This is a genomic window from Lactiplantibacillus modestisalitolerans (assembly GCF_005405425.1).
In the GTDB taxonomy this organism is placed as follows: domain Bacteria; phylum Bacillota; class Bacilli; order Lactobacillales; family Lactobacillaceae; genus Lactiplantibacillus; species Lactiplantibacillus modestisalitolerans.
Map to the genome: position 1 here is coordinate 1 of NZ_BJEA01000017.1, position 57,671 is coordinate 57,671.

Genomic DNA, 57,671 nt, shown 5'->3' on the forward strand with positions numbered 1-57,671 from the left:
TAGTCTAGTAACTATCAATTAAAATTTACGGGCGAGACAGAACCTTGTCGTCCTTAATGGCTATAAGAATAAACGTGGTGCGTATTGCCCTGACCTAGTGAAAACGGGCACGACACGTTGTTTGAGCTTCTTAACTGACGCCCATCCGCGAGGGTGCATTGCCTAAACGCTTTCGGATAGAACCTGTTTAGTTGCAGGTTTTTTACGCCGAAGCCCGTTACTTTAGTGACGGGAGAGTTCACTAGGGTAATATTAATTGAAACGGAAGGGAACTGAGATCGATGTCAGAACAAACAGTATTAATTATTGGCGGCACATCGGGGTTTGGGTTAGCCGTTGCTCAGCAAGTAATTGCGCAGCGACAAGCCGTGCATATTGTTGGCCGGACCACGACACATGTTCAACGAGCACTCGCAACGTTAAATAGTCGCTTGGCCGTTGGTAGTGCCTTTGACGCGCAGGATTCGGATCAACTCCGGACTTTTTTTCAGCGAGCGGGCAAGTTTGACCACGTTTTGTCATTTTTAGGCGGTGCAATGGGAGGGGGCTTTTTGGACCATTCCGTAGCGGAGATCCGGCAGGTTGTTGAAGAAAAATTCTTTGCAAATTTACAGTTAGCACAAGTTGCCAGTCGCTATCTTAAATTGCACGGGTCGTTGATTCTGACGTCCGGGGCGGGTGGTCACCCTTACGATGCTTCGGGCGCTATTATTGGGAATCAAGCCATTAATACGTTGGTAGCGGGTCTGGCCGTGGAGTTAGCACCAGATTACCGAATTAACGCGGTTGCCCCGACCTGGACCCCAACTGGGCTGTGGCGGGAACTGACCCCACAACAACTCAAACAACAGGCGGCCAACGTCAGTGCAGGAATTCCGCTCCGGCGAGTCGCGACGGTTGCTGAAGTGGCGTCGGCGTATACTTATTTAATGGCGAATCAGTTTGTGACTGGTCAAGTCTTGAACGTGGATGGCGGGGTTACGTCCGTCTAAGTAAAAACCGTGGTCGCACCCGCGCTAATCAGCGAAGGGGTGTAACCACGGTTTTAATTTGGACTGAACTTTAACAATAATCCTTAATTATTTTCTTCGGAGCCCAGACTTTCAGTAATCAGCGTTGCCGTTTCTTCGATTGATTTGTTAGCAACGTTAATGACGAGGCAGCCGATTTTTTTGAAGATGTCGTCAGCATAGTCCAATTCCTGGCGAATTTTATCGGTGTTAGAATACAACGTATCGGGGTTGAGTCCGTACTGGACCATCCGTTGCCGCCGAATACTGTTGAGCTTTTCGGGATCGTTCGTTAAACCAAAGACCTTTTTGGGATCGACCTGCCAAATCTCCTCTGGAATTTTGGCTTGAGGGACGAGTGGTAAGTTAGCCACCTTGAGGTTGCGGTTGGCTAGATAGAGTGAAAGCGGGGTCTTGGAGGTCCGTGAGACCCCTAGTAAAACGACGTCGGCTTCGAGGAACCCGGCCGGATTCTTACCATCGTCATAAGTAACTGCGAACTCAATCGCGTTGATCCGGTCGAAGTAACTCGTATTCAGGTCGTGGACCTTCCCGGGATGGTTCGTCGGCTTGGCATGGGTTAAACTGCCAAAGACGCTTAGAGCCGGGGAAATGACGTCATAGTATGGTAAGTGGTTGGCTGAACAGAAATCGTTAGTCAACTGGCTGAGATGACCATCGACGAAGGTGTAAAAAATGGCCGCCTTAGCCTTTAAGGCTTGCGCTAGAACGGTTTTTAACAAGGATTCGGTCCGGACGAACGGAAAGCGTTGGTAGTGGACCGGATAATCGGCAAACTGGGCCGCAGCCGCTTGAGCGACACTGTGGGCAGTTTCACCAACTGAATCAGAAAGAATAAAAACTTTAATTGCTGACATACTCAGGACCTCGTTTCAATTCAATAATAGAGCGGTTAAATTACCTTTAGTTTAGCACAGCGCCGCGTGCTTGAAAACGATTTACTGGTTCAGGGCGTAAGCCTGAATTTAATTAATTTGGAACTTTTTTAAAACTTATGTTGACGGCCTTTTTTGATTTATGTATAATTTACTAGAACAGTTGTATTATGTAAGTATGCATAATTTGACGGTTACTTTTTAAGCTCGGAGGGAGGGAATTTAACATGGCAAAAACAGTCGTTCGTAAAAACGAATCTCTTGATGATGCTCTTCGTCGCTTTAAACGTACCGTTTCAAAAAGTGGTACTTTACAAGAATACCGCAAACGGGAATTCTACGAAAAACCAAGTGTGAAGAAGAAGTTAAAATCTGAAGCAGCTCGTAAACGCAAGAACCGTCGTCGTTTCAAGTAATTAGTAAGGTCTTTACTAATTTAAAACTTGTGCGAGGAGGGTAACCAATGAGTCTAGTTGAAGTACTCAATGGTGATCTAAAGGCTGCGATGAAGGCACGTGATAAGCAAAGCCTTAGTGTTTTGCGGATGCTTAAAGCCGCATTGATGAACGAACAAATTAGTGCGGGCCATGATTTAACAGCGGATGAAGAAGTGAGCGTGTTATCACGTGAGTTGAAGCAACGCCGTGAATCTTTAAGCGAATTCGAAAGTGCTAACCGGCAAGACCTCGTTGACGGGGTTAAGGCGGAGATTGCAATTGTTGAGAAGTACATGCCAAAACAGTTGTCTGACGAAGAAGTCAAACAAGTGGTGGCGGAAACCATCAAGCAAGTCGGAGCGACCGGTAAGGGCGACTTCGGTAAGGTGATGGGTGCGGTTATGCCTAAGCTAAAAGGTCAGGCAGACGGTAAACTGATCAACCAAACAGTTAAATCATTATTGAATTAACGGTAAGCCAGGGATTAATTTCCCTGGCTTTTTTGTGAGGTCGTGATATAAGTCACAGCCTCTTGTGCGTTGCCCCATGTTAATAGCTGAAACGTGCGCCAAAAGTCAGCTGGCTCCGCTTAACCCCGTAAGTCAAACAATCCAAGCCCGGGATCATTCGCCTTACGCCGTTAATGCTCACCAGCTAACCGACTTTTGGCCCACTCTCTTTTTTGTGGCTCCGCACGAATTAGTGTTAAGATGACCGCCGCAAAAAATGTGCCCACTTATTTTGACGGTCATCGTGAATTTGTTGGAAATTAAACCGATTGCGTTTTTAGCGGATCAACACCCCGTCGTAAAAAGTCCTTTTGGGGGCGCGTTTCAACGTGGTTGCTCGGAAGTAGTGGTGCTGGTCGCTGTCCCGCTTTTATGCTATGATTAGTTAACAAAACCCGCTAGTTACGCTAAGGGGGCTGGTGTTTGCCGGGATGCTGCATGCGCTTAAAATGCCCGGGCTGCCGTTTCGTTATCAGTTAGAATGGCGACGACACCATTACTAATAAATCTGTAAATAAAGGAGTTCATGTTTTTGTCCGAAAACTCAAAGTATGAACAAAAATTTCTTATCGCTGATCCGAGTCAATCCGTTGCCTTATTAGGTCCCGAAGATGCCCACGTTGCGCTGTTGGAAGATGGATTGCACGTTTCGATTCACGTTTTTGGTGATCAAATCACCATTAGTGGCGATCAGGAAGAAGCTGTTCAGCATACGCAAGCCGTTTTAGAAAATTTAACGAGTCTGATTAAGCAGGGCATTCAAGTTGGCGCACCTGACGTGATTAGTGCAATTAAAATGGTTAACCGCGGCACGCTTGAATACTTTAAAGATCTTTATTCGGAGACCCTGATTAAGGATAACCGCGGGCGGCCCATTCGGGTGAAAAATTTTGGTCAACGCCAGTACGTTCAGGCGGTTGAAAAGAGTGACATTACCTTTGGAATTGGTCCGGCCGGAACTGGTAAAACATACTTGGCCGTGGTCATGGCGATTGCAGCCTTAAAGCGCGGTGACGTTGAAAAATTGATTTTGACCCGACCGGCCGTCGAAGCGGGGGAAAGTCTGGGCTTTTTACCCGGTGACTTAAAGGAAAAGGTGGATCCGTATTTACGGCCAATTTATGATGCTTTGTACGATATTTATGGCGCCGAGCATACGCAACGGTTGATGGACCGGGGTGTCATTGAAATTGCGCCGCTGGCTTACATGCGGGGCCGGACTTTAGACCGGGCGTTCGTAATTTTGGATGAAGCTCAAAATACCACTAACGCGCAAATGAAAATGTTTTTAACCCGGTTAGGCTTTGGCGCCAAGATGATTGTGAATGGGGACATTTCACAGATTGACTTGCCACGCAACACGACGAGTGGTTTAATTCAGGCCCAACGCATTTTAGGTGGGATTAGCAACATTTCATTCGTTAAGTTTACGGCGGATGACGTTGTTCGAAATCCAGTCGTGGCCAAAATCATTACCGCGTATGATCAAGTGGCACAGCACTAGGGGGCAATTATGGATTTAGAATTATTTGACCAAACGACTGAGGGCGCGTCCGCAGAACAGTTGCAGCTGGTCCGAGATTTAATCGCGCTTGCTGGTAAAACGTTAAAGTTGCGGGCGGATACCGAGGTTTCGGTCACTTTGATGAACAACGATGCGATTCAAAAAATCAATGAACAGTACCGCGGAGTTGATCGGCCGACCGACGTCATTAGTTTTGCGATGCACGACGATGACGAGGCTGATCCGATTATCATGGATCCCGAATTAGCGGCTGAAATGCCGTTAAATCTAGGCGATATCATGATTTCAATTGATAAGGTGGCTGAACAGGCGGCGTTTTTACACCACTCGCCGGCCCGTGAACTGGGTTACTTAGTGGTGCACGGTTTCTTACATTTAAATGGTTATGATCATTTACAGCCAGCGGATGAGGCTGAAATGTTTGGGCTGCAACGCCAGATTTTGGATGCTTATGGGCTCAAAAAATAGACCGGATCGCTACCAAGTTGGTAAGAACCACTCGTTTTGGCAATCGTGGTTGCACGCGTTAAACGGCCTGAAAACCGTGGTCGTTGAGGAACGCAATATGCGGACCCACTTGGTACTTGGAACGCTGGCACTGATTGCTGGGTGGCTTGTGCACTTACAAGTTAGTGAGTGGTTATGGCTAGCGTTGGCGATCTTTATGGTAATGCTTTGTGAGATTAATAATACGCTCGCAGAAAATTTGTGCGACCTGGTAACTGGGCCCCATTTTCATCCGCTAGCGAAGAAGATTAAGGACATTGCAGCTGGTGCGGTTGTGTTTGCAGCCGGGTTTGCGGTTATCGTTGGTTTAATCCTCTTTGTACCGAAACTGTGGGCGTTGGTCTCAACTGGGCTTTAGAAAGGAATTTATTATGGCAGAAAATACAGCATTTCATTCCGGCTTCGTGGCAATTATTGGGCGGCCCAACGTTGGCAAATCAACCCTTTTAAACCGGATTGTTGGTCAAAAAGTGGCGATTATGTCCGATAAGGCCCAAACAACGCGTAACCGAATTCAGGGGATCTACACGACGAAGGACACTCAAATGGTCTTCATCGATACCCCTGGGATTCATAAGCCGCACAGCCGGTTGGGTGATTTCATGGTGAAGTCGGCGCTCTCGACGTTAGGCGAAGTTGACGCCATCTTATTTATGATCAACGCGGATGAGCGTCGCGGGGCTGGCGATAATTTCATTATTGATCGCTTAAAAAACGTCAAAAAGCCAATTTACTTGGTCATTAATAAAATTGACCAGATTCATCCCGACCATTTATTGGAAGTAATGGATCAGTATAAGGATGCGCTGGCCTGGAAGGAAGTTTATCCAATTTCAGCGCTGGAAGGTAATAACGTCAACGAATTATTGGCGACCCTGAAAGCCCAATTGCCGACGGGACCGCAGTACTATCCTTCTGATCAGATCACGGATCACCCGGAGCGCTTTATTATTTCAGAATTAATTCGTGAAAAGGTTTTGGAATTGACGCGCCAAGAAGTGCCGCATTCAACCGCGGTCGTCATCGATTCCATTAAGCGCCAGGACGAAGAAAAGATTCACGTTCAGGCGACAATCATCATTGAACGGCCGTCCCAAAAGGGCATTATTATTGGTAAGGGCGGTAGTATGTTAAAACGGATCGGCTCAATGGCTCGTAAGGACATCGAGCACTTGCTGGGTGATAAGGTGTACTTAGAGCTGTGGGTTAAGGTTCAAGAAAATTGGAAGGATCGTCAGGACCTGTTAGCTAGCTACGGCTATCGCCAAGACGACTATTAGGCGCGACCGACGGAGTGGCAGGTGATAAAATGGCCCGCCAAATGATTACAAACTTTAACGGGATTCTGTTATACCGCAAGGATTACCGCGAACGGGACATGCTGATTAAATTTCTAACGGCCGAGTACGGTAAGAAGATGTTTTTTGTGCGTGGTGCGCGCCGCCGCGGGTTTAAGATGGCGGCGGAACTACTGCCCTTTACGATGGGCGAGTACGTTGGTGACTTGCGGGACGGTCTTTCCTTTATTAATAGTGTTAAATCTGTTCAATATTTTGAACAGATCAGTCAAGACATTGCGTTGAACGCTTACGCAACTTACGTGATGAACTTAATCGACGTGGCTTATCCGGATAATCAGCCGGTGGGGCGCTGGTATCAGCAACTCGTTAGTGCACTTCAATTGATTGACCGCAACGTTGCACCGGCCCTGGTTGCAAACGTCGTTGAAATTCAGTTGTTGGCGGCCTTCGGGGTGGCTCCGGAACTACGCTGGTGCACGGTTTGTGGTCGCGAAGACTTGCCCCTGGATTATTCGGAAAGTTACGGGGGTCTGCTGTGTCAACAGCACTGGCACTTAGACCCGTACCGCTTGCACGCCAGTCAAGCCGCCATCTTCTATTTGCGGCGGTTTTCGGTGTTAGACTTAGCTAAAGTCCGTTCGATTAAGGTCAAGCCAGCGACGGCGGCCCAGTTGCGTCAAATTTTAGATGAGATCTATAATCATTCGGTTGGCATAAGGTTGAAGTCCAAACGCTTCATTGATCAAATGGGGAGCTGGTACCAGCCGTTGCCGCCACGTGACAAGAATTGACAAACGGGGAACCATCGACTATGATGGTGAAGAACTGAATAGTTAAGTGTTGATGAGAGAAAGTTAACGGGGCGTTTGCCCCCAGTGAGACCGGAACAGTGCAAACCGGTTGGTACCGCCCGTTAATTGGCGCTTTCGGAGCTTAGTCACGAATCAAGCTGCTGAAGTTATTCAGAAGTAGGGTGGAACCGCGAAATCAATCGTCCCTATGTCGTTTTTAGTGAACGACAGGGGACTTTTTTTGTGGCCGCAGCCCGTTCAGTCACTAATTTTGGGAGGAAAATCATGAGCAAAAAATTATCGATGCAAACGATTATTTTAACTTTGCAGAAGTTTTGGTCTGACCAGGGTTGCATGTTAATGCAATCGTACGATACTGAAAAAGGGGCCGGGACGATGAGTCCGTATACGTTCTTGCGGGCAATTGGACCCGAACCATGGAACGCCGCTTACGTGGAACCATCCCGGCGGCCAGCCGACGGGCGGTATGGTGAAAACCCGAACCGGTTATACCAACACCACCAATTCCAAGTTGTGATGAAGCCTTCTCCGGAAAATATTCAGGACTTGTATTTACAAAGTTTGGAACAACTTGGCATTAACCCGTTGGAACATGATATTCGGTTCGTGGAAGACAACTGGGAAAACCCATCCATGGGTTGTGCCGGGGTTGGTTGGGAAGTTTGGCTAGACGGAATGGAAATTAGTCAATTTACGTACTTCCAACAAGTCGGTGGGTTAGAAGTTGACCCCGTGACCTCCGAAATCACATACGGACTGGAACGGCTCTCGTCATACATTCAAGACGTTAACACCGTGTTTGACCTTGAATGGGGCGACGGTGTCAAATACGGGGATATTTTCCTGGAACCTGAATACGAAAACTCAAAGTATGCGTTTGAAGACAGTAATGAAGATTTACTATTAATGCTATTCGATGAATACGAAAAAGAAGCCAAACGCCAAATTAAAAACGGACTCGTCCATCCCGCCTATGACTACTGTTTGAAATGCAGTCACACCTTTAATCTGATGGATGCGCGGGGGATGGTTTCCGTTACGGAACGGGCCGGCTACCTAGACCGTATTCGGAACATGGCTAAGTCGATTGCCAAGGAATTTGTGGCGCAGCGTGAAAAGCGCGGCTTCCCGTTATTAAAACATGCACAGGAGGAAACGAAATAATGGCTAAAACTTATTTATTAGAAATTGGTTTGGAAGAAATGCCGGCACACGTCGTTACGCCCAGTGTGCTGCAACTTAAGCAACGGATCAGTAGCTTTTTAAAGGACGCCCGCTTAAACTTTACGGCCGTTCAAACGTTTTCAACGCCGCGGCGCTTAACGGTTCAAGTTGAGGGGCTGGACGATCAACAAGCCGACGTCAAGAAGGAAGTTCGCGGCCCCGCGAAAAAAATTGCGCAGGACGCGGATGGCAACTGGACGAAAGCGGCGATTGGCTTTTCAAAGGGTCAGGGCGCTTCGACGGATGACATCGTGTTTAAGGACGTTAAGGGGACCCCGTACGTGTTTGTCCAAACCTTTACGGCCGGCAAGCCAGCCAAAGACGTCTTAACCGCGGGCATTAAGGACGTCATTACGAAGATGAACTTCCCGACGATGATGAAGTGGTCAACTTATAGCTTTAAGTATATCCGGCCAATTCGATGGATCGTTTCATTATTGGATGATGAAATCGTGCCGGTTCAAATTTTAGACGTTCAGGCTGGTCGGACGAGTCGGGGGCACCGGTTCTTAGGCCACGACGTTGAAATTAAAACGGCAACCGATTACGAAGCGGACTTAGCGAGCGTTCAAGTGATTGTCGATGCTGATAAGCGGAAACAATTGATTCGCGATCAAATCGCGGCGTTGGCTAAGGACCACGCCTGGGACATCAAGGTTAACGAAGACTTATTAGAAGAAGTTAATAATTTGGTTGAATATCCAACTGCTTTTGCGGGTGATTTTGACGCCAAGTATTTGACGATTCCGGACGAAGTTTTGATTACCTCGATGCGTGATCATCAGCGGTTTTTCTACGTGACCGATGATCAGGATAACTTATTACCACACTTCGTTTCCGTCCGTAATGGGAATGCGGACCACTTGAAGAACGTTGCGCTAGGTAATCAGAAGGTTCTAACGGCCCGTTTGGAAGACGCGGCTTTCTTCTACCATGAAGATCAACAGCACTCCATTCAGGCTTACGTGGAACGACTAAAGAAGGTTAGTTTCCACGATAAAATTGGGACGATGTACGAAAAGATGCAACGGGTCATGTACATTAGTGACTTTTTGGCGGACCGCTTTGGCTTGAGTGAAACCGAAAAGAACCAGTTGCACCGGGCTGCGCAAATTTATAAGTTTGACTTGGTTACGGGAATGGTTGGCGAATTTCCTGAGTTACAAGGTGTGATGGGTGAAAAGTACGCCGAATTAAAGGGTGAAGATCCGGCCGTTGGTCAAGCCATTCGGGAACATTACATGCCAATTAGCGCTGATGGTGATTTACCGAAGTCCCAAGTGGGCGCGGTCCTCGCCATTGCGGACAAGCTAGATTCCATTAGTAGTTTCTTCGCCGTGGGCTTAACACCAAGTGGTTCTAATGATCCGTTTGCGCTACGGCGGCAAGCCTTTGGGATTGTGCGAATCGTTCGTGATCGCGGTTGGGACTTCCCAATTACGAAGATTGAAACGGCCATTCAAAAAGAGCTGGCTAGTCACGGCGCAACCTTTAACTTGAACTTTGCGGACCAGACGCAACCAATCGCGGCCTTTCTAACGGACCGGGTTAAGCAATGGTTCGGGAACCGCAAGCTCCGTTACGATATTGTGGATGCCGTGATTAAGGGCAGCCGGCAAGATATCCGTGAAATGTTTAAGGCGGCCGACGTTTTAAACGCGCACCAAGACGACGCCGACTTTAAAGACACGGTCGAAGCGTTTACCCGGTTACTCCGGATTACCGCTAAGGCTAACTTAAAGGTGGCCGATTTAACGGTCGATCCAAGCCTGTTTGAAAATGATGCGGAACAACGGTTGTACGATGCGGTTCAGCCGCTTGAAAAGACGGTAACGACGACCATGCCAATGGACGAACGCTTCACGGCGCTAGCAAAGCTGCGGCCGTTGATTGCGGACTACTTCGAACAAACGATGGTCATGAGTAAGGACGAGGCGGTTCGGAATAACCATATTAAGCAACTCTTAATCATTGCTAAGATGATTAACGTTATGGGTGATTTGAACCAGTTAGTCGTTAAATAACGATGTAACACGCCTGTTATGGAAGGTTAGCCACTGGGCTAGCCTTTTTTGATTGAACAAATTTGACAAAAGCGTCTAATAAGCGGGACTTATTATTGCAACGCTGTCAAGCTTGTGGTAATATATACTCTGTAAAAGTTCGCACGTTCATAGTCGCATCCCGATGAGTGGTGCGACTTTTGATTGTTGTGAGTCTTTTGGTTAATTTGTCGGACGTAAGTGAGAAATGGGGTGGCAAAGTGGCCAATCGAATTCCTGAAGAAAAAGTTGACCAGATTAGAACGGCGGTCAACATTGCGGACTTTATTGGGCAGTACGTTCAATTAAAGAAGGCTGGGAAAAACCTGTTTGGGTTGTGCCCGTTTCATGAGGAACGGACGCCGTCATTCTCGGTCAACGAACAAAAGCAAATTTTTCATTGCTTTAGTTGCGGTCGGGGGGGCAACGTTTTCTCCTTCTTAATGGAATTAGAAAACTTGTCCTTCCCGGAAGCCGTTGCCAAAGTCGCCGATTTTGGACACATTGAACTTGATCAGGCGTATACGGCTAATAGCCAACCAGCCGCGCCTAAGGATCAGCAGCAGGCTGACTTGCTTAAGTTATATGCGGATAGTGCTAAAATGTATCAACATATTTTAGTTAACACCGAACTAGGTGAACCAGCGCTAGCATATCTACACGAACGTGGTCTGGATGATGAAACGATTGCGACTTTTGGGATTGGTTACGCGCCGAAGAATCAATTATTATTAGATTTCTTTAAGGAACACAATATCGACTATCAATTGCTCCGGCAATCGGGACTGTTCATCGAAAACCAAGCTGGTGAACTCCGGGATCGTTTTGTTGACCGGGTCCTGTTTCCAATCAAGGATGCGGGTGGTCGGGTGATTGCGTTTTCTGGCCGGATTTTAACTAAATCCCCCAATGAGCCGAAGTACCTTAATAGTCCCGAGACGAAGCTGTTTAATAAGCGTTCGGTTCTGTTTAATTTTGACTTAGCTCGCGGTGCGATTCGTCAGGCAAAGGCAGTCATTTTATTTGAAGGATTCATGGATGTGATCGCGGCGTACCGGGCCGGCATTCAAAACGGCGTTGCGTCGATGGGAACGAGTCTGACAAATGAACAAATTTATATGCTAGAACGGGTGACGGATCAGCTGTTTATCTGTTATGATAGTGATTTGCCGGGACAACGTGCTACGGACCGGGCATTAAAGTTATTATCAAAAGATAGCCGGCTTAAGTTGGGTGTTATTCAGATGCCTGACGGGATGGACCCGGACGAGTACTTGCGGCATGCCGGTTCGGAAAAGTTTGTTCAGGTCTTTGCGGACGGGCAGCAGACGCCAACTGCGTTTGAAATGCAATACTTGCGGCATGATTTGAATTTGCAAAACGCTGCTGATCAGCTAACCTACATTGGGGCGGTTTTACAGCAATTGGCGACGTTGGATTCGAGTGTGGCCCAGGACCTGTATTTAAACCAACTGGTTCAAGAATTTGGTTTGGATAAAAACGACCTGAAAACGCAACTGCGGTCAGTGGTCGGGCAACGGTCCATGAATACCGCGCCCCAGACGGCTCCAGCGCCAACCCCGCCCCCGCTGGTTACTGAAAGGACGGGGGCACAAGCGCAACCCTTGACCCGGGTGGAAAAGGCGGAACGGTTACTGCTGTTTCGGATGCTCCATGACCACGACGTCTGGCTTCAGGTGATGGCGGTGCGGGGATTCCACTTTGTGCATGATCCGTACCAGCAAATCTTGGTCTACGCGGAAGCGTATTTCAAGACACATTCCCAGTTTGACTTGGGCCAATTTACCGATTTCATGAGTGATCCACAGCTTCAACCGGTCGTGACGAGTTTGGAATTTATGGAGGTTGCGGCGGCTGCGACTAAGGAAGAGACCAACGATTTGGTGAATGTTATTATGAACCAAGCGCCGTTGGAAGATCAGATTAGCGATAAGCGCTCCGAATTACTGGCAGCCAAGCAGTTGGGTAATCGGGATCTCGTGCAAAAGCTCACTTTGGCATTAATTAAATTATATCAACAACAGCAGCGGGTACAACGAGCTGACAACTTATAGGAGGCTACGACATGGCAAAAGCAAAATCAACCACGACATATACTAAAGCCGTGAACGCGTTAATTAAGAGTTACAAGAAAACTGGTAGCATTAAGTACGATGAGTTATCAGACAAGATTGCCGCACCATACAAATTGGATGCTAGTGGCATTGATAAGTTATTGCAAAAGGTTGAAGACGCTGGGATTAGTGTCGTTGACGAAAAGGGTGACCCGGATGCACGGGCCGTTAAGAGTGTTAAAAAGGTTACTAAGAAAGAATTGCACGCGGCCGGTTCCGCTTCCGGAATTAAAATTAACGATCCGGTCCGGATGTATTTAAAAGAAATCGGACGGGTTGATTTATTAACTGCCGATGAAGAAGTTGCCCTAGCCCTGCGAATTGAACAGGGTGATGAAAGTGCTAAGCAGGAATTAGCCGAAGCCAACTTGCGGTTGGTGGTTTCGATTGCCAAGCGGTACGTTGGTCGGGGCATGCAATTCTTGGACTTGATTCAAGAAGGTAACATGGGGCTGATGAAAGCCGTTGAAAAGTTCGACTACCGGAAAGGGTTTAAGTTTTCAACCTACGCTACTTGGTGGATTCGTCAAGCCATCACGCGGGCAATTGCGGACCAGGCACGGACGATTCGGATTCCGGTCCACATGGTTGAAACCATTAACAAGTTGATTCGGATTCAACGGCAGTTATTGCAAGACCTTGGCCGGGAACCAACCCCTGAAGAAATTGGGGCCGAAATGGATATGCCGACTGAGAAGGTTCGTGAAATCTTGAAGATTGCGCAAGAACCCGTTTCGTTGGAAACACCAATTGGTGAAGAGGACGATTCGCATTTAGGGGACTTCATTGAGGATCAAGATGCAACTTCACCAGCCGATGCGGCGGCGTACGAACTTTTGAAAGAACAACTAGAAGGCGTCTTAGATACGTTAACTGACCGGGAAGAAAACGTTCTCCGGTTACGGTTTGGCTTAGACGATGGCCGGACCCGGACGTTGGAAGAAGTTGGGAAGGTCTTTGGTGTCACCCGTGAACGGATTCGCCAAATTGAGGCTAAAGCGTTGCGGAAGTTGCGCCACCCATCACGGAGTAAACAATTAAAAGACTTTTTAGAATAAATATTAGTTAAATTTTACTAAAAAGGACCCCGGCGGGCCGCCTTAGCGGTGACTGCCGGGGTTTTTAATTAAAATCATTGTAATCGCTGCCATTGCCGAGACAATCGTAAGTCAATTACTTTTATAAACCTGAGTGGACTGGTAAACTAAAGCTAATTGAACAAAGAAATGGAGGGGATTGTGATGAACTTTAAAGTTACGGCCGGATACTTTTGTCCGTTAACGGACACCGCGCTAGCGGACAACCAGTTTTCAGGGTTACTAGGTGTGACCTTTAAGTATGAATGTAACTTAGTTTATCCGGAAAATGCGGGTCCAAACTTTGGTGTACTGGTGGATGATCAGCCGGTCGACTTGTTTGATAATTTATACGTTTGCTATGATGGTCAGAAAGTCCAAGCGGCCATTATGCAAAATCTAGGGCCGGTTGAATTCGTGCTTGTCGGTGGTCGCTATGAGTATGCGAACCATGATTTTCGGGAAATGAGTTTGACAGAGCTAAATGAAAACCTACAGGTGGCACCCGACATGTTAAGTCGGCAACGGATGGTTGTGAGCAACTTCACGTATCGGCGCTACCATTCACGACCAAGTGAGCACGTCGTTAGCGGGCCCTGGGGAATTGGTGACGCGCAGGGATTTCAACTAGCAGATCCGGCTCAGTTTCCGAGTGCGGTCCAGACGGCGGCTAGTCAGTTGGCTACGGAAATTGGAGCCCTTAGTCGTCAGTTACAAGAAACGGATCCCCGGATGGTTACGGTTGAGCAGGCCAGCTTGGGGCGGGAAACGCGGTTAGCCCAATTACGAGCTTGGTATCATTTGACCCGTCAACCGTTCACCACGGACCAAGTGCTGGAACGGCTTCAAACCGCATACTTAAAAAATTTGGATTACCTGCAAGCTTTACAGCAGCCTTCTTAGTTCACCGCGACGGGGTTCGTGTAATCTTTGACAATGTTGACATTCGTTTTGGTAAGCGCTAACATAGACCACAACCAAATTTTAGAGCGCCTCTGGCTCATGGTAATGATCGTTGGGGGCGCTTTAGTCTTACGAGAATCAGCCAGCGGTCCGGTGAAACCGGCTACTGGTTTAAACCGAGAATTTGCTCGGAATTCAATTGTCAAAGGGGAGTTTAGGATGGCATACCAATCAATTAATCCGTACAATAATCAGGTGCTTAAAAGTTATCCCAACGCAAGCGATGCTGATTTGGAAGCAGCGCTAGTTGCTGGGCACCAGTTGTATAAGCAGTGGCGTGGTGAAAGTAGTGCAACGCGTAAGCCAATTTTACACCAGATTGCGGCCTTGATGCGGGCCCACAAGGCTCAGTTAGCGGCAACGATTACGCGCGAAATGGGTAAGTTAATTAGTGAATCCGAAGCTGAAGTTGAGTTGTGCGCGGAGATTGCGGACTACTTTGCGGATAATGCGGCCGAATTTTTGAAACCGGTTCCGTTAACGACGGCAATTGGTCCCGCTTATTATCGGAAGCAGTCACTCGGGGTGCTTTTTATGGTTGAGCCGTGGAACTTTCCGTATTATCAAATCATGCGGGTGTTTGCACCCAACTTTATGATTGGTAACCCGATGATTTTGAAGCACGCATCTAATACCCCGGCGTGTGCGGCGGCCTTTGCAAACTTGGTTCAAGAAGCGGGGGCGCCAGCGGCTAGTTTAACCAACTTATTTATTAGTTATGATCAGGTGGCCAGTGCGATTAAAGATTCGCGAGTAATCGGAGCGGCTTTAACCGGGTCCGCACGTGGTGGTGCTTCGGTTGCCAAAACGGCTGGTGAAAGTTTGAAAAAGTCCACCCTAGAATTGGGTGGGAACGATCCGTTTATTGTTTTAGATGATGCGGATATGCAGCAAGTTGCCCAGTGGGCCCCAATTTCACGAATTGGGAACGCCGGTCAGATTTGTACCGCGTCGAAACGCTTTATTGTGCTTGCGCAACATTACGATGAATTTTTAGAAATGCTGAAGGCGGCGTTTGCGGCGGTCAAGCCGGGTGATCCGATGGACCCAGCCACGACGCTAGCTCCCTTGTCCTCAGCTGGTGCTAAGAAGCACTTACAAGAACAGGTCGATGCGGCAGTGCAAGCCGGGGCCCAAGTTTATTACGGTAATCAACCGATTGATTTACCGGGACAATTTTTCCAGCCAACTATTTTAACGGGAATCACGGCGGATAACCCCATTTATGATCAAGAAATGTTTGGCCCAGTTGCGACCGTTTATAAAGTGGATTCCGAAGCGGCGGCAATTAAGTTAGCCAATGATTCAAGTTTCGGGTTAGGGAGCTCCGTCTTCTCTAAGGATCTTGATCACGCGCAACGGGTAGCTGATCAAATTGAATCTGGGATGACGTTTATTAACCGGGGCTGGGTCAGTGTCCCTGAATTACCATTTGGGGGCGTCAAGACTTCTGGTTACGGCCGGGAATTGGCTGACCTGGGCTTCAGTGCGTTTGTGAATGAGCACCTAGTTGTTGCGGCGCAGTAGCTTAATTTGACTGGCTAACAAGCAGGTAATCAAGTGGAGCCGTTAACTGATTTGGGGCATCTACTAGGCATTATTTGAAGAGCTAAAAGGGGCTATGACTTTCGTCGTAGCCCCTTTTAGACCGTTGCCGGGTTAACCGGTTAATCATTTGAGAAATAGCTTAATCCGAATTTTCACAAAATAAGCTCAAAGCAATTAGCGGCAAATTATGAAAGAAAGACTCTTAAGCTAATCTTTTTAAAAAGGAAATGACCCCGTTTATTGCTCCTTCATTTAATTCTAATGCATCTAATTGGTAAATCCTTTCTTGGGGGAAATTACCCTTATAAAAGCGCTGTTGTAAGCCATTCTTTAAAATTAACACTTGCGGATTCTTCTTCATAATATCATCGATATTTCCCGACGAGTTATCTAGTTCTATGTGCCAATCCATGGAGACTTCATTAAGTTTATGGTTTAATTTTTCTACAAACTGGTTCTCTTTTTGGTTAAAAGTAACTACGGGATCAATTATAAATGGTAGTCCCTGGTAGACCAAAATACAGACTTTTTTCATATTTAAGCATTCCTTTCGCTGACGCTCAAAGTACACTAAAGTGAATGGGCGCACGACTTCTTCATTTCATGACTGTAATAATTATATTATCCGCCGGTAGTTCTTAACGTATTGTTAGCCGATAATAAGTTGATTACTAGTGGCGATTTGGAGAATGTAAGCAGGTTTTGACTGGCAGTTTGCAGCGAATTTTCTTTGACCAGCATGAAAGTGGTGTCATGGGCGGTTTTCGAGTAACTACTATGTTGACTAAAAGTTGTTGTTTGTCCTGCGTGCTCTTGTAATTTAGCACGTTGCTCATCTAGTTTTCGCTTTTGCGACTTTACTGATCATAAGATCCAATAATTCAGGTGTTAGTTTTGAGCCGGCAGGGACCTCGTCGATAAGCTTAGCTTCATGTAACTCACCTATATCGAAATGTTCTTTCGAGGATAATTTCGTAAAAGTCTCGGGAGCGATTGGTACTTTCTTATTTTCAATTATATCAAAAGCAGGTCTGTGAAAACCCAAAGATTTTCGCAGACCTGCTTCTATTTTAGAGACTGATGTCAGTATGTTTAGGGTTTAGTCATTTGAAAAATAGCTTAGCACATCTAAACTGGTATAACTCACTGGAAAGGAGCTTTGCTGGCGCGCTTGTTCACGGCGTTTAGTAATCCCATTCTCAGCCAGCGCTTCGGGACTTTCGGCAAGAATAAAATTGTAAACCCGAAAGGCGTCCGGCGCGCCCCACGGAACGGCGCTTGTTTGAGAATCTCCTAAAAATTGTGGCCAGTCTTGATAGACACAGGTCAAGAAATTCATCGCGAGTGGTTCTAGTAACCGGTGCAATTTTTCGTACTGGGTACGGGCAATGAGGTTACCGACTTGCAGGTAGCGTTCCATCTCAATTTCGGTTGGATTGGCGCTTAGGGGCATGCCTTCTGGCTCAAACCAGGCCTGTTGTTCGGGGTAAAGTGTCAGCAGTTCAATTAAATGACGCTTAGTCGGTGTCATTTCGTTGGTGGGCTGGAGTCGGGCTAGGTTAATGGCGAGGTTATCACTACCTAGTTCGGCATCAAACGTATCGTTGATCGTAAACGTATATAGTGGTCCGGATTTTTGGTAGCGACCGGTTAACTCTAAGTCCAGAACGGTTTGGCGGTCGTTATCAATGAAGTGGGCCGTCCCGGAAAATGACCGCGTTTTTTCATTTAGGCGTGCGAGCTCAACGCCTAATTCAAGGTCGGGGGTCAGTACAAATAATTCCTCAATCCCGACGTCCAGAACGCGACTAATTTTATTAAGGTGTTGAAAACTAATACTCGTAGCTTGTCCGTTGACTAATTCGGTGAGGATTTCGGGTTGAATCCCCGTTAATTCTGCTAACCGTTCACTTGACATTGTCCGACTTTCTAAGATGGACTGCAGGTGTGCTTGAATCATCATTATCAACTCCAATTGTTTTGTGAGCAAACTGTAACTTGCTCTTATTAAATAGTTTCGTAGTCAGAATAGGTTTCATTTTTTTATTTCAAAAAAAGTCATTTTTTTACGGCTGGTTGTGACCAATGCTAATCAGGCTGGATTCTCCAGGAAAACATGAATGACCGGTGTGCGGCTATTGATTATGGAACGACCTTACAACTAAACGTGAAATTATCAGCTTGTTGGTATTACCAAGGACTAGTGCGGACTAGCTCATCTAATTAGTTGTATTTCCCAAACGTTGCCGGGGGCGGTTTGAAGTTTTTCGCGTAGCGGCTGCGTATTCACGGGGAAGCATGGTAAAATGGAGTTATTAAAACTGATGGTAAAAAAGGGGTTATGTGTGTGGATGCAAAACAATTATCCCGTCGATTGGCGACGGTTGGCTCGTTCGTACGATCGGGGGCGCGGGTGGCGGACATTGGTTCGGACCACGCCTACTTACCAGCGCACCTAGCCCTGACGAATCAAATTAGCTGGGGAATTGCTGGTGAGGTCGCGCGCGGGCCGTTTGAAAACGCTCAGCGCGAGATTACGCGCCTGGGCCTGTCAGCACAATTAGAAGCCCGTTTGGCAGACGGACTTGCGGCCATTCAACCAGCGGACCGAATCGATACGGTGACCATTGCTGGAATGGGTGGACCACTGATTCGACACATTTTAGCTGCTGATCCGCGCCGCCTAACGGGGGTTCAACGGTTAGTACTGGAACCCAATGTCGGTGAAGCAACTGTCCGTGAGTGGCTGGCTGCGAACCGTTTTGCGATCACGGCGGAGCGAATCCTCACGGAGGATGGGCATACGTACGAAGTGATTTGTGCTGACCGGGTGAGCACGCCGGTTAGTTATTCGGCCGAAGAACAATTATTTGGGCCGTACTTGTTGCGGGAACGCTCGGCTAGTTTTCTGGCTAAGTGGACGCGGGAATTACAACGCGAACAGCGGGCCGTTACCCAAATGCAACGGGCTAAAGTTAGTCCAACCGCGCACTTAAAAGCGGCAATGGCAAAAATAAAATTAATTGAAGGAGTCTTAGCGGATGCTGGCAAATGAGTTAATTGAACGATTTGAACAGTGGGCGCCCCTGAAACTGAAGTGGGCTAACGACCCCACCGGGTTACAAATTGGGGACCCCAAGCAGGCGATTCATAAGGTGCTGGTCACCTTAGACGTCCGGCCGGAAGTGGTGCAAGAGGCGCTTGAAATTGGGGCGGATATGATTTTTGCTCACCACCCGGTTATGTTTCGGCCCGCTAATAATTTGGATTATCGGGACCCCCAAAAGGCAATGTATGCCGATATTGCGGCGCACCACATTCTGGTGTACGCGGCTCATACGAATTTAGATTGCGCCGAGGGTGGGATGAACGATTGGTTAGCCAGTGCGCTTGGGCTGACGGACGTTCACGGCTTAGTTCCGGGTTACCGGGCGAAGGCGGTTAAATTGACCGTGACCGTGCCGACGGATCAAGTGGAAGCGGTTCAGGAATATTTAACCACGGTTTGGCACGGCCAGCTTAACCGCTACGCATTTAATTCCGGCGAGCAGTTTTCAGTGAACCTATTAGCTGATCAGGTCGACGCGGCCGTTGCTGGCGTGAACCAGTTCGTTGTGCCGACTAGTTGGGACTACCAAGTTGAACCGTTGTTGACGGGTGGTCACCAGTATACGATGGGACGGGTAGGTAACTTGACGACGCCGATGACGGCTAGTGATTTTGCCCAACATTGTAAGACGGTCTTTGGGGTCGACGGTTTACGGTTAGTAACCGCCGCTCCCGACCAAGTGATCAAGCGGGTTGCGGTTCTTGGTGGTGACGGGGGTAAATTTTACCCACAAGCGCTAGCCGCCGGGGCCCAGGCATACGTCACGGGCGACGTTTATTACCATACGGCTCACGATATGCTAGCTTCTGGTCTGACCGTCGTTGATCCCGGACACCACATTGAAAGTATTTGTAAGGCGCACCTGACAGCGCGTTTTCAAGAGTGGCAACGCGCTAACGATTGGGACGTGACGTTTACGGCGTCTAAACTAAATACGGATCCATTTACTTTTATTTAAACAATAATTACTTTTATTTAAAAACTGAAAGGAAGTTTAAGTCATGGCAAAGTATCCTAATTTAATCTCTGATTTTCTAAGTTTTGTAAAGGTCAACACGCGTTCGGATGAAGCTTCAACCACGGTGCCGTCATCACCACGCGAAACGGCCTTTTTAACACAGTTAATGGATAAACTTAAGACCCTGGGGTTAAGCGACGTTCATCAAGACCAACAGAGTGCCTACGTCTTTGCAACCATACCCGCAAACGGGGACAAGGCGGTTAAAAAGCTTGGTTTTATCTCCCATATTGATACGGCGGACTTTAACTCGGAGCAGGTTAATCCCCAGATCGTTGAGAATTATGATGGGCAGTCGGTCATTAAATTAGGGAACAGTGATTACGAACTGAACCCGACCATGTTCCCACAGCTCAAAAATTATCAAGGCCACACCCTGATTACGACGGATGGAACCACTTTACTAGGATCAGATGATAAGTCTGGTGTTGCTGAAATCATTAGTGTGGCAGAATACTTGCTGGCACACCCAGAAATCAAGCACGGCGAATTGCGCTTTGGGTTTGGCCCGGATGAAGAAATTGGGACGGGGGCTGACCACTTTAACGTGGCTGATTTTGATGCGGATTATGCTTATACGGTCGATGGCGGTCCGCTTGGCCAACTTGAATATGAAACCTTCAATGCGGCTCAGGCGGAAGTGACCATTGCCGGGGTAAACGTTCATCCCGGATCAGCGAAGGACGTGATGGTCAACGCCCTGCAATTAGCCGTTGATTTTCAGGCCGGCCTACCCGCAACGGACGTTCCAGAAAAAACGGCTGGTCGCCAAGGCTTTTTCCACCTGCTCAGCTTAAACGGAACCGTGGACGGCGCTAAGATGACCTATATTATCCGCGACCACGACCGCGCTAAGTTTGAAGCCCGTAAACGGCTCTTGATTGCCCAAGCGGATCGCTTAAACCTTGCTAGCGGTGCGGACCGGATTAAAGTTGATATGAAAGACCAGTACTACAATATGCGTGAAGTAATTGAAAAGGACATGCGGGTAGTTGAACTGGCCAAGCAAGCGATGTTGAAATTGGACATTAAACCGTTGATTTTCCCAGTTCGGGGCGGTACGGATGGCTCTAAGATTTCATTCATGGGCTTACCAACGCCAAACCTGTTTGCGGGTGGCGAGAATATGCATGGTCGCTTTGAGTTTGTTTCCGAACAAGTTATGGCACAAGCGGCGGACGTCGTGTTGCAAATTATTCAGGATAATTACAACCAAAACTAACTTCTTGACCTTCTTTGACCATTGGGGTTATAATGCAATCGTCAACAAAGGTCAAACTTCAATTGGCAGCTGTGATGGCTGCCTTTTTGTTAACCGAACTTGAGGAGGTTATGATTTTTATGAATCCAGAACAATTTACAGAAAGCCTACAACAAGCGCTAGCAGAAGCGCAACGGATTGCGCAAACTCGCCGCCACCAAGAAGTAGGGGTTGCGCACTTATTTAAGTTTTTAACGCAACCCGGTGAACTCGTTCGCCAAATCTTTAGTGAAGCGGGGGCTGATTTAGACCAGCTCGAGGCGGAACTTGACCGCGAGCTTGATGATATTAGCATCGTTAGTGGGTCAAACGTCCAGTACGGGCAGAACTTCAGTAGTAGTTTAGCGCAACTCATGCAAACGGCCGATACCAAGCGTCAAGAATTGGGTGATGATTTTCTAGCCACGGATACGGTGGCCTTAGCGTTAATGGACCAAACGGGTGACCAATTAACTAAGTACTTAACGGGCGCGGGAGTTACCGCGGGTCAAGTTAAAAACGCGGTTAAGCGCATTCGGGGCGGTCAGCGTGTAACGTCACGTAATCAAGAAGATCAGTATCAGGCACTTGAAAAGTACGGTATCGATCTCGTTAAGCAGGCCCGCCAAGGTCATCAAGACCCGGTAATTGGCCGTGATGAAGAAATCTTAGATGTTATTCGCATTTTATCCCGCAAGACTAAGAACAACCCCGTTTTAATCGGGGAACCCGGCGTTGGTAAAACGGCGATCGTGGAAGGACTCGCGCAACGAATCGTCCGTGGTGACGTCCCGGAAAATTTAAAGGATAAAACACTCTTTTCGCTGGACATGGGGGCCCTGATTGCGGGGGCTAAGTACCGCGGTGAATTTGAAGAACGATTAAAGGCGGTTTTAAAAGAAATTAAAAAGAGCGCCGGTCAAATTATCATGTTCATTGATGAAATTCATAACATTGTCGGTGCGGGCAAGACTGAGGGTAGTATGGATGCTGGTAACTTGCTTAAGCCAATGCTCGCCCGCGGCGAGTTACATTTAATTGGTGCGACGACTTTAGATGAATATCGTCAGTACCTGGAAAAGGATAAGGCGCTCGAACGGCGTTTCCAAAAAATCTTGGTGGCCGAACCGACCGTTGACGATACGATTACGATTCTACGGGGACTTAAGGAACGTTTTGAAATCCATCACGGTGTCCGGATTCACGATAATGCGTTAGTGGCGGCGGCCAAATTATCCAATCGGTACATTACGGACCACTTTTTACCGGACAAGGCGTTGGACCTTGTTGACGAAGCGTCGGCCGAAATTCGCGTTGAAATGAATTCGAACCCAACCGAGTTAGATCAAGTTAACCGGAAACTGATGCGACTACAAGTCGAAGAGGCCGCGCTAAAAAATGAAAGTGATGATGCTTCCAAACAGCGGCTCGCGGGGTTGCAAAAGGAACTGGCCAGCGCGAAAGAACGTCAGCGGGCACTATCCGAGCGTTGGGATAGCGAAAAGAAGAGCTTACAGGCGCTGAGTGATAAGAAATCCGCCTTGGATAAAGCGAAGCATGATTTGGAAACTGCGGAAAGTCAGTATAATTTGGAAGCTGCGGCTAAATTACAGCACGGCACCATTCCGCAATTAGAAGCAGAATTGAAGCAAATGGAAGCCAATGATCACCATGAAGATTGGCTAGTTGAGGAATCCGTAACGGCGGATCAGATTGCAAACGTTGTTTCACGGATGACCGGAATCCCGGTCAACAAACTGGTTGCTGGTGAGCGGGAAAAACTCCTGCACTTGGCGGATCATTTACACGAACGGGTCGTCGGTCAGGACCAAGCCGTGACGGCGGTTGCGGATGCGGTTCTACGGTCACGAGCGGGACTCCAGGATCCTAACCGGCCGCTGGGATCGTTCATGTTCTTAGGCCCAACCGGGGTCGGGAAAACGGAACTGGCGAAGGCGTTAGCGGAGAATTTATTTGATGCTGATGATCACATGGTTCGGATTGATATGAGTGAATATATGGAAAAAGAGTCGGTTTCCCGCTTAGTTGGGGCGGCTCCCGGCTACGTTGGTTATGAAGAGGGTGGCCAGTTAACCGAAGCGGTTCGCCGAAACCCATATTCAATTGTCCTGTTTGACGAAATTGAAAAGGCTCATCCGGACGTCTTTAACATTTTGTTACAAGTCTTGGATGATGGCCGTTTAACGGATGGTCAGGGCCGAACGGCTGACTTTAAAAATACGATTTTAATCATGACTTCTAACCTAGGCTCACAACAATTACTGGCCGGGGTGGATGAACAGGGGCAATTGGCTAGCACCACCCATGATCAAGTGATGCAATTGGTTCAAAGTCGCTTTAAGCCGGAGTTTTTGAACCGAATTGATGATATTATTATGTTTACACCGCTACAGCTCGGCGCCATTGAGCAAATTGTGGTTAAGCTAATCGATCGCTTGTCGGCACGGCTGCAAGACCGGCAAATTAAGTTGGTCATTTCAACGCCAGCCAAACAGTGGATTGCGCGGCAAGGTTACGAGCCAGCATACGGGGCGCGGCCGTTACGACGCTTCATTACGAATCACGTGGAGACGCCCCTTGCCAAGGAAATCATTGCTGGTCGGGTGGCACCCAAGACAACGGTTGCCATTAATCTGTTGGATGATCACTTGGTTTTTGAAAATCAGAACTAAATTGCGCATACAAAAAGACGTTGAGTACTCACTCAGCGTCTTTTTACTGTAACGTGTTTACTTTTTTTCAGCACCTTTGACGGGTAGGGAATGGTTTGTAATTAGGGTGATTCCGTTAACGATGATCAACGCAAAGATTGCGGAGACCACGCCAATTTCGCCAAAGTTATAGTTCAATTGTTCCAAGGCGCCACCGATGTACCCGATGACTTCGCCGAATAGAACTGCCCAAACGATGATTGTTAGTTGTTTCATCATCTGCCGACACCTCCCAATGAAAGTAATTTTAGCACAATTGGCGTAAAATGCAATTGCGTTATCACTGCCGTTTCGAACAACCGTTTGGTATAATGAATTTAATCAAACTTTAGAGAAAGGAGCTTGCTGGATGGAATACGTTCCGCTTCAAGTTTTAAGCACCTATAGCTTACTACAAAGTACAAGTACGATTGATGAGTTAGTTCAGACGGCGAAGCAACAGGGGTACCAGGCATTAGCGTTAACTGACGTGGATGTGATGTACGGGATCGTCGATTTTTACAATGCCTGTAAGCGAGCTGCCATCACGCCAATTCTGGGTTTAACCCTCAACGTTGGCGGAAAGCAACTGACAACGCAATCGTTTAGTTTAGTGGTTTTGGCGAAGGACCAGGCCGGCTATCAAGCGTTGATGCGCTTGTCGACATTCAAGCAGACTGCCACCGCGGCGGCGCCCTTAACGCTCGACCAAATTTTACCGGAACTAGGCCATTTAGTCGTGATGACGCCCGCCCGCGATGGTGAACTGAACGCGTTACTAATGCAACGAGCGACTGACCAGGCCGTTGACTGGTTGCGGGCGCTTCAAACCGCCGTGGATCCGGATAGTTTATACCTAGGAATTTCCGCGGACCAAGCGCCGGCGATGCGAACGACCTTAGTTGAATTTGCACGGCAACAAGCGGTGCCCGTTGTGGCACTTGATCCGGTCGACTATGTTCAAGCTACGGATTATTTTGCCGTTTCGGTGCTCCGTGCGATTGACCGGGGGCAGCAAATCGACCACCCGGAAACGTTGCAAGGGATTGCGGGGGCGCACTATTTACGGCCGCCGGAGACGGTTATTGCGGATTATCAGCGGTTAGGGTTATTAGAAGCAGTTCAGGCAACGACCGCGATTTGTAAACAGTGTCAGGTTGATTTGATTTTTCAGGCGCCGCAACTTCCTAAATTTCCAACACCACAGCAACAGCCGGCAAACACCTACTTACAGCAACTGTGTGAAGCTGGCCTGACCGCGCGTTTAAAGCAGTTACCAGCGTCAGTCGACGTTAGCGCCTACCGTGAACGTTTATCCCGGGAACTTCGGGTCATTGACGAGATGGGCTTTGATGACTACTTCTTAATTGTGTGGGACGTGATGAACTACGCCCACCGGGCTAATATTATGACGGGACCTGGACGGGGCTCGGCCGCTGGCTCACTGGTGGCCTACGTTCTTCGAATTACGGACGTTGACCCCCTGGCCTATAACTTACTCTTTGAACGCTTTTTAAACGCCAAACGCGCGAATATGCCCGATATCGACTTAGATATTCCGGACAATCGTCGTGAACAGGTTCTTAATTATGTTCATGATAAGTATGGTCATGATCGGGTGGCTCAAATTATCACGTTCGGGACGTTGGCGGCCAAGCAGGCGTTACGGGACGTTGGCCGGGTCTTTGGCCTTTCGACCTTTGAAATGCGCGATTGGAGCGGCGCGATTCCTAACCAACTGCACATTACCTTGGCAGAAGCTTACCAAGCATCGCGACCCCTTCAAAACCTCGTTGCGGATTCTGAGAAAAACCGGTTACTATTTGAAACGGCCCAACGACTTGAAGGACTGCCCCGGCATTATTCGACTCACGCGGCTGGGGTCGTTCTGAGTCAAAAGCCATTAATTCAAATCGTTCCCCTCCAAGCGGGGAGCGAAACGATGATGATGACCCAGTATACAAAGGATACGGTTGAAGCGGTGGGGTTGTTAAAAATGGACTTCTTGGGGTTACGAAACTTGTCGTTATTAGCAAGTGCCCTCCACTATGTTCAGCGTCAAAATGGGCAACCGTTGGCAATCACTAAAATTGACCTTAATGATCCCGCCACGTTAAAATTATTTCAAGCGGGGGATACGACTGGGGTTTTTCAGTTTGAATCGGCCGGAATTCGCAACGTTTTACGAAAACTCCATCCCGATAACTTTGAACTGGTTGCGGCGGTTAACGCGTTGTACCGGCCCGGCCCGATGGAAAATATTGGGCACTTTATTGCGCGCAAGCAGGGCCAGGAGGCGGTCAGCTATCCCGCTCCGGCGTTAGCGCCGATCCTTGGGCCCACGTACGGCGTGTTGGTTTATCAAGAACAAGTCATGCAGGTTGCCGCGGTCATGGGTGGCTTTAGTTTGGGCGAAGCCGATTTGCTACGGCGCGCAATGAGTAAGAAAAAGCGGACCGTTATTGATCAGATGCGGACACAGTTTATTCACGGGGCCGAAGCACAGGGGTTTGATGCGGCGGTTGCAACGCAGGTTTATCAATATATCGAACAATTCGCAAATTATGGCTTTAATCGCTCACATGCGGTAGCTTATAGTAAGATGGCGTTTGAGTTGGCTTACTTGAAGGTGCATTATCCGGGCGCGTTTTTTACGTCGTTAATGAATTCGGTCCTGGGTAACGGTACTAAGCTTAAACAATATCTGGCAGAAGCCAAACAGCACCACGTGGCCATTGTTGCGCCGGATATTAACCGAAGTGGTCAATATTTCGACTGGGATGGTCACCAGATTACCTTTGGACTTAGCTCTATCAAGGGGCTGCGTCGAGATTTTATTCAGAGCGTTGTGGCCGAGCGGGACGCAAATGGTCCCTTTAAGAATTTGCAACAGCTGATGCAACGCTTGGATCCCAAGTGGCTTAAAGCAGAGCTGATGACGGCCCTAGTTTATGCGGGGGCCCTGGATCACTTTGGGTTAAACCGGGCAGAGTTGTTAACAATTGTGCCTGAAATGATGTCTAGTGCGAAGTTGGCTGGTAACAGCGTGAGCCTATTTGAGTCATTGGCGCCGAAAACGAAACGGCAACCCGACCTTTCGTTAGACGAGCGGTTGACGAAGGAAGCTGAATATTTGGGGGCGTACGTGTCTGGTCACCCGGTTGAACAGTACCAGTGGCTAGCACGGCAGCAGCGAACACAGTTAGTGAGTTCACTTGGTCGAACTGACCGGGCCACTTTACTAGTTTACGTGACCAAGGTGAAAACCATTCGCACGAAACGCGGCCAGCCGATGGCGTTTGCGACTGCTAGTGATTTGTCCGGCGAGGTTGATTTTACGATCTTTCCAAGAACGTATCAGCGTATTCAGGATGACCTGCAAACCGGAGCAATCGTCGTCGTGACGGGTAAAGTCGAGCAGGAGCGGGGGTTGCAGGTGATCGTGGACCGCTGGCAACTTGCGAATACGTTCCATAAGCCGAGCGGCCAACTCTTTTTACGGCTCCAAGCGGCGCAGGCGACGCCAGAAGTTCAGAAGCAGATTTTGCGCTTACTACAACGGTTTCCAGGGCCCAATCCCGTTTTGATTTATTCGGTCCGTGATCACCGGACCGTTGAATTAAATTCGCGGTACTGGGTCGCTGAAAATGAAAAAATGTTTGGAGCGCTTACAACGTTATTAGGCCGCGATAATGTCGTCATGAAGAACGTCAGCCCTTGATGCACCGGGGTTCGTTAGCGCATTTTTATTTGCGAAAATAACGGACATTCGCTGTGAAAAGTGTTAGAATCACATATGGAGTTACGAACTCAATTTATTGCCTGAGGTGAAGAAATGAAACGCATTGGTATTTTAACTAGTGGCGGTGACGCTCCTGGTATGAATGCAGCAGTTCGGGCCGTTGCGGGTAAAGCAATGGCCGAAGGATTGGAAGCATACGGTATTAACTACGGCTTTGCTGGGTTAGTTGCTGGTGATATCCATAAAATCGAACCGGCAGATTTGGATGGCGTGATCCAACGCGGCGGGACGATGCTTTATTCAGCCCGTTATCCAGAATTTGCACATGAAGAAGGTCAGTTGAAAGGAATCGAACAATTAAAGCGGTTTGGAATTGACGCGTTAGTTGTCATCGGTGGCGATGGTTCCTATCACGGTGCTTTGCGCCTGACAGAACACGGCTACAACACGGTCGGTCTTCCAGGAACGATCGATAACGATATTCCTTACACCGACTTTACGATTGGGTTTGATACGGCTGTTAACACTAACGTTGACGCCCTTGACCGAATTTACGATACGGCACATAGTCATGATCGGACGTTCGTTGTCGAAGTAATGGGCCGTGGCGCTGGTGACGTTGCCTTATGGGCTGGGGTTTCAATTGGTGCAACCGCCATTGTTGTTCCCGAAATTGATTGGGACATGGAAGCCATTGCCAATAAGATTAAGCACAACCGGGCAAATGGTCACCGGAGTAACTTAGTTGTCTTAGCTGAAGGTGTCATGGGTGCCGATGAATTCGTCAAGAAATTGTCTGAATACGGTGACTTTGACGCCCGGGGGAACACGATTGCCCACATGCAACGTGGTGGCCACCCAACGGCTAAAGACCGGGTTCTAGCAAGTAAAATGGGTAGCTACGCCGTTGAACTCTTACTTCAAGGTAAGGGTGGCTTAGCTATTGGGGTTCAAAACAACCAACTTGTTAGCCATGATATTACAGATTTATTTAATTCCAAGCACCACGCAGAATTAACGCTTGATAAGTTGAATAACGAAATTTCATTCTACTAATCGTTATATTCTGACTGCTTGTAACTACTGATAAAAATGACGTTAATGTCTTTTTATAAAAAACTTTCAAGGGAGAGATTTTTCTTATGAAAAAAACCAAGATTGTTTCAACACTTGGTCCTGCCAGCACCGATACTGACACTATTGTTAAATTAATCGAAGCCGGCGCAAATATTTTCCGCTTCAACTTTTCACATGGTGACCATGCTGAACACTTGGACCGTTTAAACAAGGTTCACGAAGCTGAAAAGATTACGGGTAAGACTGTTGGTATTATGCTTGATACCAAGGGTGCTGAAATTCGGACGACCGTTCAAAAAGACGGTAAGTCTGAATACAAGATCGGTGACAAGGTACGGATTACCATGGATGATTCATTAGAAACCACTCATGATAAAGTTGCCGTTACCTACGATGGCCTCTTTGATGACGTTCACGTAGGTGGTCACGTCCTCTTCGATGATGGTTTATTAGACATGAAGATCGACGAAAAAGACGAAGCTAACCGCGAATTGGTTACGACCGTTCAAAACGCCGGTGTTTTAGGTTCACGTAAAGGGGTTAACGCTCCTGGCGTATCCATCAACTTACCTGGGATCACTGAAAAGGACTCAAGTGATATTCGCTTTGGTTTGGATCATGAAATTAACTACATTGCGGCTTCCTTCGTACGTAAGCCTCAAGATGTTTTAGATATTCGTGAATTGCTTGAAGAAAAGCACATGGAACACGTTCAAATCTTCCCTAAGATCGAATCACAAGAAGGTATCGACAACGCCGATGAAATTCTTAAGGTTTGTGACGGTTTGATGATTGCTCGTGGTGACATGGGTGTTGAAATTCCAGCTGAAAACGTACCGTTGGTACAAAAGAGCTTGATTAAGAAGTGCAACGCCTTAGGGATGCCAGTTATCACGGCTACTCAAATGTTAGACTCAATGCAAGAAAACCCACGCCCAACGCGTGCCGAAGCATCTGACGTTGCCAACGCTGTCTTTGACGGTACTGACGCAACCATGCTTTCTGGTGAAAGTGCTAACGGTCTTTACCCAGTTGAATCAGTTGCCATGATGGCTAAGATCGACCAAAAGGCTGAAAACACCTTAGCCGAAAACGGGACTTTACAATTAAACCGTTTCGATAAGACGAGTGTTACTGAAACTATCGGGATTGCGATCGCACGGGCTGCTAAGAACTTAAACATCAAGACGATTGTTGCTGCGACTGAATCTGGCTACACTGCTAAGATGATTTCGAAGTACCGTCCAAATGCTGATATCTTAGCAATTACCTTTGACGAACGGACTCAACGGGGCTTAATGGTTAACTGGGGTGTTCAACCAATCGTGGCTGACAAACCAGAAACTACCGATGACATGTTTGACTTAGCTGCTTCAAAGGCCGTTGAACTTGGCTTTGCTAAGGAAGGCGACTTAATCTTGATCACTGCCGGTGTGCCAGTTGGCGAACGCGGTACGACTAACATCATGAAGATCCAATTAATTGGTTCTAAGTTAGCTGATGGTCAAGGTGTTGGTGACGAAACGGTTATTGGTAAAGCCGTAATCGCAACATCTGCTCAAGAAGCAATCGACAAGGCTGTTGAAGGCGGCATCTTAGTTACTAAGACGACCGACAAAGACTACTTACCAGCAATTGAAAAGTCAAGTGCTTTAGTTGTTGAAAATGGTGGTTTAACTTCACACGCTGCCGTTGTTGGGATTTCAATGGGAATTCCTGTTATCGTTGGTGTTAAGGATGCAACGACCGTTGTTGCCGATGGTCAATTGATCACCGTTGACTCACGTCGTGGGATCGTTTACCGCGGTGCTTCCAACGCGCTTTAATCTGAATTTAAATTCAATCAAGAAAGTCGTCGCTTTGCGACGGCTTTTTTGTATGCCGTTGCTGGCGGCAATTTCAACACTAATTGGTACAGAGCCAATCTTTAAAGGGGGGCGTTTGTGAGCCAATTTTCTGGTATAGTTATCGTAACTTAAGTAGATTGGAAGGATAGTAATGAATTGGCAACAATGGTTTCAACCGCAGATCATTGAACGCGGCGAAGCGTACGCTCAGGAGGGTGCGGTCGAAGATTTGCAAGTTACGGCGACCGGACTAACCGCGACCGTCGATGGTCGGCTACCGTATCAAGTGCAACTTGAAATTAGTGGTGATGAGTTGGTTGCGGGGCATTGTACTTGTCCCTACGCGGCTAATGGCCGCTACTGTAAGCACATGGCGGCCGTGCTGATCGTTGCGGAAAGCCAGCGGCCGGCAACTGCTCAGGATCTCGTTGCCAGGGTTCCTGAACAGCAATTACGGGCGTTTGTCCGGCGGGCGTTACGAGCTGATGCGGGGTTACGCCGCCGTTTTGATCGGCAATTTAAGCCGCGCCAATCAGCAGCAACTAATCAATTAGCATCCTACCAGCAGGAAGTGGATGCTTTAATAGTTGGGGCTACGGACTATCAGGGCTTCATCGATTACGATGCGGCTACTGATTTTGAAGTTGAGGTGCAAGCTTTTCTTGATGATGAAGTGAGGAGCTTGATTGAACGGCGGCAAGGCTTACTTGCGGCCCAAGTATTGCTGATGTTGCTGACTAAGTTGGAGCACGTCGAAATCGACGACTCAGATGGCGAGTTATTATTAATTTTTTCGGGCTGTGAGCTCCTACTTGACCGGTTGGACGCGGTTTGTGATCCGCAAACGGAAGCCCAAATGGTACCAGCCATTTGTGACGTACTCCGCCAATCGCCGACAATCATTGCTGAGCCCTTGGAAGACTGGCTATTTAAGTACTTTAAATCACCGGCGGCCCTAGAGTTAAAATGTCAATTTGTCGCGGAGCGGCTGGCAGCCGCGCACCAATTGACGGATCAGTTTGAGCGGGATTGGCATTGTAAGCACTGGGCAGTTTTATACTTAGAAATACTAAAAGAATTAAACGTCGCAGAAACGCAAGTGCTGGCATTTTGTCGACAAGAGTTATCAATTCCAGAAATTCGGTGTACTTACGCGCAGTTATGTCTTCAGCGTGGTGATGGTGAACAAGCGATTCAAACTTTACAGGCAGGCAAGCGGGAGGATCCGGAGTACTTAGAATTTAAGCGGCAATTAGCCACCACTTACCAGCAGCTTGGCCGGTTGACCGATGCCCAGCACGAATGGTTTGAACTCTGTACGCAGCCCGATCAACCGGATTTAGAAGACTTCAAGGCCTTAAAGGCGACTTATCAGTCCGCGGAATGGCCACCTGCACGTAAGCAGTTATTTCAAGCACTAAGGACGCGGCCACGGCAGACACTAGCACCGCTATATGCGAACGAAAAAATGCTCAAGCCACTATTAAAAGTGGTGCTCAGCACACCCGGATTAGAACTTGCGGACCGCTATGGTCATCTGCTGAAGGGGCGGTTTTCGGATCAATTACTTGCTAAGTATAAGCAGGAAGTTCAAATAATGGCCCAACCAACTGGCCGTCAGTACTATCGGCAAGTCGCCCGCGTTTTCGACCAAATGCTGACGTATCCAGCTGGTCAACTTGTTATCCGTGAGCTCATTACGAAGTGGCGGGTACTTTATAAACGGCGGACGGCCATGGCAAGGGAGTTACAACGCTTTGGTTGGTAAGACCGGCGCAAGCTCACAATTATCGCGGCGCTTTAACGTGAGCGCGTCACAATCCGGGAGCGGTTTAGGACTCCTTGGCGCTAGCCGCTCAGGATTACGAACCTGGTCGGGATTTTTCAGGGGAGAATTACCGGGAATCCTCGTATTTTCGGGCGTTTTCGGTTACAATTAATAACACGTGAGGTGACATATGGAAAGTTGGTTATTTTTAGGAGCAATTTTACTGATTGCTTGGTTAGGAAAAAACCAGTCGTTGCAACTAGCAACGGTCATCGTGTTATTAATTAAATTAATTCCGAATACAAGTAAATTATTAACGACGATTGGACAAAAGGGCATTAACTGGGGGGTAACGGTGATTACCGTTGCAATCCTGATCCCGATTGCGACCGGTCAAATTGGGTTTCGTGATTTATGGCACGCCTTTAAATCACCGGTTGGCTGGATTGCAGTTGCCTGTGGGGTGCTCGTTTCGGTACTGTCTTTTCACGGCGTGGGCTTACTTTCAGCCACGCCCGAAGTGACGGTGGCGCTGGTCTTTGGGACCATCATGGGAGTTGTCTTATTAAACGGGATCGCGGCCGGTCCGATTATTGCGGCCGGAATCACGTACTGCATTATTCAGGTCTTACACCTGAGTTTGACGTAATTTAGAAGGAGCTAACAAAATGGATAGTATTATTGGGACCGTCGTTACGGCGAAAGTTACGGACGAAAACGAGGACGCCTACTTTGTTCAAGTCAATGGTGAAACCTTGTGGGTCGATAAGGCCGAACCCGAAAAGCCACTGCATATTGGTGGGTTATACGAGGGCTTTGTTTACGAAAATGAAGATCACCGCCTGCAATTGACCCGGCACGTCCCCGCAATTTCATTCGACCACTATGTCTGGGGAACGGTTGTCCGTACTCGTCACGACTTGGGCGTTTTTGTGGACGTTGGTCTGCCAAATAAGGACTTGGCCGTGTCACTGGATGAGCTCCCAACGATTAGTCGGCTCTGGCCTAAAAAAGATGACCGCCTATATATCAAGTTAGCGCGTGATAATAAGCAGCGCTTATGGGGAACGTTAGCCGATCAAGCTGAATTTGCGGCGCTGGCTAAGCCCTATGCGCGGGAAGCGGTTAAAAACGCGGACGTTCAGGCAACCGTCTTTCGGCTGAAAATGGCCGGTACGTCCGTGATTACCGATGAAGGCTACCTCGGCTTTGTTCATCCGTCAGAACGCAATCAGGAACCGCGCCTAGGTGAGCACGTTAAAGCTCGGGTCATTGGGCATTTACGGGATGGTGAACTTAACCTATCCTTGAAACCGCGGGGCTACGAAGAAATTGGCGACGACGCACAAATGCTTTTAGCCATGTTACAACGTCAGGCGGATCACCGACTCCCTTATTGGGATAAGAGTGATCCAGAAGATATTCGCCAAGCGTTCGGGATTAGTAAGGGACAGTTCAAACGGGCCGTTGGTAATTTACTAAAACAACGCTTAATTACGCAACAACCGGGAGAAATTCAATTGATCGAGGCTGATCATGACGAAACCGACGATTAATCAACGGATGCAGGACCAGCTTGCTGACTACCTGCATTTTTTGCGTGTGGAACGCGGGTTGGTCACCAACAGTATTAAGAGCTATGATCAGGATCTAAAAGCCTTTAATGCGTACTTGGCGACGCAACAATTGACGGATTACCAACAAGTTGATCGCTACGTTTTACTAAATTATTTACAAGTGTTAGATACGGCTGGAAAATCGCGTAATACGATCATTCACAGCGTGTCTAGTTTGCGTAAATTTTTTCAATATTTGGCGCAGATGCACCTGATTACTAGTGATCCGACGTTGAAAATTGATACGCCCAAGCGTGCCCAACATTTACCGCAAGTGTTGTCGCCGCATGAAGTGGAAGCACTTTTAGCCGTTCCCAAGGTTGAGACCCCACTGGGGCTCCGGGACCGGGCGTTATTAGAAGTGATGTACGCGACCGGTTTACGGGTCAGCGAAACGATTGGCCTAAAATTAGACGACCTACACTTGGACCTCGGTTTGATTCAGACGATTGGTAAGGGGGATAAGGAGCGGATTATCCCAATTGGCGACGTTGCGAGTGATTACGTTAACCGCTATTTACGGGACGCCCGCCCGAAGCTCGTCTCAGCTAAACGGCGCAACACGTATTTGTTTTTAAACAATCACGGTGGTCAGCTAACTCGCCAAGGAGTTTGGAAAAACTTAAAGGCGCAAGTGCGGGCAGCTGGAATCAAGAAGAACGTGACCCCCCATACGCTCCGCCATTCGTTTGCGACCCACATTTTGGAAAACGGTGCGGATCTACGGGTGGTACAAGAATTGTTGGGGCACGCCGATATTTCAACCACTCAAATTTATACCCACATTACGAAAAAACGATTAGCGGAAGTTTATAACAAGTATCATCCGCGAGCTTAGGCTTACGGATTTATTGGTCAACAGATTGGAGGGACTCCGGAATGCTCGTCAAGTATCGTAAAGATTATGAAAAGGTCGCGATGGGTTTGCTGTCATTCGTCCCTGAATTTAAGGAACTGACCCATTTAAAGACCGAAATGCAATGGTATCAAGCAACGGATGATCACCAGTTACTACTCTGGCGGCAAGCGGATGGTGACTTTAGTGGCATTATTGGAATTGAAATTGGTTCCGATTTTATTCTCGTGCACCACGATTCGTTATCGCCCGAAGAGCGAACGGCGGATAATCAGCAACAAATGCTCGATGAATTAGCCGCGTTATACCCAACGAAGCGGATCATGGGGACGTTAGATATGGCCCCGATTATTGGTGAATGGGAGCGAAAGCGTGACAAACAACGATCAAACACAGCCGATTACGATTAAAATTTCGGAGTTTGAAGGCCCCCTTGACCTTTTACTCCATTTAATTCGGCAAAATAAAATGGATATTTATGATATTCCAATTGCCGCAATTACGCAGCAGTACTTGGACTATTTACATTCGATGCAGCAGTTAAAATTAGACATTGCTGGGGATTACCTGGTGATGGCGGCCACGTTGATGACCATTAAAAGTCGTTATTTACTGCCGCAGCCAGAACCGGAGGACGATTTGGACGCGGATGAGGCGGAGGATGATCCCCGCGATGCCTTGGTCGCCCAATTATTGGCCTATAAGGTTTATCAGGAAGCGGCCGGTGAATTGCGCGTTAAGGAGCAGGCTCGCCACCAGCATTTTACTCGCGCGGCAATGTTAGTCCCTAAGGACGTGGCCACGCCGCAGTTAACGGCGGGAATTACGCTTGACGACTTACAGTCAGCATTTCGGCAATTAGTTGCCAAACGTCGTCGAGCGCGTCCCTTGACGAAAACCGTAACGACGGAAACCATCAACATTGACGAACGGATGACCCAAATTAAAACGCGGGTTGCAGGCGCCCCCCAGGGGGTTAATTTTGCGGACCTCTTTGAAGTCACGGCTAGTGATGAAATGTTGGTCACCACTTTTATGGCCGTGTTAGAATTGACCAAGCAGGCCCAGCTAGTATTGCGACAAACGGCCCAATTAGGGCCACTGTATTTATATCAACGACGGGATGGACAGCATGACGAACATTGAACAAATTGAAGGCTTATTATTTGTCGCCGGGGATGAGGGGATTACGTTGGCCGAAATGGTCCACGCGACCGGATTTGCCAAACCAGCGATTCAAACGATGGTCACGACGCTTGCTGAAAAGTATCGGCAGGACGAGCAGTGCGCGTTAACGATTTTATCGACGGAAAACACCTACCGTTTGGCCACTAAAGCCGCGGTTGCACCGGTGTTGAAGCGGTACTTTGAAGCGCCCCTCTCAACAAGTTTATCCCAGGCTTCATTGGAAGTACTGGCAATCATTGCTTACCGGCAGCCGCTGACCCGAATCGAAATTGATGAAATTCGGGGCGTGCAAAGCGGTTCGACAATTCAAAAATTAGTTTTACGACAACTAGTGACCGAAACGGGGCGCTTGAACGAACCGGGACGGCCAATCTTATACGGGACGACCGAGTTGTTTCTGGATTACTTTGGCTTAAAGTCGTTGGATGATTTACCGGCGATTGACGTTGAAGCGTTACAGGACCCGACCAACGGGGCGCCCGAAACGGACTTATTCTTAACGGCGTTTCAAGATAAGTTAGATAATTCAACCACAGATCGTGAGGAAAAATAATGGCAGAACGATTACAAAAAGTGATGGCGGAAGCGGGGGTTGCTTCCCGCCGCAAGTCGGAAGTCTTGATTACTTCCGGGCACGTTAAAGTTAACGGGAAAACCGTAACGACACTGGGCGTCAAAGTTGATCCTAGTGATCAAGTTGAAGTTGATGGGGCCCCGTTAAACGCGGAAAAGCACGTTTATTACTTGTTTTACAAACCGCGGGGCGTGGTAACAACGGTCCACGACGAGAAGGGCCGCAAGACGGTCATGGATTATTTTAAGGATGTGCCGGAACGCATTTACCCGGTCGGCCGCTTAGATTATGATACGTCGGGATTACTGATCATGACTAACGACGGGGCCTTAGCTAACCGGTTGACGCACCCGAAGTACGAAGTAAAGAAAACGTACCTGGCTAAAGTCGAGGGCGTGCCAACGAACGCGGACTTGAAGCAGTTGCGGCTCGGAGTTGAAATTGATGGTCGGAAGACGGCGCCCGCTAAATCGAATTTGTTAGATAGTGATCATAAAAAGAACAACGCGCTTGTACAATTAACCATTCACGAAGGCCATAACCATCAAGTTAAGAAAATGCTGGCGGCGGTTGGCCATCCGGTCACAAAGCTGAAGCGCGAACGCTACGGTATTTTAGATTTGCAAAGCTTACAACCGGGTGAGTACCGGAAATTGAAGCCGATTGAAGTAGGCAAGTTAAAAGGTGAACGATAGGGCTTGCATTTTATAACTAAAGTGCTTAGAATATAATTGTAAAAATAAATAACTGGTTCATCTTCAGGGCAGGGTGCAATTCCCGACCGGCGGTTATAACCCGCGACCTATGCTGAAGCATAGTGATTTGGTGCAATTCCAAAGTCGACAGTAAAGTCTGGTATAAAGAAGATCGAGCTTATTTGGCATTAATCGCGAAATAAGACCGCCCGGATGACAGTCAGTGTTATCGAGCGGTTATTTTTTGTGAAAAAGTGTCAATACGGTTCATTGAAGATGACCCATAGGAGGATGCGTTATGCAACAATCAACGTTACGCCGACTCGTGGGCATTGCCTTACTCGGCGCGTGTGCTTATATTTTAATGTTAGTAGAGTTCCCAATTCTACCGGTTGCACCGTGGATGAAGATTGACTTTTCTGACATTCCGATCCTAATTGGCCTGTTCCTGTATGGAATGGGGGGCGCGTTTGTGATTACCTTAATTAAATTGGTTCTGCACTCAGCGATGATGGGTTTTGCAATCTACGATTTAATCGGTTCGTTTGCAAGTTTCCTGGGCTCCGCCGTTTTAATTATTGCGTTCGCGCTGGTACTCCGTTACTTCAAAGGAGCATCTAAGTGGCGGATGCCGTTAGCAATTGGTATTGCGACAATTGGGCTAGTGATTATCGAGTCGCTGGCCAACCTGACGTTTGTGTTGCCGTTTTACCTCCAGGTCATGGGCATGAAGCTTAGCATGTCACTCAACACGCTTGTCCTGGTGGCGGTTGTTCCATTTAACCTGATTAAGGGGCTCCTCGTGGGCAACGTCTTCTGGTTAGTTTATCAGCGACTGGCAAAGTGGCTGGGGAATCATAACCAATTAATGAGCCGGGTTTAAAAAAATAAAAGTTAGAGCGTGTGCCAGAAGTCGGCTGACTTTTGGCGCACGTTTTGGCTATTAACATTCAGAAACACGCAAAAGGCTGTGACTTATGTCATGGCTTTTTTTGATTTGCACGCGTTACTCGCGGCTTAGTTGCGAGCGGCCACTCGACAGTGCTATGCTTAAACGCGACGAAAGGGGAGAACGGCCATGTTTACGGATTATGTTTTGCTGATGTTTACGACCGCGCCCCGGCGAGCGAAGGCGGTTTTTAACGTGCTACGGGGACGCCGGACAGTTTCGACGCTGTTTGCGGGGTTAACCTACGGCTGCTTGGACTTATTAGATGGTTGGCACGGGGTGGCGTTAGACCGCTTTTTAGTGGCGGCGGATCAGTTGGTCAAGGATGAGTTACTGACAGCGCCGCGGGAGGGCTATTTACAACTAACGCCGGCGGGGGTTCGGCGTCAACGGGAATTACGACAAACGCGGTACTGGCCCACGGCGTGGCGGGAATTTCAAACGGCCGACGTTCGGCGTTTTACGCAGGTTAGTCGACTCGCGTTACAGGTGGGCTCCGAGGCGGTCCACGGACAGTCGCGCTATTACCCCGTAACGACTAATCCCAGCATTCAAATCCGTGTTAAAAAGTGGTTTCGCCCCTGGGCAGCCAGCGAGCTGGGGCCGGCGCTCTATGCTAGCTTGCACGCTTTTTTAGCCAGTCTAACGGTGGCGCAGGCGGAAGTGTTTGTCAGGAGCTTGACGGGGTTTGAACATCCCGGCCAGACGGACCAACAGTTGGCTACCGAGCAAAAGCGGTTACCAGTGGAAATGCTCGTGATGCGTAAGGATTTAATGTGTCAATGGGTGCGCTGGCTAAAAGCTCATCCGCAGGACCCTCTCTGGCCGCTTCTGGCCCCGTTGGTTAAGACGAGTGCGGTCAGTAAAAGTGCCCAACAAACGTACGCGGCTTTCTTGCAACACGGGACGTTATCAGAAATTGCGACGGTGCGCCACCTAAAATTGAGTACCGTGCGTGAACACCTATTAGAAGTGGCCATCTTGACCGCCGATTTTCCGTTTGCTCGCCTACTATCGGATGCCCAGTGCGCACAACTCGCAACCATTTTTGCGGCTGACCCTAACATTGCCGACTGGCAATTTAGCACGGCACAGGCGCAAGCTCCAGATTTAGATTTCTTTGAATTTCGGTTGTATCAAATTATGAGGTGTCAACATGCCTAAAACCTGGACTAAAGCAGAACTTAGACAACTATTAAAACGTAAATATGGTTTTGATCAGTTTCGTCCTGGTCAATTACCGGTTATTCAAGACTTGTTAGCGGGGCAAGACGTTTTGGCGGTGTTACCAACCGGGACGGGTAAATCGTTAATCTACCAGTTTGTCGGGACGGTACTGCCCGGAATTGTGGTGGTGGTCTCACCACTCATTTCGTTAATGCAGGATCAGGTCGCCCGGTTAAACTACCAAGGCGAAAAAGCCGTTGCGGCCTTAACTTCCCAGGTGGACTACGGTGCGCGATTACGGTTGCTCGGACAATTAAACCGCTTAAAATTTCTGTTTGTTTCACCGGAAATGCTTGGTCAGCCGGCGGTGCTCAGCGCGTTACGGGCAACGCCAATTAGCTTGCTCGTAATTGACGAGGCCCACTGTATTTCAACCTGGGGACCGGATTTTCGGCCGGACTACCGGGACCTGGGGCACTTGCGCCACCAACTCGGTGATCCGCGCACGCTGATGTTGACCGCCACGGCGACGGAGCAAGTCCAGCACGACATTGTCTCGCTGCTTGCGGTTCCAACGGCCCACCGGGTCATTTATTCCGTTGATCGACCGAACATTTATTTAAGTGTCGCACAGTTAGAAAGTGAAGCCGCTAAACGCGAGCGCTTACGGCAGTTACTAACGACGGTCACCGGACCCAGTATCGTCTATTTTAGCTCAAAACGTCAGACCGAATTGATCACGGATTGGCTTCAAACTGAGACGACGTTACGGGTGGCCGCGTACCATGCGGGGCTTACCGCGGAGGACCGTTATAAGGTTCAACAGCAGTTTATGGCGGGGGACTTGGACGTGATTTGTGCCACGTCAGCGTTTGGAATGGGCATTAATAAGGGCGATATTCGGATGGTGATCCATTACCACCTACCGACTACGCTAGCCGACTATGTTCAAGAAATTGGCCGGGCCGGTCGGGATGGTCAGCAGGCGGTGGCGGTGATATTGTACGTTCCTGGTGATGAGAACTTGGTTCGGAATTTAAACGCACTAACGGCGGCGACGCCGAGTGAGATTGAGCAGTCTTATCAGCGTTATCAGGCGCAGCCGAACCGAACAGTTGATTCAGAAATGGAGCGGGTCTTAACGGCTTACTGGCAACGGGGGGCCACGGTTGCTGCCGTGACCACTCAGTTTGCCAACCGACAGCTGGCTAAGGAACGGGAATTGCAAAGCCTGTTGCAGTACGTGACCACTAAGGATTGCCGGCGAGCCTTGCTATTGGCCCATTTTAAAGAGCAAGCACCGCAGCACACGGCTAGTTGCTGTCAATTGCCGGGCGAACCGCTACCCGTGAAAGCGCTTGGATTAGACCGTGCGCAGGACGTTAAACTGGCGCCTCCAAGCGGCTGGGAGCCAACGCTTGCAAAGTTGTTTTTACCAAATTCTTAAAGAAATCAGTCGGCGGTTATGGTACAATGTTGGTTGAAAGTTTTTTGAGGAGGAACACCCTATGAGTCAAAAGAATGATGATAAACAGTCACAGGAGACCAAACCCTGGGACAAAACTTTTGAAGACGATCGGGATGACTCGGGCAATTTATCGCGAACTCAAAAACGTAAGCAAGACAATAGCAACTCAACCTTAACCACGGTGTTAGTGGTTTTAATTTTGTTGCTCGCCTTAGCGCCAATTGGTTATTTTTTGGTGAAAAAGAATTCGCTTAATAATCCGCAACAGACCGAACAAGTCGCCAGTTCTAGCTCGCGTAAGTCAACTAGTGTCGCTGATCGGGCGGCTTCTAAAGATTCTGCGAGTCAGAAACGGGCTAGTGCCGCTTCAAAGAAAAAGGCGGCGGCTAAACGTTCTAGCTTAGCCGTTGCCAGCTCCAAAAAAGCCGCCAGTTCTAAAAAAGCTGCGAGTACTCAATCTGAAAGCAGTTCAGCCGCCAGTAGTAGCAGTAGTAGCTCAGAATCTGGAGAAAAGTACGTCACGGTAGAGGCCGGTCAAGGCGTTTACCGGGTCGCAACTAATGCTGGTATTTCAGTTGATGAATTGTTAGAATTAAATGGTTTGTCTGCTAATAGTACCATCTCGGCAGGGCAGCGGTTACGTGTCCGTTAAAAAACACGATTTTGGGAAATTGCGAGGGTAGAATCATGGCTAAGCAAGCACTACAAGTGGCCATCGACGGCCCCGCATCGGCTGGTAAGAGCACCGTAGCCAAACTCGTTGCAAAACAGTTTGGCTATATTTATGTGGATACCGGTGCGATGTACCGGGCAGTCACTTACTGGTCAATGCAACATAACGTCGAACTAACGGATGAGGCCGCCGTTACGGCAGCCATGCAGTCGTTAAAAATTACGTTTAAGCCGGGTGATCCTGATCAGCTTGTTTTTGCAAATCAGGAAGATATTACGACGGCAATTCGGCAACCGGACGTGACCAATAACGTTTCAACGATTGCGGCGTTACCCCGTGTTCGGGAAATCTTAACGGAGCATCAGCGGACCATGGCGGATGCTGGTGGCATCGTGATGGATGGTCGCGATATTGGAACGACCGTTTTACCGCACGCGGAAGTGAAAATCTTTTTGGTTGCTTCGGCGGCTGAACGGGCTAAGCGGCGCTACGCAGAAAACATTCAAAAGGGAATTGAAACGCCCTTGGCTCAACTACAAGCTGAGATCGAATTACGGGATCATAAGGACTCGACCCGGAAAGTTTCACCGTTAACACAAGCACCGGATGCAATCTTAGTTGATACGACCCCGTTGTCGATCGATGAAGTGGTTGCAACCATTGCGGAAATTATAAAAAAACAAAGTTCAACAATCTAAAATTGCATAACTTAATGCTTTTAGCTAGCTTTTCATTGCATTTTCAGCTATGATATAGGTTAGAGTTATTGTTGACAGGAGGAAATTTGCATGAGTGAAAACGAAAATAGTCAAAATGAGAAAAAGGAACTCTTGGACGCTTTAAACAGCGTCGAAGAAGTTAACGTCGGTGACGTAGTTAAGGGTGAAGTCTTAGCTATCGATGACGACAAACAAGTTATTGTTGGGATCCAAGGTACCGGTGTTGAAGGGGTCGTTCCTTTGAAAGAACTTTCAACGCAACGGGTGAACGATGTCAACGAAGTCGCTAAGGTTGGCGACATCTTAGACTTGGTTGTTATTTCTCGGATTGGCAGCGATAAAGAAAACGGCAGTTACTTACTGTCACATCGTCGCTTAGAAGCTCGCAAAGTTTGGGACGATGTTGAAAAAGAATACGAAGCAGGTCATACGATTAAAGCTCCGGTAACGCAAGTTGTTAAGGGCGGGTTAGTCGTTGACGCTGGTGTTCGTGGCTTCATCCCGGCCTCAATGATCGATGATCACTACGTTGAAGATTTAAACGCCTACAAGGGTCAAGAACTTGAACTTAAAATTATCGAAATTGAACCAAGCGAAAACCGCTTAATCTTATCGCACCGTGCAGTTGTTGAAAAGCAACGCGAAGCACAACGTCAAGAAGCATTGAAGACGTTACAAGCTGGCGAAACGGTTGAAGGTAAAGTTGCGCGTTTGACGAACTTTGGTGCCTTCGTTGACCTTGGCGGGATTGATGGGTTAGTTCACGTTTCAGAAATTTCATTCGAACGGGTTGAAAAGCCTAGTGACGTCTTGAAAGTTGGTCAAGAAGTTAAGGTTAAGATCTTATCTGTTGACCCAGATCGCGAACGGGTTTCCTTATCAATTAAGGCGACCTTACCAGAACCTTGGGATGGCATTGAAGAAAAAGCCTCTCAAGGTGCCGTCTTAGACGGAAAAGTTAAACGCTTGACGAGCTTCGGTGCCTTTGTCGAAGTCTTCCCTGGCGTTGAAGGTTTAGTACACATTTCACAAATTTCACACCAACACATTGCAACGCCAAACGACGTTTTAAAGGTTGGTCAAGAAATCAAAGTGAAGGTCTTAGACGTTCGCCCAGACGACAAGCGTTTAGCCTTATCAATCAAAGCTTTGGAAGAAAAGCCACAAGCTGCTGAAGGCGAAAACGAAAACCGGAACGAACACCGTGGTGGTAACAACCGTCGTCGCAACAACCGCGACAACCGGACTGCTAGTGAACGTTCAACGGCTAACGCCCCAGAAGAATCAACTGGCTTCACTTTAGGTGATTTGATCGGTAATGAATTGAAGAACGCTGAAAACAACAATGACAAAAACTAATCATTGATTGCCTGAAAAATACCCTTCAAGCTAGCCTTGAAGGATATTTTTTTATCACAAACAGTATATTATTAGATACGAGGAGGAATTAGTATGGCGAAACCAGTTGTTGCAATTGTCGGCCGGCCCAACGTGGGTAAATCGACGATTTTCAACCGGATTGCGGGTGACCGGATTTCCATCGTGGAAGACACTCCTGGCGTTACTCGGGACCGGATCTATGCAAATAGCGAGTGGCTGGGCCAATCGTTTAGCTTGATTGATACCGGTGGGATCGACATTGTTGACGCCCCGTTTATTAAGCAGATTACCCAGCAGGCCGAAATTGCGATCGACGAAGCCGACGTCATTATTTACCTGGTCAGTGTTCAGGAGGGCGTCACCGACGCTGATGAACACGTGGCGCAGATTTTATACCGGTCAAATAAGCCGGTTGTCCTTGGTGTGAACAAGGTCGACAATCCCGAATTACGGTCAGAAATTTATGATTTCTATTCCCTTGGATTTGGCGATCCGTACCCACTATCCGGTGCCCACGGGCTGGGCCTCGGGGATTTATTGGATGCGGTGATTAAGAACTTTCCCGATAAACAGGGGGAAGATGAACCGGGGACGATTCGTTTTAGTTTAATTGGTCGGCCCAACGTCGGTAAGTCTTCAATTGTGAACGCGTTACTGGGCGAGGACCGGGTCATCGTTTCGGACGTTGCCGGGACCACCCGTGACGCAATTGATACGGCCTTTACTGATGAAAGTGGTAGCCGGTTCGTCATGGTTGATACGGCCGGTATTCGTAAAAAAGGGAAGGTCTACGAAAATACGGAGCGTTACAGTGTGATGCGGGCCCTAAAAGCCATTGATAATAGTGACGTGGCCCTCTTCGTGATCAATGGTGAGGAAGGCATCCGCGAGCAGGATAAGCGGGTTGCGGGGTACGCGCACGAGGCCGGGAAAGCGATCATCATCGTGGTCAACAAGTGGGACCTAGTTAAAAAGGATAACCACACCATGCAGGAGTTTGAAGCCTACATTCGTGACCAGTTCGTTTACCTTAGTTACGCGCCAATCATTTTTGTTTCGGCGAAAACGAGTCAGCGCTTGGAACAACTCCCAGCGCTGATTAAGAAGGTGCACACGAACCATACCCGGCGGATTCAGTCGTCCGTCTTAAATGACGTGATTATGGACGCAATTGCGATGAATCCTACGCCGAGTGACAATGGGAAACGGCTCCGCGTTTACTACGCGACCCAGGTGGCGATTCAACCGCCAACCTTCGTTGTTTTCGTGAACGATCCCGATATGATGCACTTTTCGTACGAACGGTTCCTCGAAAATCAAATTAGAAACGCCTTTGATTTTACCGGAACACCGATCCACATGATCGAGCGGCAACGAAAGTAGTCTAAAGCGCGGTAAATCAGCATTTTAGCATAATCGATTGTGCTTGTAAACGATTAAAACTTTTTCGGCTAATTTTAGTCAAAAACCTTAAAAAAGCTTGCTATTACAGCATTCCTATGCTATCTTTGATGAAGAAATGATGCTTGTTATCGTTTCTCTCATTTTTGGACCACTCAAAAATGATCATCTGGATGTACGTCTTTGAAAAAGTGACTTCTACATCTTTACTCTGTAAAGGGGAGGTGAATCAAACATGGCAAACAAAGCTGAATTAGTTAACAACGTTGCTGCGGCAACTAACTTAACCAAGAAAGACGCAACCGCTGCTGTTGACGCAGTCTTTGCATCAATCCAAGACACTCTTGCAAAGGGTGAAAAAGTTCAACTGATCGGATTTGGTAACTTCGAAGTACGTGAACGTGCTGCTCGTAAGGGCCGTAACCCACAAACTGGTGATGAAATCCAAATTCCTGCAAGCAAAGTACCTGCATTTAAACCAGGGAAAGCTTTAAAGGATGCAGTTAAATAAGCAATACCGAAAGTGTTAACTTTTGAGCCAGTATAGCGACCGTTATGCTGGCTTTTTTGCTGTCGTTTGCGTTATGATAGTAAGTCGAATCAGCGAACGGTCGAAGTGCCGGCTTATCCGCGTGACTAACGCTAGTGGCGCCGGTGTCGACCGCGGTTAACGGATTTTAAAGGATGTGGACAATTGAGTTACTCAGAAAAAATGCTCGCGGCCCTTTCCAACGGGCAATTAGAAACGGCAAATAAGCACTTTGCGTGGGCCCTCCGCAAGGACGATGACGATACGCTCTTTAGTTTGGCGGAAGAGCTCTATGGCTTGGGCTTTTTGAAGCAATCGGCACGCACTTATAAGAAGTTGCTTGCCAAGTACCCCGACGAAGACGACTTGAAAACCGGCCTGGCCGATATCGCGATTGATGAGGGCGATACCGACTTGGCATTGGACTACCTGCACCAGGTTAAACCGGACTCGCCGGCCTACGTGCAAGCACTACTCGTGGAGGCCGACCTTTATCAAACCCAAGAATTGTTTGAAGTAAGTGAACAAAAACTCCTAACCGCGTACCGGCTTGATCCCGATGAACCGATTGTTGAGTTCGCCCTGGCCGAGTTTTACTTCTTAATTCGGAATTACCATCAGGCGGTCCGCTTTTACTTGGCACTCATTAAGCAGGGCCACTTAGAGATTTCGCGGGTTAACTTGGTTGAACGCCTCGGGGTGGCTTACGCGGAAGCCGGTCACTTTGAACAGGCGGTCGGTTACTTGGAACAAATTAAGCCGGCTAAATTAACGCCGGATACCCAGTTTGAGCTGGGCTTTACGTATTTACAATTAAACGAACCACGTAAGGCAATCGATACCTTTAATAAATTACGGGAGCAGGATTCGCAGTACGCAACGGTTTATCCGTACTTGGCTGAAGCGCAGGAACAGTTACACCAGCTTGATCAGGCCTTATTAACGCTCCAAGAGGGCTTAGCAGTTGACCAGTATAATGAACAGCTCTACTTGCGAACGGCCCGCTTAGCGCTAAAATTGGACGATCAGGACCTGGCTGAACGGTACTTCCGGGAAGGCCTCAGTATCGATCCCGATAATTTAACGACCGTGTTGGAATTATCCAACTTACTCGTTCAGCAGGAGCGGTACCAGGCGAACATTGACTTATTGGATCAATATTTACAAAGCAACGAGTTTGACCCGCAGTTTTACTGGAATTTGGCAGTTTCCAACGAGCATCTGGACCACTTTAAAGCTGCTCAAGAGAACTACTTGGCGGCCTACCCGTTCTTTGAACATAACCAGGACTTCTTAAAGCCCGCGATTTACTTTTTCCGTGAGGCGGGGATGCGTGAGCAGGCGGTCGCCGCGCTCCGGAATTACTTGGCCATCGTCCCGGATGACGGTGAGATGGTTGCCATGTTGGAAGATTTTGAAGATCAGGGTTACTAGTAGGCCTGGGAGTTGAAAACACTTTCAAGTTTGGTAGAATGAAATTAATCAGACCAAACCTTGGGGGTAAGCAATTTGAAAATCGCAATGATTGCAACGGACCTGGACGGGACGTTTTTAGATGACCAGCATCAATTTGACCGACCCCGGTTTCAAGCCCAGTTGGACCGGATGAATCAGCAAGGTCAGCACTTTGTCGTGGCCAGTGGCAACCAATTACAACACTGTATCGACGTTTTTGACGGCGTTCAGGGTGAACTCACCTACGTCGCGGAAAACGGGGGGTTAGTGATGACGAGTGAGGGGCACATCTTACACGAGAGTGTGATCGAGCACCCGTTACTTTTAGAGCTACTTGAGTTTGTCGCCACCCATCCGGCCCTAACGGGGGCTAACCTGTCGCTGTCTGGAAAACGGGGGGCCTACATTCGGCCAGAGGATGATACGCCCACGGTGCGCTACTTTTTAAGTAACATGCAAATTGTGGACGACATTACGGCCGTTGATGATCATATTTATAAGGTCAATTTTAATTGGCCGGGGACGGCAGCTGAAACCAACGCGGCGTTGATTAATCAACATTTTAACGGTCGGTTACGCGCAACCGTCAGTGGTGGTAACGGGCTGGACGTCATTCCGCCTCACGTGAATAAGGCGGCGGGGTTAGCGTACTTGCAACGGCATTGGCAAATTACGCCGGCACAAACGGCGGTCTTTGGGGATAACAGTAACGACCTTGAGATGCTCAACGCCGCCACGTACAGCTACGCGATGCAGAATGCTAAGCCGCACGTTCAATCGGCGGCGCACGCGGTAACGGTCGCGGATAATAATCATGCGGGCGTTTTGGCAACCATCGACGCGCTAATTTAAGCGCGCCCGGTGTATCCAGCCTTGCAATACAATCAAATCAGTTCAAGCAAATCGGTGGTGACTGCGGTTACGATCGATTTTTTGGCGTTTCGGGGGGCTTTAACACTAATCACGTGTCGTTGACCCGGATTCTCTGCTAAAATAAAAGGTAGATTGACCTTGAGGAGGAATTATTTTGGTAAAAGTAATTGTAGCCGGCTATAAGGGCCGGATGGGCAGTACCGCTGCTCAAATGGTAATTGATAACCCGGATTTTGAACTGGTCGGTGTATACGACGCACGCAGTCAGGATCAGAACCTCGGTGAAGATGACCGTTTTAAGGGTCAAGACGTGCCAGCTTTTCACGCGTTGGACAAAATTAAGACGGACGCCACGGTTTGGATCGACTTTACGATTCCAACGGCCGTATACGAAAACGCGACCTTTGCGTTGAAACATGGCATTTCCCCCGTCATTGGGACGACTGGGATGACGGATACCCAGGTTAAAAATTTACAAACGCTCGCGAAGGAAAAACAAATCGGGGGCTTAATTGCCCCGAACTTTGGGATCAGTGCGGTGCTCTTGATGCAATTTGCACAACAAGCTGCCAAGTACTTCCCAGACGTTGAAATCATTGAAATGCACCATGATGATAAAATCGACTCGCCAAGCGGGACCGCGATTAGTACGGCGAAGAAAATTGCGGAAGTCCGGGCACCTAAGGAACAGGGTAACCCCGACGCTACTGAAACCATTCCTGGTGCGCGCGGTGCCGAATATGAAGGCATGCGGATTCATGCGGTCCGCTTACCAGGGTTAGTTGCGCACGAAGAAGTCATGTTTGGTGGCCCTGGTGAGGGCTTAACAATTCGACAAGACTCCTTTGACCGGATTTCGTTCATGACTGGGGTTAAGGTCGCGGTTGAAAAAGTTAACCAGTACCACGAACTCTTTGTCGGTTTGGAGCACTTACTATGAAATTAACGGCGTTGCCCGCCGAGTTTGAGGCGGCCAAGCCGGTGCTCGATACGATCATTGCGGCCGGTTACGAAGCGTACTTTGTTGGCGGGAGTGTTCGCGACACGATTCTAGGTAAGCCGTTGCACGACGTAGACATTGCCACCAGTGCGTTTCCCGCGGAGGTCAAGCAGTTGTTCAAGCGCACCGTTGATACCGGGATCGAGCACGGGACCGTGATGATCTTAGACCATGGGACCGGCTACGAGACGACCACTTTTCGGACGGAATCGGGTTACCAGGACTTTCGGCGGCCGGACCAGGTCACCTTCGTGCGTTCGTTGAAAGAAGACTTACAACGCCGCGACTTCACGATTAACGCCTTAGCGATGAAGCCGGATGGGACCGTTATCGACATGTTTGACGGTTTAAAGGACCTAGACGCGGGCATTTTACGCGCGGTGGGCGTAGCCGAGGAGCGATTCCACGAGGACGCCCTACGGATGATGCGGGCGGTGCGCTTTGCCAGTCAGTTGGACTTCGAAATTGAACCGCAAACGCAAGCGGCCATTGCGGATAATGCCGCGCTTTTAACCAAGATTGCGGTTGAACGCACCCGGGTCGAATGGGAGAAACTCCTAATGGGTCAGCGCCCCCAACGGGGCCTCCGAGCGCTGCTAGCGACAGCGTTGTACCGGTACTTGCCCGGCATGGCGGCGCACCGGGCCGTTTTAGCGGACCTGATGGATAACGCTGACTGGCACCTACCGACGATCGAAGCGGCGTGGACGTTGCTGGCTTGGATTACTGAACGCCGCCAAAGCACGCAGGTTCGGCAACTATTGAAGCAGTGGAAGACGAGTAACGAGTTGATTGTTCACGTTACGGCCGCTGTTTCGGCACTAGCGAGTCTGCAAGCTAATGGTCGGCTAACGGCCCAGGAAAACTTTGCAACCGGCTTAGACGCGCTGACAACGGCTAATCAGGTGGCGGCAATTCTTGGCTTTGGTCAGCCGCTGGATCAGTTAACGGCGGCTTACCACCAGCTACCGATTCATGATCGGCACGAGTTGGCCGTCAACGGCGGTGATTTAATTCGTACGGGCGTGGTCACACCCGGTCCGGCCATGGGGACGATCCTGCAAGCGTGCTTAACGGCGGTGATTGATGGCCAAGTTGCAAACCAGCGAGACGCTTTGCTTGATTTTTCAAGGATGGCAGCGGATACAAAAAGTGATTGAAATTTTCTATGAATCTGTTACGATTAAGATGAAACTAATTCTCAATGAGGTGATTTTCAATGGAAAGAGCATTAGAAGCATTAAAATTTAATTTCCGCAATGGTGACACTTGGGTCGTTCATCATCAAGATATCTCCGACTTATGGATTGGCCGGGTAACGACAAGTTACGGCCGGATTAAGGGTGGCAAGATGACCATTATTCATCCTTGCAAGTCTTTTAAGGCTGAATTTAAGCCCGATGCGGATGCGGTTGATCCAGAAACGACCCACTTATCAACGGTAACTAGTGGGATGTTTGAACGGGTGACCCATTTCCAAGATATTGAAAAAATCGACATTTTATTTGGTGACGAACGTGGGAGTGAACAAGTTTACTTACCATTCAAAGCCAAGGACGTTGACGGAATTGATAACGTTTATCAGACGAGTTCAATTTCGAAAGACGGTCGCTTACACCTAGTTGTTGACGATTCACGGACCGTGATTGATATTTACGGTGACAACGATCGCCCAGGAACGGTTTAATCACGTCTCAGCTTAACCACGTTAACGTGGTTAGATTGGCAGCGTAACTGAAATCACATTATTCGGATTAATTGATCCGGATAATGTGATTTTTTTAATGGGGGGACGTTATGAGAACTATTAAATAGTAATTAGTTACTTTAACTACAATCTCAAACCCAACCGTAATCAACAAACCAGAAGTAACCCCGCCAACTTGGACAACTAAAAATTACTGCCGCGGTTAATTTCAACAACACTACGAGTTGTGTTTTTACGCGTTTCTAGCTAAGATAAATAGTAATGAAGTAAAAAGGGTGGATTTAAAACATGCAAACATTACGAGCAGAACATCTGACCCGCACGTATGGTGAAAAGACGTTATTTCGCGATATTTCGTTTATTATCAACGAACATGACCGAATCGGTGTGATCGGCGTTAACGGTTCTGGTAAGACGAACCTCTTGGACGTTTTATCCGGCGTAACGACACCAGAAGCTGGTCAGTTGATCAAGCCGAAAAATTATACGATCGGCTATTTAAAGCAACAACCCGAATTAAAAGAAGATTTAACGGTGATTGACGCGGTTTTAGCTGGTAGTCAGCAAGTCTTTCGAACGATTCGGCGCTATGAACAAGCGCTGAGCACGTACGGGGACCATCCGGAGGACCCCGCAGCCCAACGCGCTTACGTTGACGCTGAGGACCAAATGAACCAGGAGGATGCTTGGACGGCTGAAAGTGACGTTAAAACGATTTTAACCCAACTGCACATTACCGATTTGAATCAAGTCGTTAAGCACCTTTCCGGGGGACAGCGTAAGCGGGTCGGGTTGGCGCAGGTTTTGATCCAGGCGCCCGACTTGTTGCTCTTGGATGAACCAACGAACCACCTTGACTTTGATTCCATTGAATGGCTTGAGTCCTACCTGGCTTCGTATAAGGGCGCGTTGGTCGTTGTGACCCACGACCGCTACTTCTTAGACCAGGTGGCTAACCAGATGTTTGAGCTATCCTTTGGCGAGCTCCACCAGTATACCGGGAATTACCAGGACTTCGTTCAAGCGAAGGCCGAACGGGTAGCCCGGGACGTGTTAGCGGAACATAAACAGCAGCAATTGTATAAAAAGGAACTCGCCTGGATGCGGGCCGGGGCCCCGGCGCGAAGCACCAAGCAGCAGGGCCGCATTAACCGCTTTAACGATTTGAAATCAAATCTGAATACGCTCCAGGTCGACCACGACGTTGATATTTCGTTAGGGCAACAGCGCTTAGGAAAAAAGGTCATTGAGCTGAAAAACGCCAGCTTAAAATTCGGTGACCTTCAAATCTTGAACGATTTTTCAATGTTGATCCAAGCAAATGACCGCATTGGGATCACCGGCTTGAACGGAGCTGGTAAATCAAGCTTACTGAACGTTATCGCCGGGCGCCAAGCGTTGGATTCGGGGACGGTCACGATTGGGGAGACCGTTAAAATGGCCTATTACACCCAACAAACCGAACCAATTCCGGGTGATAAGCGGATCATTAATTACCTGCAAGACGTTGGTGAAACCGTCTTAAATAAGCAGGGCGAGCACGTTTCGGTCACTGAATTGTTGGAAGAATTCCTCTTTCCCCGGCGGATGCACGGGACGCTGATCCGGAAGTTGTCGGGTGGCGAACAGCGGCGGTTGTACTTGTTAAAACTATTAATGCAACAACCGAACGTCTTACTGTTAGACGAACCGACCAACGACTTGGATATTGGAACCTTGACGGTGCTGGAAAACTATCTGAGTGACTTTGCTGGCACCGTGATTACGGTATCCCATGACCGCTACTTCTTGGATAAAGTCGGGACGAAACTTTTGATCTTCGATGGCCACGGCCAGATTGAACGTTATTCTGGGCGCTTTTCAAGCTACTTGAAGGATCAAAAGCAAACTGCTAAGGCGGCTAATCAACCGACTAAGGCTAAAGCTAAACCGGCGGCAACCGAGCCCGCGAGTGCGGCCGCCCCGAAGCAAAAGGTCAAGTTAACTTACGCGGAACAATTGGAATACGATAAAATCGAGGGCGTGATCGAACAACTTGATAACCATAAAACGGAAATCGAGGAGGCCATGGCTGCGAACGCCAGCGATTACGGCAAGCTGGCGGATTTGCAAAAGGAATTGACGAAGACGGAAACGACCATTGATGAAAAAATGGATCGGTGGGACTATCTCAGCCAGTTTGATCAGGCATAAGGAGCGAACGGATGTTAGAAGAAGCGTATTTACAATTAGCACGGACGATTTTGGAACACGGCACTTACAAGGACGACCGAACGGGCACCGGGACCTACAGTATTTTTGGTTATCAGATGCGCTTTGACCTCAGCCAGGGATTTCCGCTACTAACGACTAAAAAGGTCCCGTTTGGTTTGATCAAGAGCGAATTACTATGGTTTTTACACGGAGACACCAATATTCGTTTCCTATTGCAACACCGCAACCATATTTGGGACGAGTGGGCCTTTAAGAACTGGGTCAATAGCCCGGACTACGTGGGCCCCACAATGACGAACTTTGAGCATCGGCGCTTAACGGATCCGGATTTTGCGTCCGTTTATCAGCAGACTAAGCAACGCTTTGATGAGCAAATTTTAAATGACGACGCTTTTGCGGCCAAGTTTGGTAATTTAGGCGACGTTTACGGGGCCCAATGGCGGCATTGGCAGACACGTAATGGACAGACCATCGATCAAATTGCGAACGTTATCGATATGATCAAGACGACGCCAAACTCGCGGCGGTTGATCGTTTCGGCTTGGAATCCTGAAGACGTGCCGAGCATGGCGTTACCACCGTGTCACACGCTCTTTCAATTTTACGTGGCCGACGGGAAGCTTTCTTGTCAACTGTACCAGCGTTCCGGCGACGTTTTTCTCGGGGTGCCGTTCAACATTGCCAGTTATGCGTTACTGACGCACTTAATCGCGAAAGAATGTGGGCTGGCGGTTGGCGAATTTGTGCATACGCTGGGCGACGCTCATCTTTATCAAAACCATTTAACGCAGATCAAGACGCAGTTGCAGCGGCCGGTACGGCCCGCACCGCAATTACAATTGAGCGGCGCGCATGCTAGTATTTTTGACTACCAAATGAAGGACATTCAGCTGGTTGGTTACGATCCAGCGCCCGCAATTAAAGCCCCCGTGGCGATTTAAACCCCGTTCTGGTTAGTTTTATTAACAAGGAGGAACGCAATGATTGCACTTATCTGGGCCGAGGACCAAAATGGATTAATTGGAAGGGCGGGGCAACTCCCATGGCACCTGCCCGCCGATTTGCAACGCTTTAAGCGGCTGACCACGGCGCACGACGTCGTGATGGGACGTAAAACCTTTGCCGGCTTTCAACGGCCATTACCGCGGCGGACGAACTGGGTCCTATCGCGCCAGGAGTTAGTGTTACCGGCGGGGGTGCAACGGCTTGCCGATTTAGACGCGTTACGGGCCTTAGACGCCCAGCACCCGGAACAACTGACTTTCGTCATTGGTGGCGCGCAGGTCTTTAAGGCCGTATTACCATTGGCCAAACGCTTGTACCGGACGCGAATCGACCACGCCTTTACCGGCGACACTTGGATGCCAACGGTTGACTACGCGCAGTGGCAATTAACGGCCCACCAAGCGGGCCTGAGCGACGAGCGCAATCCGTACCCGTTTAGTTTTGATGATTTTGAACGGCGTTAATTCGGTCCTGACCGTGAAAGAAATCAATATTTCTGCTATACTAAAATCATTAATTTATTGTAAAGGCGCGAAACCTTTATGAGTATAAGAAAGCGTGGCAAAGTATGACGAAAATCAAGATTGTGACCGATTCTTCGGCAAATTTAACGGATGAAGAGGTAAAAAAATACGATATTACCGTGATTCCGCTGACCGTCATGATCGATGGGACCATTTATGTGGAAGATGAGACCATTACGCGGGAAGAATTCATTAATAAGATGGCGACGGCTAAGTCGTTACCTAAAACTAGTCAACCCGCACTTGGGACTTTCATTGAAACCTTCGATAATTTGGGGGCGGACGGTGCCAGTGTGATTTGTATCAACATGCTTGAGGCGATTTCTGGGACGGTCCATACGGCCGAACAGGCGGCCTCAATTACTAAAACCGACGTCACGGTGATTGACGCGCGCACCACCGACCGTGCAATGGCGTTTCAAGTGCTGACAGCGGCCAAATTGGCTCAAGCTGGTGCTGAAAAGCAGGCCGTGATTGACGCGATTCATGCCACCCAACAACATACCAAGTTATTCATGGGAGTCATGACTTTGAATAACTTGGTTGCCGGGGGGCGCATTAGTCGGCTGACCGGAGCAATCAGTACGTTGTTAAACGTCAAAATTGCCTTGGAAGTTGACGACGGCGAATTGGACGTGAAAATGAAGGGCCGCGGTGTTAAGGCCATTAATAAATTTTTCGATAAAATCATCGATGACATTATTGCCACGCCGAACGTGGCGGAGGTCGCAATTTCCCACGTGGGCGCGACGGAACGCGTTGAAGACTACAAGGCGCGCTTGCAGGCAGCCTTACCGAGTTTAAAAGTAAGTGTCCAACCAACGGTACCCATTATTGCGACCCACGGTGGTCCGGGTGCTTTTGCGGTTGAATACCACACGCAAGCGCCAGTTTAAACGAGGGGGACGCCAAAGCGCGCCCCTTTTTTATTACCAATGAACAATCTGGAAAGGTGGGCATCAATTTGTCAAAACTATGGAGCGCACTCAAAGTGGTCCTAATTGTTGGGGTGCTCGCGGTTGGCGTGTATTTTGGCGTCAGCCGACTGATGAGCCCCCCATCCACGGCCACGCCAGCGGCGCAACCGACGAAGACGGCCAAAAAAGCGACTAAGACAACGCCTAAGGTGCAGCGTAAGCAGCAAATTAGCTTAGTGGCAGTCGGCGATTCGTTGACGGAGGGCATCGGTGATCAAGCCGAGGGCGGCTACGTTGGCCAAATCAAACAACTACTACACAAAAAGCAAAACCTGACCGTCCACACGACGAACGCCGGGAAGGCTGGTGATCGGAGCGACCAAATTCTCGCGCGGATCAATCAATCTGACCAGCTGCAGGCTAAAATTGCCAAAGCTGACGTTGTCACGGTGACGGTTGGCGGTAACGATTTACTGCAAACGCTTGAAAAAACGTTAGGATCGAACAACACTGCGAAAAATAACGCGGCCGTGGCTAAGGCCCAAACAGACTATGCCAATAAGCTGGTCAAGCTATTTGATCGTCTTCACGAGCTAAACCCCAAGGCCCCGCTATTCGTTTTCAGTATTTATAACCCGATTTTTGTTAATTTCCCCAATGTAACGTCGATTACGCGTTATGTTAGTCGCTGGAATGAGCAAACGGAAACGATTCTTGCCCGGTACGCGGACGCCCATTTCATGGATATTAATACGGCCATGTCGCACGGGCAATACAAGACATCCGCCCAACTGAAGCGGCTCAAGCGTTCCGCGGATGAATCAACGATCACGAGTTTATCCAATCAGAAGTCGGTCGCCAACGTGCTGGCTGCGGAGAGTAAAACCAACGTGTTGATTTCGACGACGGATAATTTTCACCCGAATAAACGGGGATACGGCATTTTTAGTCAGAAACTATATCAAACCATGATGGCCCATGATCAGTGGGCCGTAAAAAAATAAGGAGGAGTTCGGATGCGTGAAGCACAGCGGGCTAAGCGGGCGGAAAAAGCATCCGCACCGCAAGCAAAAACACCGCAACCACGGCAACCGTTTAATGGGTGGAAGTGGATTGCCATTATTTTATTGGCGTTAGTCATTGGGACCGGTGCCTACGTCGGAACGCAAATTTTTCGATCCCCAAGTGAGACGACCACGTTAACGAGTCAACGTAACGATGCGGCCAGTGTGCCCATTAAAATGAATCGTAAGCAGCTGAACGCGTTAGCCAGTTACTATTTGACTGATTTGCAAAAGGGTCAGGATTTAAAGTACCGTTTCCTAGTTAAAAAGCAGGCGGCCTACTTACTCGGGACGACCCAGGTGTTAGGCCAGGATATTTCGTTTGTGATCACGATGCAACCTAAGGTCATCGATGACGGGAACATTTCGCTCAAAGCGACTAAGCTGTCGGTCGGAACGATGTCGTTGCCAATTAGCTTTGTGATCAACTATATCAACAATAATTACAAGATTCCCAAGTGGGTTCGGCTGAACGCTAAGCAAAAAACGGTCAACTTGTACTTAAATAAGCTGGTTAGCAAGCACGACGTTTCTTATAGTGTCGATCAGATTGATCTGGCGAATGACCAGTTCCAGTTTGAAATGCACATTCCAACCAGTAATAATTAGCAGACCAGTGGGGTGAATTCATGCACAAAACGTTTTATCAGTTTTTAATGACGCAGCGGAATCCAGATAGTACGGCGGCCATTGCGGAGTTTGCGAACAACGCCTTCTTAGACCAGTCGTTTCCAAAGCAGAGCCGGGACTTTCACGAACTGTCCCAGTACTTAGAATTGAACGCGGGTTACTTGCCTGGGATGACGATTTTTGACGATGCTTGGCAAGCCTACTTAGCGAGTGAGGCGTAAGGCGCTTAATTTGAAAGAAAGAGGACGTTAGTGATGCCAGAAAAACCAACGGAGCAAAATCCGCATTTGAAACAGCAACAACCGCGACCTAAACGCCGCGTAGGGTTATGGACCTACATTATTTCGATCGTCGTGGCCTTGGGCGTCGGGGTCGGCGGAACCTACTGGTTTTTAGGCCGGGCCGTGACCCAACAAATTGCTAGCATGCAGCAGACCAATCAGGCAATGAAAAAAGTCGCTGCCGTATACCAGACAATCAGTGAAAACTATTACCAACCGGTCAACGCGAACAAGTTAGCTAACGGGGCCATTAACGGGATGGTTAATTCCCTGGGCGATAAGTTTTCC

General features: G+C 48.4%; 54 protein-coding genes, 1 pseudogene and 1 riboswitch (1 of these 56 running past the window's edge). Of the genes and pseudogenes, 50 read left to right on the top strand and 5 right to left on the bottom strand.

All coding sequences use genetic code 11. The features are described 5' to 3' along the window. Positions 1-281: 281 nt before the first annotated feature. Positions 282-992 carry an SDR family oxidoreductase gene (locus FFM79_RS10075; protein WP_137643354.1) on the top strand — a complete coding sequence of 237 codons (711 nt, stop codon included), beginning with the start codon at positions 282-284 and terminating at the stop codon, positions 990-992. 83 nt (positions 993-1,075) lie between these two features. Here the strand turns inward: FFM79_RS10075 and FFM79_RS10080 are convergent, their stop codons facing one another. Next, positions 1,076-1,888 carry a pyruvate, water dikinase regulatory protein gene (locus tag FFM79_RS10080; protein WP_137643355.1) on the bottom strand — a complete coding sequence of 271 codons (813 nt, stop codon included), beginning with the start codon at positions 1,886-1,888 and terminating at the stop codon, positions 1,076-1,078. A gap of 245 nt (positions 1,889-2,133) precedes the next feature. On the opposite strand from FFM79_RS10080, the gene rpsU reads away from it, so the two are divergent. From rpsU to FFM79_RS10145, 13 genes are all read left to right on the top strand, one after another. After that, positions 2,134-2,322, top strand: coding sequence for a 30S ribosomal protein S21 (gene rpsU, locus FFM79_RS10085; protein WP_003638914.1), 189 nt, complete (start codon positions 2,134-2,136; stop codon positions 2,320-2,322). A gap of 47 nt (positions 2,323-2,369) precedes the next feature. Next, the gene (locus FFM79_RS10090) at positions 2,370-2,813 is read left to right on the top strand and encodes a GatB/YqeY domain-containing protein (RefSeq protein WP_137643356.1); all 444 of its coding nucleotides are present in this window, start codon (positions 2,370-2,372) and stop codon (positions 2,811-2,813) included. 565 nt (positions 2,814-3,378) lie between these two features. After that, on the top strand, positions 3,379-4,356 hold the full coding sequence (locus FFM79_RS10095; RefSeq protein ID WP_137643357.1) for a PhoH family protein: 978 nt from the start codon (positions 3,379-3,381) through the stop codon (positions 4,354-4,356). Positions 4,357-4,365: 9 nt separating this feature from the next. After that, the gene (gene ybeY, locus FFM79_RS10100) at positions 4,366-4,845 is read left to right on the top strand and encodes an rRNA maturation RNase YbeY (RefSeq protein ID WP_137643358.1); all 480 of its coding nucleotides are present in this window, start codon (positions 4,366-4,368) and stop codon (positions 4,843-4,845) included. Continuing rightward, positions 4,829-5,242 carry a diacylglycerol kinase family protein gene (locus FFM79_RS10105; RefSeq protein WP_137643359.1) on the top strand — a complete coding sequence of 138 codons (414 nt, stop codon included), beginning with the start codon at positions 4,829-4,831 and terminating at the stop codon, positions 5,240-5,242. Before ybeY ends, FFM79_RS10105 begins: the two co-directional genes overlap by 17 nt. A 13-nt stretch (positions 5,243-5,255) precedes the next feature. Beyond that, complete coding sequence (gene era / locus FFM79_RS10110; protein WP_137643360.1) at positions 5,256-6,164, top strand: GTPase Era; 909 nt, start codon at positions 5,256-5,258, stop codon at positions 6,162-6,164. Between the two features lie 41 nt (positions 6,165-6,205). After that, positions 6,206-6,976, top strand: a complete 771-nt coding sequence (gene recO / locus FFM79_RS10115; RefSeq protein ID WP_137643422.1) for a DNA repair protein RecO — start codon at positions 6,206-6,208, stop codon at positions 6,974-6,976. Between the two features lie 285 nt (positions 6,977-7,261). Continuing rightward, a complete protein-coding gene (glyQ, locus tag FFM79_RS10120; protein ID WP_137643361.1) occupies positions 7,262-8,161 on the top strand; it encodes a glycine--tRNA ligase subunit alpha in 900 nt (299 codons plus the stop codon). After that, a complete protein-coding gene (glyS, locus tag FFM79_RS10125) occupies positions 8,161-10,245 on the top strand; it encodes a glycine--tRNA ligase subunit beta (protein WP_137643362.1) in 2,085 nt (694 codons plus the stop codon). Before glyQ ends, glyS begins: the two co-directional genes overlap by 1 nt. A gap of 239 nt (positions 10,246-10,484) precedes the next feature. Beyond that, positions 10,485-12,338, top strand: a complete 1,854-nt coding sequence (gene dnaG / locus FFM79_RS10130; RefSeq protein ID WP_137643363.1) for a DNA primase — start codon at positions 10,485-10,487, stop codon at positions 12,336-12,338. An 11-nt stretch (positions 12,339-12,349) separates the two neighbouring features. Further along, positions 12,350-13,456, top strand: a complete 1,107-nt coding sequence (gene rpoD, locus FFM79_RS10135; protein WP_137643364.1) for an RNA polymerase sigma factor RpoD — start codon at positions 12,350-12,352, stop codon at positions 13,454-13,456. Between the two features lie 183 nt (positions 13,457-13,639). Next, on the top strand, positions 13,640-14,377 hold the full coding sequence (locus FFM79_RS10140) for a hypothetical protein (protein WP_137643365.1): 738 nt from the start codon (positions 13,640-13,642) through the stop codon (positions 14,375-14,377). A gap of 219 nt (positions 14,378-14,596) precedes the next feature. Beyond that, on the top strand, positions 14,597-15,964 hold the full coding sequence (locus FFM79_RS10145; RefSeq protein ID WP_137643366.1) for an NAD-dependent succinate-semialdehyde dehydrogenase: 1,368 nt from the start codon (positions 14,597-14,599) through the stop codon (positions 15,962-15,964). Positions 15,965-16,187: 223 nt separating this feature from the next. Here the strand turns inward: FFM79_RS10145 and FFM79_RS10150 are convergent, their stop codons facing one another. From FFM79_RS10150 to FFM79_RS10155, 3 genes and pseudogenes are all read right to left on the bottom strand, one after another. After that, the gene (locus tag FFM79_RS10150; RefSeq protein ID WP_137643367.1) at positions 16,188-16,520 is read right to left on the bottom strand and encodes a hypothetical protein; all 333 of its coding nucleotides are present in this window, start codon (positions 16,518-16,520) and stop codon (positions 16,188-16,190) included. A 117-nt stretch (positions 16,521-16,637) separates the two neighbouring features. After that, positions 16,638-16,964: pseudogene (locus tag FFM79_RS12850) on the bottom strand (IS1182 family transposase); the annotation flags it as partial. A 120-nt stretch (positions 16,965-17,084) separates the two neighbouring features. Next, positions 17,085-17,948, bottom strand: a complete 864-nt coding sequence (locus tag FFM79_RS10155; protein WP_137643368.1) for a helix-turn-helix domain-containing protein — start codon at positions 17,946-17,948, stop codon at positions 17,085-17,087. Between the two features lie 384 nt (positions 17,949-18,332). On the opposite strand from FFM79_RS10155, the gene FFM79_RS10160 reads away from it, so the two are divergent. The 4 genes from FFM79_RS10160 (at position 18,333) to clpB (ending at position 24,045) form a co-directional block, all read left to right on the top strand. Further along, positions 18,333-19,040 (top strand): tRNA (adenine(22)-N(1))-methyltransferase, encoded by a 708-nt coding sequence (locus FFM79_RS10160; protein WP_137643369.1) that lies wholly within the window; start codon positions 18,333-18,335, stop codon positions 19,038-19,040. Further along, on the top strand, positions 19,027-20,052 hold the full coding sequence (locus FFM79_RS10165) for a Nif3-like dinuclear metal center hexameric protein (RefSeq protein WP_137643370.1): 1,026 nt from the start codon (positions 19,027-19,029) through the stop codon (positions 20,050-20,052). Before FFM79_RS10160 ends, FFM79_RS10165 begins: the two co-directional genes overlap by 14 nt. A 43-nt stretch (positions 20,053-20,095) precedes the next feature. Continuing rightward, the gene (gene pepT / locus FFM79_RS10170; protein WP_137643371.1) at positions 20,096-21,334 is read left to right on the top strand and encodes a peptidase T; all 1,239 of its coding nucleotides are present in this window, start codon (positions 20,096-20,098) and stop codon (positions 21,332-21,334) included. A gap of 119 nt (positions 21,335-21,453) precedes the next feature. Beyond that, positions 21,454-24,045, top strand: a complete 2,592-nt coding sequence (gene clpB, locus FFM79_RS10175; protein ID WP_137643372.1) for an ATP-dependent chaperone ClpB — start codon at positions 21,454-21,456, stop codon at positions 24,043-24,045. Positions 24,046-24,102: 57 nt separating this feature from the next. Here clpB and FFM79_RS10180 read toward each other — a convergent pair whose 3' ends face one another. Further along, positions 24,103-24,303, bottom strand: coding sequence for a YjzD family protein (locus tag FFM79_RS10180; RefSeq protein ID WP_137643373.1), 201 nt, complete (start codon positions 24,301-24,303; stop codon positions 24,103-24,105). A 130-nt stretch (positions 24,304-24,433) separates the two neighbouring features. Here FFM79_RS10180 and dnaE point away from each other — a divergent pair, with 130 nt between their 5' ends. The 32 genes from dnaE to FFM79_RS10345 all read left to right on the top strand — a co-directional run. Next, positions 24,434-27,784, top strand: coding sequence for a DNA polymerase III subunit alpha (gene dnaE / locus FFM79_RS10185; protein ID WP_137643374.1), 3,351 nt, complete (start codon positions 24,434-24,436; stop codon positions 27,782-27,784). Positions 27,785-27,898: 114 nt separating this feature from the next. Beyond that, entirely contained in the window at positions 27,899-28,861 is a 963-nt protein-coding gene (pfkA, locus tag FFM79_RS10190) for a 6-phosphofructokinase (protein ID WP_137643375.1), read from the top strand. 86 nt (positions 28,862-28,947) lie between these two features. Then, complete coding sequence (gene pyk / locus FFM79_RS10195) at positions 28,948-30,708, top strand: pyruvate kinase (protein WP_137643376.1); 1,761 nt, start codon at positions 28,948-28,950, stop codon at positions 30,706-30,708. A 172-nt stretch (positions 30,709-30,880) separates the two neighbouring features. Beyond that, positions 30,881-32,497, top strand: coding sequence for an SWIM zinc finger family protein (locus FFM79_RS10200; protein WP_137643377.1), 1,617 nt, complete (start codon positions 30,881-30,883; stop codon positions 32,495-32,497). Between the two features lie 190 nt (positions 32,498-32,687). Continuing rightward, entirely contained in the window at positions 32,688-33,146 is a 459-nt protein-coding gene (locus tag FFM79_RS10205; protein ID WP_137643378.1) for a DUF441 domain-containing protein, read from the top strand. A gap of 19 nt (positions 33,147-33,165) precedes the next feature. Beyond that, positions 33,166-34,053: a CvfB family protein gene (locus FFM79_RS10210; RefSeq protein ID WP_137643379.1), complete on the top strand. Its 888-nt coding sequence runs from the start codon at positions 33,166-33,168 to the stop codon at positions 34,051-34,053. A 7-nt stretch (positions 34,054-34,060) separates the two neighbouring features. After that, on the top strand, positions 34,061-34,951 hold the full coding sequence (xerD, locus tag FFM79_RS10215; RefSeq protein ID WP_137643423.1) for a site-specific tyrosine recombinase XerD: 891 nt from the start codon (positions 34,061-34,063) through the stop codon (positions 34,949-34,951). Positions 34,952-34,992: 41 nt separating this feature from the next. Continuing rightward, the gene (locus tag FFM79_RS10220; RefSeq protein WP_137643380.1) at positions 34,993-35,379 is read left to right on the top strand and encodes an N-acetyltransferase; all 387 of its coding nucleotides are present in this window, start codon (positions 34,993-34,995) and stop codon (positions 35,377-35,379) included. Continuing rightward, positions 35,342-36,115, top strand: a complete 774-nt coding sequence (locus FFM79_RS10225; protein ID WP_137643381.1) for a segregation and condensation protein A — start codon at positions 35,342-35,344, stop codon at positions 36,113-36,115. The genes FFM79_RS10220 and FFM79_RS10225 overlap by 38 nt, the downstream gene beginning before the upstream one ends. Next, a complete protein-coding gene (gene scpB / locus FFM79_RS10230) occupies positions 36,102-36,710 on the top strand; it encodes an SMC-Scp complex subunit ScpB (RefSeq protein ID WP_137643382.1) in 609 nt (202 codons plus the stop codon). Before FFM79_RS10225 ends, scpB begins: the two co-directional genes overlap by 14 nt. Continuing rightward, entirely contained in the window at positions 36,710-37,426 is a 717-nt protein-coding gene (locus FFM79_RS10235) for a pseudouridine synthase (protein WP_137643383.1), read from the top strand. The genes scpB and FFM79_RS10235 overlap by 1 nt, the downstream gene beginning before the upstream one ends. A 55-nt stretch (positions 37,427-37,481) precedes the next feature. After that, positions 37,482-37,603, top strand: a riboswitch (FMN riboswitch). A gap of 121 nt (positions 37,604-37,724) precedes the next feature. Beyond that, on the top strand, positions 37,725-38,309 hold the full coding sequence (locus tag FFM79_RS10240; protein ID WP_137643384.1) for an ECF transporter S component: 585 nt from the start codon (positions 37,725-37,727) through the stop codon (positions 38,307-38,309). A gap of 195 nt (positions 38,310-38,504) precedes the next feature. After that, on the top strand, positions 38,505-39,539 hold the full coding sequence (locus FFM79_RS10245; protein WP_137643385.1) for a YpbB family protein: 1,035 nt from the start codon (positions 38,505-38,507) through the stop codon (positions 39,537-39,539). Further along, positions 39,532-40,989 carry a RecQ family ATP-dependent DNA helicase gene (locus FFM79_RS10250; protein ID WP_137643386.1) on the top strand — a complete coding sequence of 486 codons (1,458 nt, stop codon included), beginning with the start codon at positions 39,532-39,534 and terminating at the stop codon, positions 40,987-40,989. The genes FFM79_RS10245 and FFM79_RS10250 overlap by 8 nt, the downstream gene beginning before the upstream one ends. A gap of 61 nt (positions 40,990-41,050) precedes the next feature. After that, on the top strand, positions 41,051-41,662 hold the full coding sequence (locus tag FFM79_RS10255; protein ID WP_137643387.1) for an SAG1386/EF1546 family surface-associated protein: 612 nt from the start codon (positions 41,051-41,053) through the stop codon (positions 41,660-41,662). Between the two features lie 35 nt (positions 41,663-41,697). Beyond that, positions 41,698-42,381, top strand: a complete 684-nt coding sequence (cmk, locus tag FFM79_RS10260; RefSeq protein WP_137643388.1) for a (d)CMP kinase — start codon at positions 41,698-41,700, stop codon at positions 42,379-42,381. A 90-nt stretch (positions 42,382-42,471) separates the two neighbouring features. Beyond that, on the top strand, positions 42,472-43,761 hold the full coding sequence (rpsA, locus tag FFM79_RS10265) for a 30S ribosomal protein S1 (protein WP_137643389.1): 1,290 nt from the start codon (positions 42,472-42,474) through the stop codon (positions 43,759-43,761). Positions 43,762-43,854: 93 nt separating this feature from the next. Next, positions 43,855-45,165 (top strand): ribosome biogenesis GTPase Der, encoded by a 1,311-nt coding sequence (gene der / locus FFM79_RS10270; protein WP_137643390.1) that lies wholly within the window; start codon positions 43,855-43,857, stop codon positions 45,163-45,165. Positions 45,166-45,418: 253 nt separating this feature from the next. Next, complete coding sequence (gene hbs / locus FFM79_RS10280) at positions 45,419-45,694, top strand: non-specific DNA-binding protein Hbs (RefSeq protein ID WP_003640587.1); 276 nt, start codon at positions 45,419-45,421, stop codon at positions 45,692-45,694. Positions 45,695-45,877: 183 nt separating this feature from the next. Next, positions 45,878-47,146: a tetratricopeptide repeat protein gene (locus FFM79_RS10285; RefSeq protein ID WP_137643392.1), complete on the top strand. Its 1,269-nt coding sequence runs from the start codon at positions 45,878-45,880 to the stop codon at positions 47,144-47,146. A 75-nt stretch (positions 47,147-47,221) separates the two neighbouring features. Further along, complete coding sequence (locus tag FFM79_RS10290) at positions 47,222-48,019, top strand: Cof-type HAD-IIB family hydrolase (protein ID WP_137643393.1); 798 nt, start codon at positions 47,222-47,224, stop codon at positions 48,017-48,019. A 175-nt stretch (positions 48,020-48,194) separates the two neighbouring features. Further along, the gene (gene dapB, locus FFM79_RS10295) at positions 48,195-48,980 is read left to right on the top strand and encodes a 4-hydroxy-tetrahydrodipicolinate reductase (protein ID WP_137643394.1); all 786 of its coding nucleotides are present in this window, start codon (positions 48,195-48,197) and stop codon (positions 48,978-48,980) included. After that, complete coding sequence (locus tag FFM79_RS10300) at positions 48,977-50,200, top strand: CCA tRNA nucleotidyltransferase (protein WP_137643395.1); 1,224 nt, start codon at positions 48,977-48,979, stop codon at positions 50,198-50,200. Before dapB ends, FFM79_RS10300 begins: the two co-directional genes overlap by 4 nt. Before the next feature lie 59 nt (positions 50,201-50,259). Next, positions 50,260-50,727, top strand: a complete 468-nt coding sequence (locus FFM79_RS10305) for a hypothetical protein (RefSeq protein WP_137643396.1) — start codon at positions 50,260-50,262, stop codon at positions 50,725-50,727. A gap of 309 nt (positions 50,728-51,036) precedes the next feature. Next, complete coding sequence (locus FFM79_RS10310; protein WP_137643397.1) at positions 51,037-52,941, top strand: ABC-F family ATP-binding cassette domain-containing protein; 1,905 nt, start codon at positions 51,037-51,039, stop codon at positions 52,939-52,941. Positions 52,942-52,952: 11 nt separating this feature from the next. Next, positions 52,953-53,903 (top strand): thymidylate synthase, encoded by a 951-nt coding sequence (locus FFM79_RS10315; RefSeq protein ID WP_137643398.1) that lies wholly within the window; start codon positions 52,953-52,955, stop codon positions 53,901-53,903. A 39-nt stretch (positions 53,904-53,942) separates the two neighbouring features. After that, a complete protein-coding gene (locus FFM79_RS10320; RefSeq protein WP_137643399.1) occupies positions 53,943-54,431 on the top strand; it encodes a dihydrofolate reductase in 489 nt (162 codons plus the stop codon). A gap of 104 nt (positions 54,432-54,535) precedes the next feature. After that, the gene (locus FFM79_RS10325) at positions 54,536-55,387 is read left to right on the top strand and encodes a DegV family protein (RefSeq protein ID WP_137643400.1); all 852 of its coding nucleotides are present in this window, start codon (positions 54,536-54,538) and stop codon (positions 55,385-55,387) included. A 68-nt stretch (positions 55,388-55,455) separates the two neighbouring features. Continuing rightward, positions 55,456-56,412, top strand: a complete 957-nt coding sequence (locus FFM79_RS10330) for a GDSL-type esterase/lipase family protein (protein ID WP_137643401.1) — start codon at positions 55,456-55,458, stop codon at positions 56,410-56,412. Positions 56,413-56,424: 12 nt separating this feature from the next. Continuing rightward, entirely contained in the window at positions 56,425-57,081 is a 657-nt protein-coding gene (locus FFM79_RS10335; RefSeq protein WP_137643402.1) for a YpmS family protein, read from the top strand. A 20-nt stretch (positions 57,082-57,101) separates the two neighbouring features. After that, the gene (locus tag FFM79_RS10340; protein WP_137643403.1) at positions 57,102-57,323 is read left to right on the top strand and encodes a YozE family protein; all 222 of its coding nucleotides are present in this window, start codon (positions 57,102-57,104) and stop codon (positions 57,321-57,323) included. Between the two features lie 33 nt (positions 57,324-57,356). Beyond that, a protein-coding gene (locus tag FFM79_RS10345) for a S41 family peptidase (protein ID WP_137643404.1) crosses the window boundary here: on the top strand, positions 57,357-57,671 show its start. 1,173 nt of this gene lie beyond the right edge of the window; only the first 315 of its 1,488 coding nucleotides appear in the window; its start codon is at positions 57,357-57,359; its stop codon lies beyond the right edge, outside the window.

Coding starts and splice junctions, on each gene's coding strand:
- FFM79_RS10075 (WP_137643354.1), top strand. CDS start 282: ATGTCAGAACAAACAGTATTAATTATTGGCGGCACATCGGGGTTTGGG.
- FFM79_RS10080 (WP_137643355.1), bottom strand. CDS start 1,888: ATGTCAGCAATTAAAGTTTTTATTCTTTCTGATTCAGTTGGTGAAACT.
- rpsU (WP_003638914.1), top strand. CDS start 2,134: ATGGCAAAAACAGTCGTTCGTAAAAACGAATCTCTTGATGATGCTCTT.
- FFM79_RS10090 (WP_137643356.1), top strand. CDS start 2,370: ATGAGTCTAGTTGAAGTACTCAATGGTGATCTAAAGGCTGCGATGAAG.
- FFM79_RS10095 (WP_137643357.1), top strand. CDS start 3,379: ATGTTTTTGTCCGAAAACTCAAAGTATGAACAAAAATTTCTTATCGCT.
- ybeY (WP_137643358.1), top strand. CDS start 4,366: ATGGATTTAGAATTATTTGACCAAACGACTGAGGGCGCGTCCGCAGAA.
- FFM79_RS10105 (WP_137643359.1), top strand. CDS start 4,829: ATGGGCTCAAAAAATAGACCGGATCGCTACCAAGTTGGTAAGAACCAC.
- era (WP_137643360.1), top strand. CDS start 5,256: ATGGCAGAAAATACAGCATTTCATTCCGGCTTCGTGGCAATTATTGGG.
- recO (WP_137643422.1), top strand. CDS start 6,206: ATGATTACAAACTTTAACGGGATTCTGTTATACCGCAAGGATTACCGC.
- glyQ (WP_137643361.1), top strand. CDS start 7,262: ATGAGCAAAAAATTATCGATGCAAACGATTATTTTAACTTTGCAGAAG.
- glyS (WP_137643362.1), top strand. CDS start 8,161: ATGGCTAAAACTTATTTATTAGAAATTGGTTTGGAAGAAATGCCGGCA.
- rpoD (WP_137643364.1), top strand. CDS start 12,350: ATGGCAAAAGCAAAATCAACCACGACATATACTAAAGCCGTGAACGCG.
- FFM79_RS10140 (WP_137643365.1), top strand. CDS start 13,640: ATGAACTTTAAAGTTACGGCCGGATACTTTTGTCCGTTAACGGACACC.
- FFM79_RS10145 (WP_137643366.1), top strand. CDS start 14,597: ATGGCATACCAATCAATTAATCCGTACAATAATCAGGTGCTTAAAAGT.
- FFM79_RS10150 (WP_137643367.1), bottom strand. CDS start 16,520: ATGAAAAAAGTCTGTATTTTGGTCTACCAGGGACTACCATTTATAATT.
- FFM79_RS10155 (WP_137643368.1), bottom strand. CDS start 17,948: ATGATGATTCAAGCACACCTGCAGTCCATCTTAGAAAGTCGGACAATG.
- FFM79_RS10165 (WP_137643370.1), top strand. CDS start 19,027: ATGCTGGCAAATGAGTTAATTGAACGATTTGAACAGTGGGCGCCCCTG.
- pepT (WP_137643371.1), top strand. CDS start 20,096: ATGGCAAAGTATCCTAATTTAATCTCTGATTTTCTAAGTTTTGTAAAG.
- clpB (WP_137643372.1), top strand. CDS start 21,454: ATGAATCCAGAACAATTTACAGAAAGCCTACAACAAGCGCTAGCAGAA.
- FFM79_RS10180 (WP_137643373.1), bottom strand. CDS start 24,303: ATGATGAAACAACTAACAATCATCGTTTGGGCAGTTCTATTCGGCGAA.
- dnaE (WP_137643374.1), top strand. CDS start 24,434: ATGGAATACGTTCCGCTTCAAGTTTTAAGCACCTATAGCTTACTACAA.
- pfkA (WP_137643375.1), top strand. CDS start 27,899: ATGAAACGCATTGGTATTTTAACTAGTGGCGGTGACGCTCCTGGTATG.
- pyk (WP_137643376.1), top strand. CDS start 28,948: ATGAAAAAAACCAAGATTGTTTCAACACTTGGTCCTGCCAGCACCGAT.
- FFM79_RS10200 (WP_137643377.1), top strand. CDS start 30,881: ATGAATTGGCAACAATGGTTTCAACCGCAGATCATTGAACGCGGCGAA.
- FFM79_RS10205 (WP_137643378.1), top strand. CDS start 32,688: ATGGAAAGTTGGTTATTTTTAGGAGCAATTTTACTGATTGCTTGGTTA.
- FFM79_RS10210 (WP_137643379.1), top strand. CDS start 33,166: ATGGATAGTATTATTGGGACCGTCGTTACGGCGAAAGTTACGGACGAA.
- xerD (WP_137643423.1), top strand. CDS start 34,061: ATGCAGGACCAGCTTGCTGACTACCTGCATTTTTTGCGTGTGGAACGC.
- FFM79_RS10220 (WP_137643380.1), top strand. CDS start 34,993: ATGCTCGTCAAGTATCGTAAAGATTATGAAAAGGTCGCGATGGGTTTG.
- scpB (WP_137643382.1), top strand. CDS start 36,102: ATGACGAACATTGAACAAATTGAAGGCTTATTATTTGTCGCCGGGGAT.
- FFM79_RS10235 (WP_137643383.1), top strand. CDS start 36,710: ATGGCAGAACGATTACAAAAAGTGATGGCGGAAGCGGGGGTTGCTTCC.
- FFM79_RS10240 (WP_137643384.1), top strand. CDS start 37,725: ATGCAACAATCAACGTTACGCCGACTCGTGGGCATTGCCTTACTCGGC.
- FFM79_RS10245 (WP_137643385.1), top strand. CDS start 38,505: ATGTTTACGGATTATGTTTTGCTGATGTTTACGACCGCGCCCCGGCGA.
- FFM79_RS10250 (WP_137643386.1), top strand. CDS start 39,532: ATGCCTAAAACCTGGACTAAAGCAGAACTTAGACAACTATTAAAACGT.
- FFM79_RS10255 (WP_137643387.1), top strand. CDS start 41,051: ATGAGTCAAAAGAATGATGATAAACAGTCACAGGAGACCAAACCCTGG.
- cmk (WP_137643388.1), top strand. CDS start 41,698: ATGGCTAAGCAAGCACTACAAGTGGCCATCGACGGCCCCGCATCGGCT.
- rpsA (WP_137643389.1), top strand. CDS start 42,472: ATGAGTGAAAACGAAAATAGTCAAAATGAGAAAAAGGAACTCTTGGAC.
- der (WP_137643390.1), top strand. CDS start 43,855: ATGGCGAAACCAGTTGTTGCAATTGTCGGCCGGCCCAACGTGGGTAAA.
- hbs (WP_003640587.1), top strand. CDS start 45,419: ATGGCAAACAAAGCTGAATTAGTTAACAACGTTGCTGCGGCAACTAAC.
- FFM79_RS10300 (WP_137643395.1), top strand. CDS start 48,977: ATGAAATTAACGGCGTTGCCCGCCGAGTTTGAGGCGGCCAAGCCGGTG.
- FFM79_RS10305 (WP_137643396.1), top strand. CDS start 50,260: ATGGAAAGAGCATTAGAAGCATTAAAATTTAATTTCCGCAATGGTGAC.
- FFM79_RS10310 (WP_137643397.1), top strand. CDS start 51,037: ATGCAAACATTACGAGCAGAACATCTGACCCGCACGTATGGTGAAAAG.
- FFM79_RS10315 (WP_137643398.1), top strand. CDS start 52,953: ATGTTAGAAGAAGCGTATTTACAATTAGCACGGACGATTTTGGAACAC.
- FFM79_RS10320 (WP_137643399.1), top strand. CDS start 53,943: ATGATTGCACTTATCTGGGCCGAGGACCAAAATGGATTAATTGGAAGG.
- FFM79_RS10325 (WP_137643400.1), top strand. CDS start 54,536: ATGACGAAAATCAAGATTGTGACCGATTCTTCGGCAAATTTAACGGAT.
- FFM79_RS10335 (WP_137643402.1), top strand. CDS start 56,425: ATGCGTGAAGCACAGCGGGCTAAGCGGGCGGAAAAAGCATCCGCACCG.
- FFM79_RS10340 (WP_137643403.1), top strand. CDS start 57,102: ATGCACAAAACGTTTTATCAGTTTTTAATGACGCAGCGGAATCCAGAT.